The organism is Kordia sp. SMS9, from assembly GCF_003352465.1.
In the GTDB taxonomy this organism is placed as follows: Bacteria; Bacteroidota; Bacteroidia; order Flavobacteriales; family Flavobacteriaceae; genus Kordia.
In genome coordinates, this window is sequence record NZ_CP031153.1 from 2,210,829 (window position 1) to 2,268,499 (window position 57,671).

A 57,671-nucleotide genomic window follows, 5' to 3' on the forward strand; every position below is an offset into this window, starting at 1 on the left:
CTTCTCTTTGAAATCATGAAGACTATCAAAATCTTTCTTGTTCAGATCTTCCATATTTATAGCTGTATTTTTAAAATATGTATATATAAACGGCTTTCCTGTTGCTTGAAATTGCCCAAAAGCTGTTTCAAATTCTTCCAAGGTAAACATACCTACTTTTGTAGAAAATAAACTCACGAAAATGTCAGCATTTTTAATTACAATATTATATGCGTTTTGCAAACGTGTTCGATCCATTACGTCAATAAAATCCTCCCAAAGTTCAAGTTTTAGGAAGATTCCATCTTCAATCAATCTGTTATTTTCACGATTGATAAATAATGCAAACTGTTCTCTTTCCGTTTTCAACTCATAAGAAGACGCTAAAAATATTTTGATAATTTTTAAGTTTCCTTTGCGTTCTGCTGTAGATGTATATCCGTTTAAAATATCTGTAATAGGCAATCGTTCTTCTAATTGAGTATGATATTTAGTTTCGTTTACTTTTTCGAGTTTAGTTAATTCTTCATAATTATGCCAATACGTTTTGTAGTATACTTCTTCTGTAATCTGAATTTCAGAAAAGGTTTTGTGTAATTTTCGGAACCTGTCTCTGATGGTGTATAAATAACTGCGTCCTTCGCCTTTATATCCTGTAATCTCAATGCGAATGTAGTTTTTACTGTAGGCTTGATACACTTTTGCTTGACAAGTACCATTGGAAATATACACGCCACTGCGCCAACGTTTGTCCTCTTGAATGTCTTGATGCATTTCCACAATAAAGCGTGTCATAAATGCATCGGGAGAAAAATCGTCGTAATTATAGCGGAACTGTATGGAAACATCATCTTCGTTCCATGTTGCTTCAGGTTCAACATCGTCAAAAAGATCGGGGATAAAATACAGATCACGCTGTTCTTTGGCAGGATAACATAAATTAAACTTTTCCATCAATTCTAACAGATAGGCATGTCGTTCTGTTGGAAATTTATCCTTTGGAAGAATCCGTCCCAAATCATTAATATGTAATTGCCCTTTGGCTTCATCTTTGACTTGTGGATCGTTGATAATCGCATACACACCATCCATAATCCATTGCGGATTGATCACGTTGGTGTCAATCAAACGTGGATCGTCTACAAAACTGACCACCGCACCAATCATACTTAATAATTTCAAGTTTATTTTACGTTCGTCTTCGGGAAGTTTTTTAATAAAATCTAACTTTTCATATTCTGCATAGGTTATAAAGTCCTTGCCATTAGCTTCTAGTTTTTCCAACTCATTTTTTACGGCAAACCAATCTGGTGGACGTTGTTCAAAAACACTTGGCATAATATCAGGATCACTTACAATTGATATAATTCGCTGTTTTAAAGTCTTGAGAGTATCTTCCGCATTACTCTCTGGGCAGTCTTTAATACAAGTTCTTATAAAACCTTTGATATTCGGATAATCGCGCTCTAAACTCAGCCTGTCAATATCGTGAGGATTCAAATCTATTTTATTAATGACTACTAAAACGGGTGCTTTTTTTCCTAATTGATTTACGAGTTTTAGCCAATGATTCAATTCATTACGTTCTCTACGCGCCAATGTGACCAATACATACAAGGTGCGTTCTGAAAAGAAAAATTGGTGGGTACTGCGCATAAATTCTTGTCCGCCTAAATCCCAAATATTCAATTGAATATCTTTTTCAGGATAAGGAATAGCAAGCTTTCTACGCTCAATACCATGTGTGGTTTTTATCTCTCTTTTGATTTTTCCTTCTTTAAGAAACTCTATCAAATGTGTTTTTCCAAAATTACTTTCCCCAATAAAAATAACTTTAGCTTCATGAATGGGTTCTAAAGTGCCTGATTGTTGTGCGTGTTGCCATGTAAGAATTGCTTGGATTTGTTCTTGTGGAGGAAGTTGATATACTTCAGAGCCTACTTTGAATTGATTGCCCTTTAAGTCAACGTCTCTTAAGTTAGTTAGTTTTTTAAGAGATTCTGGGATTGAGATTAATTTATTATTTCTTAAATAAAGTATAGTTAACTTCGTCAGTTTTCCAATAGCTTCTGGTATTTCAGTGATTTGATTTCTACTTAGTCCAAGACCAGTTAACTTACTTAGTTTCCCAATAGTTACTGGTATTTCAGTGATTTGATTTACGCTTAGATCAAGGGTAGTTAAATTAGTTAGTTTTCCAATAGCTGTTGGTATTTCAGAGATTTGATTTCTGACTAGATTAAGGTCCTTTAAATTCGTGAGTTTTCCAATAGCTGTTGGTATTTCAGAGATTTGATTTCTGCCTAGATTAAGGTCCTTTAAATTAGTTAGATTTCCAATAGCTGCTGGTATTTCAGTGATTTGATTGTCATGTAGAAAAAGGCTATATAGATTCGTTAGTTTTCCAATAGCTTCTGGTATTTCAGTGATTTGATTGTATCTTAAATCAATTTCAGTTAAATGCGTTAATTCAAAAACTTCTTTAGGAATTTCTGTGAGTTTAAATCCGCTTAAATCTAATCCTTTTGAATTATTTTTTTTTACTTTCCGAATACGTCGTAATGCTCCCTTATAATTTTTTTCCATCGGTTTTACATGCTATTGAGTAATATCCTTAAATCTATAAGAAACCAATCCAAAATCAAAATAAATGAAAGAAATTTTATAATACTAAGTGTCCTAATTTTTACAAGAATATACGTTTTTAAATCAAAAAGGGGAAATTATAGGAGCGCAAGCGCGCATTTCTAGCGCAAAGGAGTAGAAAAAGCTGTGCACAGCAGCAGAAAAACTGTGCACAGCAGGAAAAACACAAAACCACAGGAGGTTTTTACCAAAAGCACCGTTGCTTTTTAGTATTTACAAAGATGAAAATTTGAGAAAACTGCATAAAAAAACCTCGAAAATAACTTCCGAGGTTTTCAATTTCTATGTGAAATGTATCTTTTATTGCGTATCTGCAATTGGTGGGTATTCTTTCATAATTTCTTCCACAAACTCTTGGATACGTGCTTCTTTCTTTTCAATATTTCCTGTGCGGCCTAGTAAATTTCCAGCACCTCTTCCTTGCCATACCAATTCTTTTTTGTCTGTGTCAATCAGGTCAATGTACAACACACCTTCAATGCGTGTTGATACGGACTGCATTCCGCCGCCGCCCCAGAGCCATGGGTTCCAGCCCCAGCCGCCCCAGCCCCAACCGCCGAGTCCCCAACCCCAACCGAAGTTGTTGTTCAAGTCTACACGTTTGTTAGCTTTGGTCATGATGTTTACTAAAATATCAGGATCGTCAGATTTTACAAAGCCTCTGGCAATCATCTCCTTTTCAATAGAACGTAGAATTCTTTTTTTATCTAAATCTGAAATCTCTACTTTGTCAATTCCAGTTTTATAAAACGCAAATGTTTTATAGGTGTCAAAATCAGCTTCTTGATCGTAGTCGGCAACAACTCTTACCGAAATACAAGAAGTAACGAAAAGTAGTATAACTACAGGAAAAAATAGTTTTAATGTTTTCATATCACTGCTCTTTTTTTGTGGGTTACTGTATTATTTTTAAAATAGTTAAGTCTCATCTAATAAAGCATCATCTACTATATTTGGAAGCGTTACTTTTAAATTTGGCTCGACTTCCATGGCACGTTTGATAGCAAAAATTGCTTCGTCATTTCGCGCCCAACTCCTTCTGGCAATACCATTATTTACATCCCAAAATAACATCGAATGTAAACGTCTTGATGCTTCCTTACTACCATCAAGAACCATGCCGAAGCCGCCATTAATTACTTCGCCCCAACCAACGCCACCACCGTTGTGAATGGAAACCCAAGTAGCACCTCTAAAGCTGTCTCCGATGACATTATGAATTGCCATATCAGCCGTAAATTTAGAGCCGTCGTAGATGTTTGAAGTTTCTCGGTATGGCGAATCTGTTCCTGAAACATCGTGATGATCGCGTCCTAGAATGACAGGTCCAATCTCGCCACGTTCAATGGCTTCGTTGAACGCTTGAGCAATTTTCATACGACCTTCCGAATCTGCATATAAAATACGTGCTTGTGAACCAACGACGAGTTTGTTTTCCTGCGCACCTTTTATCCAACGAATGTTGTCTGCCATTTGCTGTTGAATTTCTTCGGGCGAGACTTTCATAATGTCTTCCAACACTTTGCAAGCAATAGCATCTGTTTTGGCTAAATCTTCTGGTTTTCCCGAAGCACATACCCAACGGAACGGTCCAAAACCATAATCAAAACACATCGGTCCCATAATGTCTTGCACGTAACTGGGATATTTAAAGTCGATGCCGTTTTCCGCCATAATATCTGCACCAGCGCGAGAAGCTTCTAGCAAGAAAGCATTTCCGTAATCGAAAAAGTAGGTGCCTTTTGCAGTATGTTTATTGACGGCAGTTGCATGTCTGCGTAATGTTTCTTGTATTTTTTCTTTGAATAGTTCAGGATTGCTCGCCATCATTTCATTAGATTCCTCATAAGAAAGTCCCACAGGATAATACCCGCCAGCCCACGGATTGTGTAAGGAAGTTTGATCGCTTCCCAAATCTACAAAAACATCTTCTGCATCAAACTTTTCCCAAACGTCTACAATATTACCTTGATAGGCGATGGAAACAATTTCTTTGTTCGCTTTTGCGGAATTGACTCTGCTGACTAGTTCATCTAAGTCATGAATCACTTCATCTACCCAACCTTGTGAATGACGTGTTTGCGTTGCTTTCGGGTTTACTTCGGCACACACCGTAATACAACCTGCAATGTTTCCTGCTTTGGGTTGTGCACCACTCATGCCGCCCAATCCAGCCGTAAGGAATAATTTTCCAGCCAAACCTTCCCCGTTTTTGGAGATTTTTCGTCCGCCATTCAATACGGTGATTGTTGTTCCGTGTACAATTCCTTGCGGACCAATGTACATATAACTTCCTGCGGTCATTTGTCCGTATTGCGTTACGCCCAATGCATTGAATTTTTCCCAATCGTCAGGTTGCGAATAGTTCGGAATCATCATTCCGTTCGTAACTACAACTCTTGGCGCATCTTTGTGTGAAGGAAATAAGCCTAGCGGATGCCCTGAATACATCACCAAAGTTTGCTCTTCGTTCATTTCTGCCAAATAGTGCATCACTAATAAATATTGTGCCCAGTTTTGAAACACGCCGCCGTTTCCACCGTAGGTAATTAATTCGTGTGGATGTTGTGCTACGGCGTAATCCAGATTGTTCTGAATCATCAGCATAATGGCTTTCGCCTGATTCGTTTTTCCAGGATATTCATCTATTGGACGTGCGTACATTGCATAATCGGGACGAAAACGATACATGTAGATTCTGCCGTAGGTTTCCAGTTCGGTTTTAAACTCTGGCAACAATACCTCGTGGTGTTTCTTATCAAAATAGCGCAGGGCATTTCGGAGCGCTAGTTTCTTTTCTTCAGGAGATAAGATGTTTTTACGCTTAGGCGCGTGATTGATGTTTGGATCGTACGATTTTGGTGTTGGCAATTCGTTTGGAATTCCTTGTAATATATGGTCTTTAAAAGTCATTTTTATATCAATTGTAGTGTTGTGCATCATTTTAAAAAGTGTTGTGTTTGTTAAAATGTGCTATGGATAGCGGATGTCTACACGATGAAAATGTGCAGTAGCTCGTTTGTATTTCATACAGTTAGAATCCATGAACTTTTACTTTCTTTTTTTGTTAAATCCGTACGGGCAATGTCTACAACCACTTTCGCAGCAATAGCCTCTTTTTAGGTGAAATTGCTCTGTAAACACCTTGTATCCTTCGGGCGAAAGATAAAAATCGCCTTCTTCAATGGGAATTAATTTCTTCATTTCTACAAAGGTACTTAAATTGGCTTAAATTTTGAATGACTATAATCATGGTTTTCGTATCAAAATATCTAGTACCGAGAGGTTTTCGAGGAATAACGTTGTATCCTTTTATTTTTTTGCGTGATGCGAATGATAAAAGCGATGCTGTTTTGGTGCATCATGAACGGATTCATTTGCGACAACAATTAGAATTGCTAATTCTTCCTTTTTATATTTTGTATGTATTGGAATGGTTGATTCGATGGTGTTATTACCGAAACCATCATAAAGCGTATGTTAATTTGAGCTTTGAACGGGAAGCGTATGATAACGAAGGCGATTTTGCGTATTTGAAGAAACGGAAGTTGTTTCAATTTTTGCGGTATTTGTAGAAATTGAGTTCATTACTAAAAATAAAAAACTAAATTTTTACACTTAGTTTTTTATTTTCCTCAGTGTTATTTGCCGTTTATTGTTTAAACATTTCACTATCAATCCACTCTGCTGAAATGATAGACCAAAAATCACTTGCAAGTTTTTGTTTTACATATTCATACGGAATATAGCCATAGCCATCATCGCCCCATTTGCCCCAAGAATTCCGAATGATCAATCCTCCTTTTTTACTTTTTCCGTCAATTGGGTTTTTTATGACCAAATCATCATCATATCCAATTACCATTACTGCATGTCCACCTAAAACAGATTCATTTTCTCCAGGGAAGGGAATTTTACCAGTTTTTTCAGTATCAGGATGTTCGAGTGCGGTATAGCAAGTAAATCCCATCATTGAAGGAATTCCTATCGCCAAGAGGTTTTTAATTTCCGTGAGTGTTTGACTCGCACTTGCCCCTAAAGGATCTAATCTAAAATATGAAAGTGCTTGGAAATTTTGACCATATGAGTATATAAATGCTGGCGGCTCTTCATCATACTTATCGGTTTCATAAGGATAGCTACTTGTTGGTGGTACGCCAAAGAGTGCTAGTGAACCCATGGCAGTTCTTAAATATCCACCTGTATCTCCTTTCCAATTTAAAATATTACGAGTTGTTTTGTAAACGAATAGTTCTGAGCCATCTATGTATTTATTGTGCACCCTTTTTTGAAAATACTCATACATTCCAACTGCGGCAAAGGCAGTGCAAGAACCTATATTTCCTTGATTTTTGATAGGCGAACACCATTTCCTAAGATCTACTTTTTTTTCTAACTTGCCTTTTATGTTCATCTTCTTCCGTATCTCTTCCAGAATTTCTTTTATAGATTTATTAGGGTTCGGCTTTAAAGGATTTCTTAAAATAGTAGAAGTTTTTGGATTGTAGTCTCGAATATCTGGATAGTCTTTTATCCATCCTAGATTCTTTTTTGATTGTTTCATGATGTTAAAGATTAAAATGATATCACAATAATAATGGCAGATCTTCTTAGTTTCAATACCCAATACTAGGGATCTTTTGCATGAGAAATATCCATTAGCTCATTAAAACGACGTGATGACTCATTCCTCCTTTTGTATACTTATTTAAATGATGAGTTTTGTTATGAAAACTAAAACAAACTCGTTATGAAACCATTTTTCTATTTTTTTCTTTGTCTTTTTTGTGTGAATGTTTTTGCTCAGCATACACCTAAAGTTACCGTAGCAGGTGAAAACGATTTACAATTGACCGATGTAAAAGTAACTGTTGAAATTGTTGGAAACCTAGCGGTCACAACGTATGATATGAAATTTTATAACGGATTGGACAGAACGCTGGAAGGCGAGTTGGTGTTTCCGTTGGCAGAAGGACAAATGGTTTCAGGATTTTCCATGGATGTGAATGGTAAAATGCGTGACGCCGTCATTGTAGAAAAAGAATTGGGACGCGTTGCCTATGAAACTACGATACGACGAAAAATTGATCCAGGATTGTTAGAAAAGACTGAAGGAAACAATTACAGGGCACGTGTATATCCCTTATTTGCTAAAAGTCACAAACACATCATTGTAAAGTTTGAACAAGAGTTAAGCACTTTAAACGGCAAACAAAGTTATGAATTGCCTTTAGGAATTTCTCAAAATTTAGATGCTTTCTCTGTAGAAATGAATGTGTTCAATGCACAATCACCCACAGTTTCCAAAGCAAACTACAAAGATTTTTTCTTCCAAAAAAAAGGAGAAGCATTTACAGCGAAAACTACAAAAAACAATCATGCGCCCACACAACAGATTGTCATTCAAATTCCGAACAAAACAAATCAAGAAAAGCTAGCAACATATAACGGACATTTTAACTACTACAAAGCATTACAGCCAAACGTACGTTTAAAAAAGAAGCCTACAAAAATTACCATACTTTGGGACGCTTCCTATTCTATGAGTTACAAAGATTTGGACACGGAACTTAAAGTGTTGTTATCGTATTTGGAGTATGTGCGAAATGTAAAAGTGAACTTTATTGCATTCAACAATACCATTCAAACAGAAAAAGAATTGATTGTAAAAGATGGAAATACAACAGCTGTTTTAGACGCTATCAACAATGTACAGTATGATGGTGGAACTAAATTAAATGTCCTTGAAAGCGTTCGCATCAAAGCAGATGAAATACTATTGTTTTCTGACGGTTTGGCAAACTTGGGCGATTTTACCATGAAACAAAAAATACCTGTATACGCTATCAATTCGTTGGTTACTGCCAATCATCAGCAGTTAACGGCTATTACCACACAATCTGGCGGAAACTATCTGAATTTAATACGTGTAGATTATGCCAAAGCAACACAGCTTTTAAAAATGGAAACCTATCAGTTTTTAGGTGTCATTCACGATGAAAATGTTCGGGAAGTGTATCCAAAACAACGCGTGAATGTTTATCAAGACTTTTCTATCAGTGGACAATTTTCAAAAGACACGGAGCTGACATTACTATTTGGTTATGGCGGACGTGTTACGCAGAAAATTCCTGTAACGATAGAAGCTTCTAACGGAACCAACGCAGTCAAACGTTTGTGGGCAAAGCAAAAACTAGCGCGTTTGAATCGCAATAAAATCGAAAACAAAAAAGAAATTACTTCTTTAGCTTTAAAATACAGCCTGATTACGGATTATACATCCATGATTATTTTGGACAGAATTCAAGATTATGTACGCTATAAAATTGAACCTCCAAAAGAACTCAAAGAAGAATACAAAAAGTATTTAGAAGTTGTAAAAAATGAAGAAATGCTGCAAAAAGAACGCATATTGAATAGAAAAAAACAATTGTTTGACGGCTATAAAACTGTATTGGATTGGTATCAAGCAAAAATTGTAGTAGAAGAAGAAAAGCCTGTGTCAAATGCAGAAGCGCAAACAACTGCAACGTCACAACAAGAAGACCAGCAAGTTACAGTAGCCGAAACACAAACAATAGAAACGGAAACAGCAATACAAACAGAAACAGCAATACAAACAGAAACAAATACAAACACACAAACGGCAGTTCAAATAAACGAAGGCGTTGGAGAATTGATGACGATTACAGGAACTATTGTAGATGACGAAGGAATGCCATTGCCTGGCGCTAATGTGGTCGTGAAACATAGCAATAAAGGTGCAATAACAGATTTTGATGGGAAGTATACAATTCAAGCAAAAAAAGGACAACAACTCGAAATTACGTATGTGGGTTATGGTACAATGCAAAAAGAGATAACTTCACAAACAGTTAATGCAAAAATGGAATTAGGTGAAAGGCTAGAAGCAGTTACAGTAGTTGGCTATGGTGGAAGTGTAAACAGTGCAAAAATAGCGTATTCGGTTGCAACCGTAAGTTCTGAATATGTAAAACAATATGGGAATCCATCGGATGAAATACGCAAAATTAGAGAAACAATCGAAATGCTTATTAGTGCAAGTAGTTCGCTTAGCGAAAACAACAAACCATTATTTTTTATCAACGGAAAAATTTCAAATCAGCGTAATTTTAGAAAAATACAAGAAAAAGAAATTGCTCAGTTAGGGATACTGAAAAATGAGGAAGCAACAGCAATCTTTGGAAGCAAAGCGCGTGGTGGTGCTATCTACATAATGACTAAAAAAGGAATGGTAAAAAACCGTGAGGCTATTAACGCGTTTAATAAAAAAATGGTGTCGAACATAGAAATGAAATCATGGAATGCAAATATGCCCTACATCAAAGAATTGGAAAAAGAAACCACGATAGCAAACGCGTATACAAAGTACTTGGAAATACGCAAATCGTATGTAAAAGTTCCATCGTTTTACTTAGATGTGGCTGACTTTTTCCATTCGCGTCAAGCGACAGAAACAGCAATCACAATCATTACAAATTTGTTGGAAATTGAACTGCATAATTACGAATTGCTCAAAGCTGCCGCTTATAAATTCGAGTATTTCAAACGCTATAAAATGGCCGTATTAGCCTACGAAAAAGTATTGGAATTGCGTCCAGAAGAACCGCAATCGTACAGAGATTTAGCGTTGGCGTATGAGCAAGTTGGTGACATTCAAAAAAGTTACGATTTACTAAGTAAATTGTGTGATGGAGAATTATTGCAAAAAGATGAAGATGGACGGTTTACAGGAATAGAACATATTGCCTACGTAGAATTGACTCGTTTGGTAAACACCTATAAAAGAAAGCTAAAACTCAAAAGGAAAATACGCAAAACATTTGATAAAATGCCTGTAGATGTTCGGATTGTGATCGATTGGAATCATAATGATACCGATATTGATTTGTGGGTTTTTGATCCGAAAGGGGAGAAGGCTTCGTATCAAAATCAACGTACTAAAATAGGCGGAAGAATGTCTGACGATTTAACACAAGGATACGGACCTGAAGAATTTATGCTGAAAAATGCCATAAAAGGTGAATACAAAGTAGTTGTGGATCATTATTCAAGTTCTGAACAAAAAGTATCTGGCCCTACTATTTTAAAAGTAGCATTGTACACCAACTACGGAAAGGAAAACGAACAGAAAAAGACAGCAATTATTCGATTGTCTGAAGATGTTGACGAACTAGAAGTTGGGAATTTGGTGTTTGAATAAAAGCGATTAATTTCAAATTTTGCGGTATTTTTGTGGTCTGAATGGAGTTTGAAATAGAAAATATACCAATTCAAGAAGTTACGCTCAACTTTGCAACAGACGTGCGATTATTCGTCAAGCGAGAAGATTTGATACATCCGTTTGTTTCTGGGAATAAATTTAGGAAACTCAAGTACAATCTCGCGGAAGCCAAAAACAAAAAACATGACACGTTATTGACTTTCGGCGGCGCGTTTTCCAATCATATTGCGGCAGTGGCGGCAGCAGGAAAGTTACATGGATTTCAAACGATTGGCATCATTAGAGGAGAAGAATTGAACTCCGAAATTGACAGCAATCCTACGTTGAAATTTGCACAGAAAAACGGCATGCAGTTTCACTTTGTTTCGCGTCAAGCGTATCGCGAAAAGACTTCTGAAACCTTCATCACACAATTAAAACAAACATTTGGACGTTTTTATAGTATTCCTGAAGGAGGAACAAACAAATTGGCGGTACAAGGTTGTGCCGAAATCATCACAGAAAACGAGCGTGATTTTGACACCATTTGTTGTGCTGTCGGTACTGGCGGAACCATTGCAGGAATTTGTGAAGGAGCGTTTGCACATCAACAAATACTGGGTTTTCCTGCGTTGAAAGGTGATTTTTTACAGAAAGAAGTTTCACAACTAACAGACCAAAACAATTGGAAGTTGATCAGCAAATATCATTTTGGTGGTTACGGGAAAGTTTCTGATGAATTGATCGCGTTTATCAATCAATTCAAACAACAAACAAACATTCCGCTCGATCCAATTTACACAGGAAAAATGCTTTTTGGCATCATAGATTTGATCAAAAACGGGCATTTTGGCAAACAAAATCGTATTTTAGCGATTCATTCTGGTGGATTGCAAGGAATTGAAGGTATGAACCAGAAACTACAGAAAAAAGGACAAAAAACGATCGTATAAACGCATGAAGAAACAACTTATTTATACACTTTTAGGTTTATTGATATTATCAAGTTGTGGAACGCAAAATCGGGTTTCCAAAACAAAGAAGAAGACAAAAAAAACGACAACGGTTGTGAAAACAACGCCCAAAGAAAAGCCTGTTGATGTTGTAACTCCTAAAGAAGAAATCGTTATTAAAACACCGAAAGCAACTCCGACAAAGAGTTTGACAGAAGTGTATATAGAAACGTATCGCGATGTGGCAAAACGTCAAATGGAATCACACGGAATTCCAGCAAGTATTACCTTAGCACAAGGAATTTTAGAATCTGGATCTGGAAAAGGCGAATTGACCATGCGTTCTAACAATCATTTCGGAATTAAATGTCACAAAGGTTGGAATGGCGCGCGTGTATACCACGATGATGATGAAGATCAGGAATGTTTTCGAAAGTATGCAAATCCGGCATATTCCTTTACAGATCATTCGTTATTTTTAACGGGAAGATCGCGGTATGCTTCCTTATTCAAATTACCAAAAGACGATTACAAAGCTTGGGCAAGAGGTTTAAAAAAAGCAGGATACGCAACGGATCGTAAATATCCGAAAAAATTAATCTCGCTTATTGAACGCTACGAGTTGTACAAATACGACGCAGAAGTATTGGGGAAAAAGCCAGAAGATGCCAAAAAAGTAACTACACATAATGACCGTTATACGGTTTCTAAAGGCGATACTTTGTATAGTATTGCCAGAAAACACAAAATCACCGTTGCCAAATTGAAATCCTTAAATGGATTGGAGAATAATGATATTTTCGTTGGTCAGGTGTTGTTTGTAAAACCACTTCCGAAAGATTTTTAATTTAAAAAACAGCATAAAAAAGATGGAATATAAACGAAGCAGTGCATTGTTTGCCGAAGCTCAAAAAGTGATTCCTGGTGGTGTAAACTCACCAGTTCGCGCGTTTAAAGCCGTTGGTGGTACACCAGTTTTCGTAAAAGAAGCCAAAGGCGCATATATTATTGATGAAGATGACAAGAAATATATTGAATATATCAATTCTTGGGGACCTATGATTTTAGGGCATGCGCACAAACCTGTGATTGATGCCGTTATAGACAAAGCCAAAAAAGGAACTTCCTTTGGAATGCCTACCGAGATTGAAACCAAGATTGCCGAATTGGCCGTTTCCATGGTGCCAAATATTGATATGATTCGTTTTGTAAATAGCGGAACAGAAGCGTGTATGAGTGCCGTTCGTTTGGCAAGAGGATTTACAGGGAAAGATAAAATGATCAAGTTTGCAGGGTGTTATCACGGACATAGCGATGCTTTTTTGATTCAAGCAGGAAGTGGCGCTATAACTTTTGGAAGTCCCAACAGTCCTGGTGTTACCCAAGGAACTGCGAAAGATACCTTGTTGGCACGCTTTAACGATTTGGAACATGTGAAGCAAATTATTTCTGAAAACGAAGGCGAAATTGCCTGTATTATTGTAGAGCCTGTTGCGGGAAATATGGGATGTATTCCTCCTGTAGAAGGCTTTTTAGAAGGCTTACGCGAAGTATGTGATGCACATCATATTTTGTTAGTTTTTGATGAGGTCATGACAGGATTCCGATTGGCAAAAGGTGGCGTGCAAGAATTACTAGGCGTACATGCGGATATTGTGTGTTTTGGAAAAGTAATTGGTGGCGGATTGCCTGTGGGCGCTTTTGCATCTCGTAAAGAAATTATGAGTCATCTCGCACCATTGGGACCTGTGTATCAAGCAGGAACTTTGAGTGGAAATCCACTTGCAATGGCAGCAGGATTGGCAATGTTAGAAGAGTTGAATAAAGGAGATGTTTTTACAAGTTTGCAGCAAAAAACTGCGTACTTGCATGAAGGAATCGCGAACGTATTGACGGAAGCTGGCGTTACACATCAAATTAATAGAATTGGTTCTATGATTTCTGTACATTTTTGTGATGAAGCTGTGATTGATTTTGCTTCTTCGGCGAAAGGAAACAACGATTCGTTCAAGAAATTTTTCCACGGGTTGTTAGACAGAGGCATTTATATTGCGCCATCTGCGTTTGAAAGTTGGTTTTTATCAGACGCCTTATCGTATGAAGATTTGGACAAAACCATTCAGGCAATTAAAGAAGTTGCTCCAGAATTGTAATATTTAGAAAATATAAAGCATAAAAAAACTCGGTACATGACCGAGTTTTTTGTTTTTGTAAACTGTTGTTATTTATTGCTTTTCGCCTTTAGCTGTTTTGCTCGTGCTAATTTCTTTTGCTTATCAAATTCTGGCGTGAACATTTTATTGAATCGTAATTGCTGTTCTGGTCGTAAGACAGCATTTACTTCTGTTCCTAACTTTTCCAGATCTTTTACATCTCTTCCACTTTTTTCATAGGCTAGGTAAATAGCATATACGCTTTCCACTTGCGCATCGGTCAATTGTAAGCGTTTTGTCAATTCTTGTGTTTGTGCTTTAGCCTTTACTGCCGCAGTATTTTGCGCAGTGGTTGTTTGCATTCCTAAAAATAGTACACATACAAATGTGAATAGTGCAATATATTTTTTCATAATTTGTTGGTTGTTATTAGCTACATTAATACATCAATAATACTAAAATTGTGTAGAAATAACAAAAAAGAGAAGCCTTTTAACTTCTCTTTTCAGGATTCTTACTTTTTAGCCATTCGCTTTCCTCTCATTTTTTTCTTGCCTTTTGCGCGTTGTGCTTGCATTTTTTCCCAACGTTCGTATTGTTCGGATGTCAAAATTTCTTTGATGCTTTGCTTGTAAGCAATCTTGGCATCTAGGCGTTCGTTCATCATTTGAAAGCGTTCTTCATCGGTAGGTTTTTCTCCTTTTTCTTTCATTGCTTTGCGAGCTTCCATATCTGCTTTGCGCTCCGTTGCTGTTTTTGTTTGCAGCGCTAATATTTTTGTTTGTTGACGCTCAGTTAAATCTAGGGCTAAGGTCATTTTCTTTGTTTGCAATGTTGCCATTTGTGCTGGCGTTAAGCTTTGTAAAAACTCTTTTTGAGCTTTCATTTTTCCGTCTTTCCCTTTGTAATCAGGACGTTCTTGTGCTGCTACGTTTAACGTGAGTAGTATAGCGAGTGCATACAGGATATTTTTCATAATTGTTATTTTAAATGTTTGCTTCTAGGACTTTTGTAGATGGAAAAGGTTTAAACAAGTTATTATTTTTGCAATTGTTTAACAGTCTTTATGGTTAGCTTAACGCTTCTCTTTGGATGAAATGCTTTTCTTTGAAAAAGACCATCATTCTTATGAAATATATTATAAATGTCTTCTTTTACGCGAGAGAGCTGTTGCTTTTGACTTCCTTTTTGACGCTTTGTTATGTGTGTTGTCAACTTTTTGAATTGCCCTTAGAACCTTTAATTTTTATGGCAAAGATTGTTTTGCCTTTGGTATTTTTTGGGATTAGAAAAATGAGCGATCAAAGCAGTTTGTATTTTCTTTATAACTTAGGAATGCACGATCGTACGATTGTATGTTGGCTGCTATTTTTATCAGTAATAGATGTAATATTAGTCAAACTTTTATTTTTTTAAAATGCTTGAAGTAGACAACATAGAAAAATATTTTGGAAACGTTCAGCTATTGTATGGCGTGTATTTGAAAGCAGCACCAGGAAAAGTCACAGGAATTTTAGGTAGTAATGGTTGTGGCAAAAGCACCTTACTGAAAATTATTTTTGGCACAATGAAATCAAAATATAAGTTGATCAAGCTTGATGGTCGCATTATTCAGAAAAAGCTCTATACCACAGGATTGGTAAAGTATCTGCCACAGCACAATTTTATTCCTGATTTTATGTCCATTCGCAAGGCATTGCAATTATACAAGGTTTCAGAAGCAGCTTTTCAAGCATTTTTTATAGAGGATGATTTTGACTTGTCACAGAAATTTGGACATCTTTCTGGCGGACAGCGACGCATTGTGGAAGTTTTTCTCACCATCAAAACACCAAGTCGTGTCATTCTGCTCGACGAACCATTTTCACATATTTCTCCTATACAGATAGAAGCTATCAAAAAGCTAATTCACACAGAAAAACAACAAAAAATCATTGTCATCACCGATCATTTTTACAGAGATATTACCGACGTTTCAGATGAGATTTACCTAATTAAAAACGGAAGTTCTAAGCATATTCAGCAATTGAGCGAGTTGGAAGATTATAAATATATTTCTGTGGGGAGTTTTTTTTAAATATTTATCTCTTATCTCTAGCATGTCTTTGTGTGTTAGCATAATATGCATATTTATTTATGGCTATACCGATCTTCATCAAGATACCAAAAAGAATGTAATGATGTTACGTAATCCCCATTTTTATAATCTTCATATTGTTGATCAGAATCATAATGGGTTCCAAAATGTAAAACTCTTCGACGTTCTTTTTCTACTAAAAATGGTGTGGCATTTATTCTATATTTATGATCTAATGTTTCGTAAAAAAGTTTAATACAGAAATAATAAACATTTCCAAGAGGTTTTTCAACGGTTTTATGGATCATTAATTCATTAAATGTTTCTTGCCCCAGTTCTTGTGCTTTTTCTTCCTCCATTTTTTTTAAATACTTCTTTGCTATTTCAAGCATTTCTTTATCTGTTAGCATAATTTTAATTGGTTGATAGTAAATATGCAAACCTTCCTTGATACCCCCTTTGGATAAATTTTTATATTTTATCGTTTTTCACAGGAATCTACACTATCTGGTTTAATCTTCTAAAACTTTTTCTAGTATTGGATTTGCTTCTGATATTGATAAATTCCCTAAAGCTTTTATAATAATTAATATTGAGATAGGTGTTGTATACTTTTTAATTGTTTTTAGCTCTTTAATTAAATCCTTTTCTGAATTTATTTTTTCAAATAACTTCATAATATTTTCATATTCAAATTCCCCTTTTTCAAATCCATTGATTATTTCTTTTAAACTTCTTTCATTAAAAGTTTTATTATTATTTTCAATTTTTATTTTTATTATACTCATCTTTATTATTTATAAAAAGTTACATTAATTTTAGTGTACGGATTAACATCTGGTATCAATACATCTATTTTTACTTTTTTAAACCCTTGTTCTATTGCTCTTTCTCCTGTCCAAGTTTCAAATGCTGCTTTTTCATTAGTTAATCCTTCTGATATGGCTTTGTTAAATCTAAATGTATTATCACTTGCGGCATTCCAAAGTCCTCTGATTCCTTTAAAATCAATATTTTTGTAGACGTATTCTAGTCTGTAAAATACACTCCCCTTCCCAAAAGGCGAGTTCATTGCTATTTCGTTAGAAATGCTGCGAGCTGTTTTGGTCGTCAAATCTTGCAATGTTTCTAAGTTATCAAAACCTATGTTTTGTTGCTCTTCTTCGTTTTCTTGGTTAAGAAAATTAAATATATTACTCATAATTTTCTGTTTTTAAAATTTATGCATAAGCACTGCAACGCCAAATGACGTTCCAATACTTTTGATAATTTGTGATATTTATTTTTCAGTGGTTTCTTGAGTAGTATTTGTACTATCACCAACCTGCAAATTGTCAAAAACAGTAGCATCATTGACAATATTACTACTACATTCCGTTTGGTCAGATTCAATGAAATCTTCCATATCATCACACTCACAAGGCAAGGCTTTTTCGACTTGTAAACCCAAACTATCCGCTTGTAAAATGGTTAAAGAAGTCGGAACACGTGTTTTTCATGCTTTTACGTCTTTTGTGTGAGTTGCTTTTTCGACTTTGTAAGCAGCGTCATATTCTTCTTGGTATTGTATGTGTAATGCTGAAATTTCTTCCGTTACTTTTTGTAAGTTTTGTAGCTCTTGTGTAGCAATACTCGCCATCAATTCTCGTGATAATGGAACTGTTTTGAAAGAAGTAGTATTTTTGTCTGCTTTGTCGTCAGCAACGGTATCATCAGCTAAGTCGAACAATTCGCTTGGCAAGATGACTTTTGCATATACCAATTTTTGTACGAGCTCTTTTTTAACATCTTTATCCAATGCTTCCCCAAAAGAAAAATTTTCAAAAGAGAAGATTCCAAAAAATACCATCACTTTTCAACTCGTGAAAAATGATGGTTCAACTATTAATAATGATGTGGTATAAAAACTATTTTGCTACCGCATCTTTGATAGAAACCCCATTCGCAATAACATCGGTCAATACATGTGTGCCGTTTTCGATATGCACAACCGCATACATTTCTTGTTGCAATCCAAGTCTTTGGTATTCTCGGTATAACAATTCCGCATCTAAAGCTTTTGATTCTTCCATGTAATACGTGTCAAAAGGCAGTTCAAAATGAACTTTTCCGTTGTAATAGCTTCCAATTTGCACTTCAATATAGTCACTAGAATTATTGACTAATTTAGTTTTAGAGATAGTTTCCGGATACGCAAAACCATGTTCGTCTTTTGAAAGATAGAGGTAAGCAGTATCATTGTATGTCCAATCGTCATCATTCGTTTTAAAGGAATCCATCTCAAAATTTAATACGATGTATTTTCCACGAAATGGATCACTTGGATCTATAGGAGCCGTTTTGAATTTGTAAACGTTTCCAGCTGAAATAGTGATTTCGTATTTGTATACAATTTGTGCAGAAGCGGCAATTTGTGCAATCACCATCAAGCCAAAAAGAAGGTATATATGTGTTTTTTTCATGATGCGATTATTTTTTTATTTGTTGTTTTTTGTACATGATGTAATTTGTAATGAAAAATCCAATACCAATGCTCACAAAGATGATTCCGCGAATGGCAAAGTTGATATCAGTGTCGTAGAATCGGCATACAATTAATGCCGCAATGATAAGCATTCCCAAGTTTAAAAAACCAAAATGGAGCTTGTCTGTTCCCAATTTAATCTGCATAATTCCAATCACGAAAAGTAAAATATTCACTAAAACAGTAGCCGTAATCGTATCAGATGCTCCAATCAAAAAGATAATTCCAAACACAAAGAAAATAAGCTGTAATACATTTGGCATCTTGGTGTTTTGTTGTTGTCTACTCATTAAGAAAGTAATACCAGCAGCTATAAAGAATACACCGACACTAATCACTTCAATCATACCTATAAAATTATTTTGAAATGCAAAATCCCAAACACCATGAAAGCTTAATATAAGGAGTAAAATTAGCGTTCCAATAGTACCAGTAACTTTATATCCATTCTGCAATAATGAGGTGTTTTTAAAATATGACAACTGTCCTATATTGAACAACAATCCAAATACAGTCATGTATAATATGTAGGTGATTTGCGGACTTTGTTCTACACAAACGGGTAACGAAATCAGTAAACTTATCGGAAACAACCAATGCAATATAAAAGTTGCTGCTGAAGGTGTTTTCTGTTTCATAAGTTCCAAATATCTTGGAATACAGGTAGATAACAAAGCAAAATAGAATAATGGGGAAGTTTTTACATTAAATCCGTATCCTGTTACAATGGCGTAATAGGTGCAGAAAATAAGATGCAAAAAGATGGCGGCTTTCGATTTGGTTAGGTAGAGTAGTGGCGCGCACAAAATAATCCAAGCCAATAGAAAAGATTCCAAATTGCCAGAAATATGATATATCTGACTGACCAACGCAATACACGCGCCAACGGAGAAAAATAAAAATACCGTAGCGGTTTCTTTCCAAACCATGCCTTTATTTTTTACAATGCTATATGCCAGTCCAGCTTGTCCAATGAGCATTGGGAGAAAGGCGAGGATTAATTTGACGAATTTTGGCAAATCGTCCCAGTTGTGTGCCATGATGAGGATAATACCCAATCCGACTAATGTAGCACCTAAAATTCCAAAAATGATAAATAATTTATTAGAATTTTCGGAGGCTGGTTTTTCGTAATATGCGGTTATTTTTTGAGCGGTTTCGGCTGTAATGATGCCATTTTCTACCAATTCTGGCAACGCTCTTGTGATTTTTGAACTCATAATGATATGATTATTTATAAGGATATGATATAAAAGTTAAAAAGACTATGATAAATATCATGCCTAGGAAGTAGCTTCTAGGGTATTGCTCATTTTCAAACTTTCTAATAAATACGTAGTACATGATTCCTAAAAAGAATCCCAATCCTATTAAACTAGGCAGCGATATCAATAAAATCATACTGGCTCCACCACCTGCGACAGGAATAAAACTACTAAGTACTAATTGTATAAATCCACTTCCAATAAGAAGTGCCGTTCTAATGCTGTGTTTCATGAAATAATTTTTAAAAACCTCGCAGCAACCATAAATACTGTCGCCACGAGGTTTTGGAAATCAACCCACATTTATTTTTGTTGATTTTTTATTGATTGAAGATCTCTCGTATTTTTCTGAACCGCTACGGACGCAAATAAACTCAGGGTAAACGACATTCCGTAAAAGCCTTTTTCGCTCAACGCCAATTCGGCATTCCACAATCCTACAACCAAAAGTAAAATAGCCGCCAATGTGGTAAACCAGCTAATTCCGTAATAAATATCAGTTACAGGAATTCCTTCCATTCGGTCTCGTACCGCTTTTTGAACCGAAACCACCGAGAATAATCCGAACAATAAAATGGTAAAGTAATACCCTTTTTCGTTCAATTCCATCGTAGCATTCCACAATCCGATACAATAGGAAATCATTCCCACGCCCAACGCTGCCCAAGCTGCAGAAATAAAAGCAGGTGTTGGTTTAAAAGGATTTTCATCTTCCTTCTGTGTATTAATACTCGGTTTTTTTGTTTTTTCTTCTTTGTTTAAAAATGTTTGTTGTTCCATAATCGTGTGATTTTAAATGTAAATTGATTAATTTTTTCGTTTTGATTACAGGACAAATATGCGATTGGAATTTTAGCTACAAAACTAAAATTTTCAATAAAAAGGACTATATTTATAGAATTATACATAATATAAAATACTGATTATTAGTATTATAAATTAAATAAAAAGGCTGATATAATGATTGCAATTGATGTTATTGTTTCTCAATTTTCTACAGAAGAGCAACAGGAATTCATAAAATACCTGAAGTATAAAAACAAACGACACGACACAAAGAATGTGCAGTTGTTCGAGTTGCTCCGTGCGAAACATTCTGCAAAGGAAATTCCGCAAAAATTATATGGAAAAGATAATAAAACAGCCTATCACGGATTGCGGAAGCGTTTGTGGAGTTCGATTGTTGATTTTATGGCAACCCAAAGTTTGACGCATGAAGTTTCCGACGAATTGGAAATTACCAAGCAAATTTTAGTCGCACGAAACTTATTAGTCCAAAAACAATATAAAACCGCGTTTAAATTGTTGCACAAAGCTGAAAAGAAAGCACGCGATATTTTGCATTTTTCGTTGCTGAATGAAATTTACCACACGCAAATTCAATATGCACACAAAATGACAGATGCGCCACCGTTGGCTACGTTGATCGAAAAATGTACGGCAAATCAGCAAGATTTTTTGCAAGAAGAAAAATTAAATATGGCGTATGCGGTCATTCAAGAACAGTTGCAAAAAGTCATGCATAAAGGCGAAATTGTCTCGCTTCAACAACTCATTCAAGAAACCTACGAGCGTTTTCAAATTTCGTATGAAATCGGTTTGTCGTATAAATCGTTGTATCAATTGGCGCAAATGATCAATTCCGTCGCGGCAGTTACCAAAACATATTTCGCGGTGGAACCATTTCTCATTGAAAATTACAAAGACATTTCCAACCGATTGAAACAACTTGAAAAGCATGTATTTTATCACATCAAAGTCCTATATCTCATTGCCAATATTTTCTTTCGAAAGAAGGAATTCGGACAAAGTTTGGGCTATTTAGAAGCAATGCGAAAGGAAATGGAACGACAAAAACAGCGGTATTATAAAGATTCGTTGCTGGCGTATCAATGTCTGTTAGCGTTGAATTATAACTATTCTGGAGATTCAGAAAAAGCGATTGTTTTGTTAGAAGAAGTCGTCAATTTAAAAAAGTACGATGTAGAAACCATGTTGGATGTGCATTTGAGTTTAATCGTTTGTTATTTTCAACAAGGAGCATTTAAAAAAGCGCAAAAAATATACTCAAAATTTTACCACACTGACAAATGGTATGAGGAAAAAGCGGGCATTGATTGGGTGATGAAGAAAAACTTAATCGAATTGCTCTTACATATCGAATTGGGCAATATTTCCTATGTCGATTCGCGTTTTGTGAGTTTTCAGCGAAAGTATTATCCGTTTTTAAAAAAGTCGGGAGAAGCACGCGTGATCACTTTTTTAAAATTTGTAAAACAATATTACAACGCGCCAGAAACAGTGACTTCGGAAGCATTTCGTGAGGTTGTAGTGCAATCTTTTCCATGGAAAGCACGTGTGGAAGAAGATATTTTTGTGATGAGTTTTTACGCGTGGTTGAAAGCCAAAATGAACAAAACGGATTTGTATCAAACCACGCTTGATTTAGTGAAGATGGTCTGATTTTTTAATTTGATGATGTATTAATGTGTCAATTTGAAAATTACATTCTTAAGAAAATTTAAATCTTTAAGCACTGTTAGAAATATTTTACTTAGCCGTCAATTCGAGTGATTCTCGGAATGAAATGAAGGAAATTGTATCGAGAATAGTTTTGAAATCAAAGTACTTATCGATACATTTTTATTTCGCGCTGCTTCATAAAAACACTCGAAGAGACGATTTGTGGATGTGATTTTTTAAGTCTAATAGTTTACTTGGTATTATATCAAACTGACGTTACTGAATCTTCAAATAATAATTCAAATATTTTTTTAAAAATGGAGCATTGAAGTATGTGCCTTCTTTTTCTTTGGAAATAAAATGAAAGAAATACCGATGTGTTTTATCTTCCACTAAAGTTGCTAAGCCATGTAATTCCAATCCACTGGCTGTAATTTTAAATTCTTTTTCCGCTATTTGTAGCTCTTTAAAATGATAGTTTTTAGTTTCTTCGTGAGAAAAATTTGTTCCTTCAATTCTCCCTGCAAGTTTGCCTCGAATTTCTGTCCATTGATTGGTCATAGATTGATACGATGATTTTTTTACACGATCATAAAAGAAATAATATTTAGAGAATTTAGCGAAAAGCTGTGAAGTAAGAAGTAGCGATGCATCATATAAATGAAAACCTTTGTACAAGTGTATATTCACATAAGGTATCACTGGAAACAAAGAATCTTTTTTCAATTGAAAAACTTCTTTCATAGGTCTAGGACCTACAAGGAGAAATGTAGTATTTTTACCAATTATATTTTGCAAAGATGCTTTACTTTTCCGTTCAACTTCTAGCATTATAGGATCATCTTTCCAAGTTTTTGGTTCGTCTGTAATGCGAACAACTCCCGAAATGAGTTTTACAATAAAAATGACAATTACTACACCTAAGGGGAGCTGATAGTTAAAACAACCCGATTTCTTTTTCGGTTTAACTTTCCGATTCCGATACTTTTTCTCTTGATTCTCGTCAATTTCAAAACTTTTCAAGCGATCAATAGTAGGTGTACTTTTTTTAGGAGCTGTTTTGGAAAATTGAAACTTCTGCTCCGAATTTTTTTTCGAAGAATTTCTTTTTTTACCATATTCAGAGCGTCGAGAGCGTTTCATGTATCTATGTTGTCGTATTACAAGATAAAATTATCTTACTATCCATCCTAAAAATAATAGCATTTTTAGCAAAAATTGATACACGATGCGTATGTATATTTTTTTGTCTTTCATGATCTTGTGAAAAGGGTTGCAATTATTAACAAATGCAGCTCGTGATGTCATTCATACAAGAGCGGAAGTTCTAGATGATTCCAAAACTGTATACTTACATAAAGGCAGACTTTACCAGAAGAAGTATGATGTAAAAAATACGCTAAATACAGCTATGATCAACATGGAAATTGGATTGAAAGAAGAACGTTTTTTGGGAAAAATGTAAGCGCAATTCAGATTCATAATATCATCAATACTACTAAATAAATCATACCAAATCTAAAAGTAACTATTCATACAGAATTACCAACCAAAAATACATGTATACCTTTATGAAGTTGCTTTTTTGCTACATTTAATACTTTGAGTATACAACTCGTTATAAATTAACAAAAATCCACGACTTCATGAAAACAACTATGCTATATGTATTCTTTTGTTTCGTAATCACTAACTATGCTTTTGCACAAAACGGGAATCAACAAATTAAAGTGTTAAAAGTGAAACCAAATTGGACTGTTTCTGAACTTGGAAATCTGTCAGAAGGACAAAAAATAGCGGATCTATCATGGGCTTCCAACAGCAGTGTGGCGTGTTTTCCAGCAACAAAAAATCAAAAATTCTCTGGAAATCATGTATTGTATACAACCACGATTCCGAAACGTTCTGAAATGTTTATCAAAGTCATTCCGAAAAATAAAAATCAAAACTTTAGTCTGTATGCGTATCAAGTTGGACTGAATAATGCGCAATTGCCACCAAATTTGAGTAGCTGTATTACGTGCGAAGAAAGTTCTAAATGGGATCGTAAGTGGAAAGGAAAAACGCAAGATCATACAAGACAAGTTCGCGTAAACGCTATCAACCGGCCGTATAAAGTAGTGATTGGTGTTGTAGGCGCTGAAGGTTTGACCGAAGGAGATTTTACGCTAGAAATAAAACTAAATGGAGGTGTAGAAGAAACGCCTAAAATAACGCCAACACTCAAGGTTACTAAAATAGAGACAACAGGCGCAATTACGAGAACAAGCGGCAACCTTTCAACAGGTGAAATTATTCACGATTTATCATTTGCATCTAACAGTAGTGTAGCGTGTTTTCCGGCGACTAAAAATCAAAAATTTACAGGGAAGCACGTTTTTTATGAGACGATAATTCCGAAGCGTTCTGAAATGTTTATCAAAGTCATTCCAAAAAATAAAAAACAAAACTTTAGTCTGTACGCGTATCAAGTTGGACTGAATAATGCGCAATTGCCACCAAATTTGAGCAGCTGTATTACGTGCGAAGAAGATTCCAAATGGGATCGTAAATGGCGTGGAAAAACACAAGATCATACGCGGAACGTTCGCGTGAATGCTATCAATCGACCTTATAAAATTGTAATTGCCGTTGTGGGCGCAGAAGGTTTGACGGAAGGCGATTTTGAATTGGAAATTGAAATAAAAAAGTAAATAAAGTGTAGCTTTCCTTTTTGTAGTTTTCCTTTCGGGAAAATTACATTGCTGTATCAACAAAACCAAAAACTCACAAATTCTCCCTATTTTTGCAGCATGAAACAAGTAGGGAAGAAGGACATACGCGCATTGAGCAAAGAACAACTTCGAGAATTCTTTGTATCGCAAGGAGACAAGGCGTTTCGTGGAAATCAAGTCTATGAATGGTTGTGGCAAAAAGGAGCACATAATTTTGAAGACATGACCAATGTTTCGAAAGAAACGCGCAAAATGCTGGAAGAAAACTTTGTTATCAATCATATTCGTGTGGACAAAATGCAACGTAGCAATGATGGAACCATCAAAAATGCAGTGCGCTTGCATGACGGATTGGTGGTGGAATCTGTATTAATTCCGACATCTTCACGAACTACTGCATGTGTATCGAGTCAAGTTGGTTGTAGTTTGGATTGTAAATTTTGTGCGACTTCACGATTAAAACGCATGCGAAATCTGAATCCTGATGAAATTTACGATCAAGTTGTAGCGATTGACCGCGAGAGCAGATTGTATCATGGCAGACCGTTATCAAACATTGTATTCATGGGAATGGGCGAACCGTTGATGAATTATAACAATGTATTAAAAGCAATTGATAAAATTACTTCGGATGAAGGTCTAGGAATGTCACCAAAGCGAATTACCGTGTCTACTTCGGGCGTGCCAAAAATGATCAAAAAAATGGCAGATGATGAAGTGAAATTCAAACTAGCAGTTTCATTACATTCTGCAATAGACGAAGTTCGAACTGAAATCATGCCGTTCAACGAACACTTTCCATTGAAAGATTTAAAAGAAGCCTTGGCGTATTGGTATGACAAAACTAAAAATAAAATCACTTACGAATACGTAGTTTGGGATGGTATCAACGATCAACAAAAAGACATCAATGCGTTGGTAAAATTCTGCAAAGATGTACCAAGTAAAGTCAATCTTATAGAATACAATCCTATTGATGACGGACAATTTCAACAAGCAAGCAACAAAGCAATTGATCGCTATGTAGATTCATTAGAACAAAATGGTATTACCGTTACGGTACGACGTTCTAGAGGAAAAGATATTGATGCTGCGTGTGGACAATTGGCAAATAAGGAATAGTTTTTAATGTATCAATGTATCAATGTATCAATGTATCAATTTGATAATTTCAAAATGTGCCAATGTAGTTTGCGTTTCAATGCTCGGTTCAGCTTTAATTTGTAGCGTTTTTTTAGAGGAACTATTTTTCAATCATTCAATTTCAATAGATAAAGGTGTCAATGTTCTTCCTTCAAATGCAGGATGATTTTTTTCATACTTATCTACTTTAAAAATAGAAGCATTGGTTTCGATCGGGTTTTGAAATTGCCAAATAATGGTGCCTGAGGTATTTATTTCTAAAAGTGTTCCTGTTCTTCCAGCGGTAATGAGTGTATTTCCATTGGGCAATCTTTTTGCGCCAGAAAGTCTGGAAGAGTAAATAGCTTCACTATCATACGACCAAATAGGAGCCTCTGGAAGTTGTGTGGTGTTGGGAACCAAATCATACGTTCCATCTGAAAGCTGAGGAATCAAAATTTCTTCAACAGACGATTTTTCAGCGAAAGAATTATTGTTAAAAACCATGAAGTTTCCGCCATTATTTACTGTATTTCCAATCCAAGTAACGTCATGTTGACCAAACAAACGTTGATCTTCAGCAGTGCCTGAATTATAGGTTTGCGGATTTCCCCAACGATACAATAAATCACCTCCTTTATTGCTATTTCCTCCTGAATGTGATGCAGCTTCTGCGGTAGAAGTGCTGTGATCAATGATCCAAAACTCATTAAAAACTCTAGAACTCACTACAATTTGATCCAATTCTTCAATATAATCAATGGAATTTAAGTGATTAAAATTTGCATCGCCGCCTGAAAAATTAATATTAATTAATTCGGGATGATCAGAAACGACACCGAAATTTTCTTTGGTGGCATCATGGTCTTGAATCAAATGATCCCAAACAGACCATTCCCAAACTATATTAGCTTGATTATTAGGTAGCGGTTGAATTTCTATAATCTTACATGGCCAAACTTTGTTTTGAAACAATAAATTCGGATTTCGTCCTTCTGCAAGTGCTTCATTTTCAGATTTATATTCCCAAACCAATGCTAATATATTGCCGTTTGGCAACAAAGTTAAATCATGATGCAATACATAAGTAGCGGTATTATATTCCCAAAACCAAATTTGATCTCCGTCAAAGTTTAAAATTTCGATAGCACCTGTTGCGCCGCCACCAGAAAATTCAGAAGTGTCTTGTCGCAATGCCCTAATTAAATTCCCTTCATCTGTTAAATACGCCATCAATGCACTTGTGTTAGCTTCCCATTGATGCACTACAAAGCCTTCATTATTAATAAGAAAACTATCTGTTGAACCCATAGGCGAAACTAGCGTGTAGGCATCATAAATTCCATCTTCATACTGAACAATATTTTCACTGAGTTCTACAGGTAGTACTGGCGTCACCATATCATCATCCTTACAGCTGAATATACATACGAAGCAACATGCTACAAATAAAGATGTTATAATTCTTTTCATAATAAAGGAATTATTTTAAAAAAGTGCAATTCCGAAACACATTATAAAAGTTAATGTGAACATCAGAATTACACTTTTGTTTCTAAAAGATATTTTTACTTTACAAGTATTTTAAATGTCTTTGTTTTATTGTTAATGCTAACCTTAGCAAAATATACGCCAGCATCTACAGTATTTAAAGATACTTCATGCGTTCTTGAATTCAATTCAGAATTTAAGATCTGTTGTCCAATTGTATTGTATAATACAAAATTAGACATAGGTTCGGTAGCTTGCATTGTCATAACTTCCGTTTCATAATTAATGAAGTGTTTAAAGTTATCTGCATCAAACTCTTCTACTCCCAATGTTTCTGTAACGCCTAAACCTAAAAGCATTAATAGATTAGGAGAATTTGTTGTGGTTGCACGAACAGCTACATAATAGGTACCATCTGAAGGTGGACTAAAAGTTTCTGTAACACTATATGCTTGTGTAATTAAATCATTACCCATAGTATCTCCAAAAGCTCCAGATTGTGTAATGTTTGTATACGTTCCTAACAAGGATTGGTAGGTGGCAGTAGACGACTGACTATCTGTAATGTATAATTCAAAACTTTCATCAGCAGCTGAATTAAGATCAAATGCATTATAAATCACTTGTATACCGTACGTATTGATGGTAGTCATGTCCATTCTTTGAGAAAATAACCAATCATCTTTTGCTACTTCGGTAGCTGCTTGTGGAAAAACAACCATAAAGCTGTCATTTGCTCCATCACCATCTAAGTCGTTAATATCGGTGTTGTAGGACCATACTGGACTGATCATGTCAGCATCTTCAAGTGCCCAACAATCTAGGACAGTTCCGTCTGCAAAATTTTCCGAAAATGGATATGTTGCTGAACCTGTACAATCTCTTAGCGATCTGAATCCAATAGGACCAACCCAAGCGCTGTCTCCGTTAGAGCCTCCACAATTGGCACGAATAAAAAAGTCATAATTCGTATTCGGCGTTAAGCCCATAAATACATAGTTTGGTGTCATAATATTAGAAACCAATGTTCCTGTTCCTTGAGTAAAGCCATCTGCTCCCCATTCTATTTCCCAAGTTGGTGTCCCCGTATTTGTATCGGTCCAACCTAAATCAAAAGTAGTTGAAGTAGCAGCATTGCCCACAAATCCAGAAGGATCTAGACATACTGCAGCAGCTTCGGTAAGTGTAAATTCAAAACCAAAAGAACTCCATCTGTTATCCCAAACAATATAATACGTTGTGTTTGCAACAGTATTAAATGTAGCTTCTGATAAATAGTTTCCGCCTGGGTAATCTACATCGTCACTTCCAGAAAGACAAACCAATGCTCCACAAGTTCCTTCATAAATTTGTAATCGGGTGTCTCCGTTCAAATTAGCCGGTAAAATATTAGAAGATACTGTTGCAGATCCTGAGGCTGTTGGAGTGTATGTATACCATTCGGCGGCGGCGGCGGTAGTGGTTCCTCCTGAACAAATGGTTGTAGTGCCTTCAGTTCCGTTTACAGCAAGAACGTTATACGTACCAGCTGTAATTGCTTGTGCTGTTGCACAGGTGTCTTGAGCAATTCCTGTATAGGTAAAGATCAAGAAACTAAAAAATAAAAAAGTAATTTTTCTCATAAGCGAGGCTTTATATGTTAATAATGTTCAAGTTATAAAAAAATATCACATAGAAGCATGTAACACGATTTTTTCTCATAAACGTTAACATTTTTAAAGATTTGATAAAAAAGAAAGGCTAAAATTTGATACTCTCTAAAATGAATTTGTCATTGTTAAAACTAGCAGTATCAAAGGAAATCCATGGAACTTACTATATTAGCTATTTCCGACAACGAAAATAAAACGACGAATTGCACTCAGAAGTGTTTGAATCTTGTTAAAAAGGACATAAATCATAGAATTAGTTAATATCTTTGCAAATACATGAAAGTAGTCGCGCAGATAAAACAACCGATTGTCAAGGAAATGGAGCTTTTTGAAAAGAAGTTTTACTCCTCAATGTCTTCAAAAGTCGCACTACTCAACCGAATTACACACTATATTGTCAATAGAAAAGGAAAGCAAATGCGTCCAATGTTTGTTTTTTTAGTCTCTAAAATGACTTCTGACGGAATTGTCAATGAACGCACTTATCGCGGTGCTTCTGTTATTGAATTGATTCACACGGCAACCTTAGTACACGATGATGTAGTCGATGATTCCAACCGTAGAAGAGGTTTTTTCTCTATCAATGCTTTATGGAAAAATAAAATTGCGGTCTTAGTAGGCGATTTTTTACTGTCGAAAGGATTATTATTATCGATTGATAATGGTGATTTTGATTTATTGAGAATCATCTCTGTGGCAGTTCGCGAAATGAGTGAAGGAGAATTGCTTCAAATTGAAAAAGCACGCCGATTAGATATCACAGAAGAAATCTACTACGAGATCATTCGCCAAAAAACAGCCACCTTAATTGCAGCGTGTTGTGCCATGGGTGCACAATCTGTAAATGCTCCGGAAGAAGAAGTAGAACGCATGCGATTGTTTGGTGAATATATCGGAATGGCGTTTCAGATTAAAGACGATTTATTCGATTACGGACAAACGCAAATTGGGAAACCCACAGGAATTGATATCAAAGAGCAAAAAATGACACTTCCACTCATTTATGCACTAAATCATTGCACGAAAGAAGAGAAAAAGTGGGCAATCAATTCGATAAAAAATCACAATAAGGACAAAAAAAGAGTCAAAGAAGTCATTGCTTTTGTAAAAAAAACTGGCGGATTGGAATATGCGGTCAAACAAATGAAAAGCTATCAAGAAAAAGCGCTCGTGCTGCTTGAAACCTACCCAAAATCCATTTATAAAGACTCTTTAGAATTGATGGTCAACTACGTAATTGATAGAAAAAAATAATTTTTTTTCATTCTCAGACAACCATTTGCATAAAAATTGCGTCTATGTCAATAGAAAGCAGCTTGTAAAGTCAACGATCTTGGCGCAAGCTCACGAGACATTAAGAAGAATCAATTAAAACATTTCGGCGTAAGCGTCGGAACATTTAAATCTCGATTATCGAGTGAAAGTTATACAATTACATCTACAAGAAGGACAACTCATTAAGCGAGCAAAGCGCAACGACCGAAAAGCGCAGCAAGTACTGTATGCACAACACGCGCCAAAAATGTTGAGTGTTTGTAGATATTACATTGCTAACCTTCACGATGCAGAAGAAGTAATGCTTTCCGGGTTTTTCAAAGTATTTACACAACTAAAAACCTATAAAAACAAAGGAAGTTTTGAAGGTTGGATTCGGAGAATCATGATTCGAGAATCCATTTCGTTTCTCCGGAAAAGAAAATTACTAGTTGCGGTTGACGAAATTGAAAACTATACCGAAATCACCGAATGTGAAGTCAATGTAAATGCAGGTGTGGAGGAAATTCAAAAAGCGATAGACGCGTTGCCAAAAGGATATAAAATTGTATTCAATTTATATGAAATAGAAGGCTACAAACATCAAGAAATTGCCGAAATGCTCAATATTTCAGTAAGCACGTCCAAAACGCAACTATTCAAAGCAAAAAAGACGCTTCAAACACAATTACGATCAAAAAAAAACAGAGCTAATGAAATCGCATGAAATCAAAAACATATTAGAAGAGCGTACGATTGAAGTATCTGAACATTCATGGGAAAAGCTCGCAGGACAATTAGATGCGAATGATCGCAAGAAACGTAGTAAAAAAATCTACATTCCGTACGCTGCATGTTTGGCATTGCTAGTCAGTTGGTTGGTTTTTATGATGGTACAATCTGAAGAAACTACCAATACTGATGAGATTGCAAATCAAGAGAATACTACGAAACCCATCATCACGAAAACCAAAGAGAATTCTCAAGACATTGTCATTCCAACAAAAGAAAAAATACAAGAAGTCATTGTTAAAGATACAGAAGTTGTAGTGGAAACAAATACTTCTAAAGATGCCGACGAAAAAGAAATAGTTCCAAAAGCTACAGCAGAATTCACTACTGAACTACAAAAGGAAATTAAAAATGCGGTGGTGATTCAAGAAAAAATAATACCACAAAAAATAGAAACCGTTATTGAAGAAAAAGAAGTCATTATCACCACAAACGACGATTTAAAAGCTTCTATTGTAGCCTTATTAAAAGAAGAAAAAAGAACGGTAACCAATGCAGAAATTGATTTGTTGCTGAAAGAAGCGCGAGAATCACTCAAATATTTAGAAGTTACTAAAGAAAAAGTGAATAATACAAATTTTGCTACCGCAGACGAATTGTTGAACGAAGTAGAATATGAACTCGACAAATCATTCAAGCAACGTGTATTTGAGCTTGTGAAACGAAATGTAAAACGAACACGAACCGCCGATATCGACCGATAAAGTTCCTAGCGAACACAGAAAAAAATCATCAATTAATAGTAAAAAAACGAACATGAAAACAAGTACACTCTATGTATGCCTGGCATTCTTATGCCTACATTTTACGGTAAATGCACAACAAAAAGATAGCATTCCAAGCACAACTAAAGATTCTATCGCACTCAAAAAAGAAGCAGAAAAAAAGTATCTCGAAAGACAATTGCGTGTGATTACTTTGGACGAAAAAGAATCTCTAAAACTAGAAGTGCAAAAAATTAATAGAGATCTTGAATTAGGCAACATTACCACTAAAGAAGCGGAAGAACGTAAAAAGAAAGCAGCCATGTTATCCGCAGCCAATATTGAATATCGTATGGCAAAAGTAAAGCGAGAATTGTTGACAGATTATTACGTTCAGGAAGACGGAACGTTTATTCGTTTAGGCGAAATTTTTGATTCACGTATTATTAAAAAACGTTCTATTCGTTACGATCGCCGTACAAAATCAGATATTATATTTGCTTTTGGTTTCAATAATGCAATTCAAGAAGGTGTATCGCTCAGTGACTCAGAGTATAGAATGGCAGGTTCACGCTTCTTTGAATTTGGAATTTTGTGGAGTACGCGTGTTGCCAAAAATCACAACTTTGTGCGTTTTTGCTACGGATTAACGCTGCAATACAACAGCTTAAAACCTACAGGAAATCGCTACTTTGTAGACAATAATAACGGATTAACAACTTTAGAACAATTTCCAAACGATTTGAATCGCTCCAAAATTCGAGTGACCAATTTAACTGTGCCGTTGTATTTTGAATTTGGACCTTCACGGAAAGTAGAAAACAAGCGTTTTGTACGTTACTATACCAACTCAAAATTCAAATTTGGAATTGGCGGTTATGTTGGAGTCAACTTAGCGGTAAAACAAAAATTGCGATATTCTGAAAATGGCGACAGAGTAGACCAAGAGATTCGAAGAAATTTCAATACCAATAATTTTGTTTACGGATTAGGTGCATATATTGGTTGGGATAGTATGAGCTTGTATTGTAAATACGATTTGTCACCAATCTTCAAAAGTCCAAACGCGGAACAACGCAACATTTCGCTTGGTGTGCGCTTGGATGTGTTTTAAATTGGAAACTAGATGTTAGACATTAGCTGTTAGTATTGAGAAGTGAGATATATGCTCTCAATACTAACATCTCACTACTCACTACTAAAAAAAACCAACACGTCACTTCGAGTAAAATCTTGAAAAGATTTTGTATCGAGAAGTACTTTGCTATTAAAAGGTTATCGGGAATTAGATCATATTCTCTAAAACGAAAATAGTCTTTAAACTCGTCTCAATACTAACAGCTCACTACTCACTACTAAAAAAGACAACACGTCACTTCGAGTAAAATCTTGAAAAGATTTTGTATCGAGAAGTACTTTGCTATTAAAAGGTTATCGGGAATTAGATCATATTCTCTAAAACGAAAATAGTCTTTAAACTCGTCTCAATACTAACAGCTCACAACTCACTACTAAAAAACACACACATGAAAATAGCAACCATACTCATTGCAATTTGTTTCTCGCTTTGCGCGAATGGACAAAGTTTGTCACAAGAAATCAACAAGACTAAAACACTGCTACATTTCGATACTCCAGAAACGTTAGACGCTTCACTTGATGCACTTGTAGCGCAAATAGGAGACAAGCGCATTGTGGCTTTGGGTGAAGATACACACGGAACCAAAGAATTTTATGAACTCCGTGCGGCAATCACCAAAAAACTTATTCAAGAAAAAGGATTCAACTTGGTTATCTTGGAAAATCCGTATGAAGATTTGGAAGCTTTATCGCAAAACTTGCAAACACAACCGATAGATTCACTCATAAAAACACATCTTTTTTCCATCTATCAAACGGAAAGTATGAAAAACTTTTTACAATGGTTACAAACGTACAATCAAACACATACGCCCATTGTATTTAAAGGTTGTGACGATTCGTATCGTGAACTATTGCCCGAAATGATTTCTATTGAATTGAAATCGAACATAACACCCGAAATGACCAATATTTTAAAAGAATTTCATGAACGTGTAACAGTAGAGGCAAGTGACTTTTATGTAAAATATCCTGATAAAAAACCTGTAAAAATTGACAATTACGGATATTATAGAGAAGTCTACCGTTTAATTCTTCAACTTGAAAAGGAAATCAAAAAAGAAAACAGTTCCTCCAAGTATTTGGACGAATTACTACTCAATGCAAAGAATTCCTATATCAATTATGAAATGATTTACACGGGAAAAATAATAACGCGCGACATTGTTATGGCAGAACGTGTAGCATTTTTTGCAAAAGATCCGAAGGCTAAAATTATCGTTTGGGCGCACAATGCGCATATTTCCAAAGAAGTAATCATTGACAACGAAATTGGCTTGATGGGCAGAAATCTAAAACAAGAATTTCCTAATGAATACGTAGCAATTGCCATGAGTAGTTTTAGCGGAAGCTATTCACATATAAAAAAGCGACTCATCAATGACGATCACGATTATGGCGATCAGCTTTATGAGGCTAACTATCCAACGCCGCCCGCAAATACCTTTGAAGAAAAATTAGGGCAAAACACTTCGGAAGCGTATTATTTTCACATCAATCAAAACATACAAAAAAGCTGTGCACAATTGCCAAAGCAAAAACTAAAACTCTTTGGCTACGGTATGAATGATGAAAAAGATTATTACGAAGTCAATCCTGCTCTGATGTATGATTATGTAGTTTTTGTCAAAAAAACGAATGCCACAAAACCGTTATTTAATTATGAACAGAAAAAATAAGTTTAGTACAGGGGATTAGCGAAAAAAGAGATACTGACCAAAGTATCTCTTTTTTTAGTCAATATTAGCGGAAACTTAGTACTTTTGAAGTTCATTCCTAAAAATCCCGAAACCATTGATTTCAAAATCAACCATAGATGCTGTATTTGATACTTCTCGCGTAGAAGAAGTAATTGGCGATTTTGTACAACTCAAAAAATCGGGAAGTAACTTCAAAGGATTAAGTCCATTCTCAGACGAACGAACACCGTCGTTTATGGTGTCGCCCGTAAAACAAATTTGGAAAGATTTTAGTTCGGGAAAAGGCGGAAATGTGGTAGCATTTCTTATGGAACACGAGCATTTTACCTATCCAGAAGCGATTCGGTATTTGGCGAATAAATACGGAATTGAAATAGAAGAAACGGAACGTACGGACGAAGAAAAAGCCTTAGCCAACGAAAAAGAAAGTATGTATTTGGTGTCAGAATACGCCAAAAAATATCATCAAGAAATATTGTGGGATTCACCGCAAGGAAAAGCCATCGGACTTACCTATTTTAAAGAACGTGGTTTTTCCATGGAAACCATCAAAAAATTTGGTTTGGGATATGCGTTGGACGAATGGAGCGCGTTTACAGATGCAGCATTAAAAGAAGGCTACAATCTTACGTATTTAGAAAAAACAGGTGTCACAATTGTTAAAGGTGAAAAACGTTTTGATCGTTTCAAAGGACGTGTCATGTTTCCCATTCACAGCATGAGCGGACGCGTATTGGGTTTTGGTGGACGAATTTTAACAAACGATAAAAAAGCAGCCAAATATCTCAATTCACCCGAAAGTGATATCTATCATAAAAGTAAAGTTCTCTACGGTTTATACTATGCAAAACAGGCAATTGCCAAAGAAGATAACTGTTATTTGGTAGAAGGCTACACGGATGTCATTCAAATGCATCAAGCGGGAATTCACAATGTGGTTTCCTCTTCGGGAACTGCCTTAACGGCGGAACAAATCCGTTTGATCAACCGTTTAACGAAAAATATTACCATTCTCTATGACGGAGATGCGGCAGGAATTCGGGCATCGCTTCGTGGAGTTGATTTAATTTTGGAACAAGGAATGAACGTGCGCGTGTGTACCTTTCCAGAAGGAGAAGATCCAGATAGTTTTACCAAAAACAATGCGTTGGAAGATGTGTTGGCGTACTTTGAAAACAATGTAAAAGATTTTATCAGTTACAAAGCTTCTTTATTGATGGAAGTTGCCAAAAATGATCCCATCAAAAAGGCAGAAGTCATCAATGACATGATGTCGAGTATTTCCAGAGTATCCGATCGCATCAAACAGGAATTATACTTGCGTGAAACGTCTCGTATCATGGACATTTCGGAAGAAGTGTTGTTTGCCACTTTGGCGCAATTGCAAAACAAAAACGTCAAGGAAGCCAACAAAAAAATCAAGCAAGAAAAAAAGGCGTTTGATGTCATCAAAACCGAAAAAAAGGCAGAAAGTGTCGATCAACAATATGTTTTAGAGCGAAAAATCATTGAAATATTACTACTCTACGGAAACATGGATGCTACATTTGAAGACTTGATTTTAAAAGAAGACGAAGACGGCGAACTCAAAATGGAGCGCGAATTGTTTGATGCCAAAGTGTTTCAAAAGCTCTACTTAGATTTACAGCAAGACGAAATTGATCTGGCAAATGAAAAATTTCAAAAAATATATTATAGAGCTATTGAAAAACTCAATGAAACAGGCACTTTAGAATTGGATACGTTTGTCAATGAAATAGAACCGGAAGTAGCGAGTGAAGTCACAGATATTCTCATGCGCGAAGAACGCTACGAATTGCACAATTGGGAAGCGCAAAACATTTTCGTAAAACCCAAAGAAGAAACCATTGCACAATTAACAAGCGAAACCATCTTGACCTTGCGTTGTTTCTTGATCAATCTTAAAATAGAAGAACTTAAGTTGAGTCTTTCTCCAGATACTAAAATAGAAGAAGCGCAAAACGTATTGGAAGATATCATAAATTACAATATGTTAAAAAAATCATTGTCTGAACAATTAAAAAGAGTGTTGTAAAAAACTACTTCTCTTAACGAATATGATTTTTATATCAAACTCGTTAACTTCCAAACGTCCCATCGAGTGATTTTTTGAAATAAAATGAAGAAAAATTGTATCGAGATGTGCTTGTGAAAAATAGCATACATTAATAGTATCGACTCTAGTGAATGCACATTTGAAAACTCTTACTAATTATTCTTGAGGTAAAAAACGTCACTAGAGAAGTTTACGAAGTGGCAGTCTGTTTATTGTATCACATGATTGTTCTTTGGAGTCACAGATTACCACTCTCCAATCAAGTTGGAGATCGCAAAGACGTTTCAAATAATACCATTTTATGTGTAAATTGGTATAAGTACAAAAAAACTCAATACTAATATCTCAATACTCAATACTAAATACTATCAAAAAGAATAAAAAGGCTATCGAGCGTAGTCGAGATAAAAAAAATGATGATATGCACATCATAAAATATACATATCATCATCAAAATTTTTACTGTAGTAAAGGGAAATCTTTACATAAAATGCAATTACAGTAATTCCAATGCTTTCGCTTGTTGTAGTAAATCAACTAAGTTGTCTACATTCAGCTTACGCATTAGGCGAGCTTTGTACGTGCTCACAGTTTTTTCGTTCAGATTTAGCTCTTCAGCAACATGTTTGTTACGTTTACCAGAAGCTAAAAGTTTTAACACTTCTACTTCTCTTGTAGACAAACGTCTGAAGAATCTGCGGGGTTTGTTTGTGCTTTCATCAAATGCTAATCGTTGCGCTAACTCATTACTAATGTAAATGCCTCCATTTACAACTTTCATAATAGCTTCTTTAATCACATTTGTAGCTACGGATTTTGATAAGTAACCAGAAGCTCCAGCTCTCAATGTGCTTACAGCGTAAACATCTTCTGAGTGTGAGCTAAACATAATTACTTTCACGTCGGCGAAGTCTTTTTTAAGTCTTCTTAAAGCAGTAATTCCATTGACCTCAGGGATGTCCATCTCAAGTAAAACAACATCTACTGTTTCTTGACTAATAAAGTCAAACAATTCAGAAGTTGTAGCAGCTTTTCCTAATACATCAATCTCAGTAGAGTTCTTGAACAAAGATTTAATTCCTTTTCGAACAATGGGATGATTGTCTGCAATTAATACTTTAACCATAATTTAGTTTTTAAAGTTATTATTAAATCAGACCATCAGATAAAGAAAGTTTCGTTCATGGATATGTCATGCAAACATAAAAACGGATCAATTTTTATTTCAGGTTTAGGGGGTCTGTAGTGACAAATTTAAACAAATTTTTATAAAAACTATTAAAAAAGGTGATTTTTTATGTAAGATTTTGCGGTATTGAGCAGACTGGAATTGGAATCATTTTATGTTGGTTCGCAGTATTATATCTTTTGTAAATTTTGAACACTTCTTGTTGTCTTCCAGTAAAGTCTTCGATTGTTTTTCCTGCATCGTCCATACGCATTGCCCACTCTAACTCGTCGTAGTTCGCGCCAATCTGGTCTTCATCGCTTCGGGCATCGCCAAACAAACCATCAGATGGCGCTGCTTTCATAATAGATTCTGGCACTTTTAAAGCGTCTCCTAATTGATATACTTCGCTTTTCATTAAGTCAGCAATTGGACTTAAATCTACACCGCCATCACCATATTTAGTATAAAAACCTACGCCAAAATCTTCTACTTTATTTCCAGTTCCTGCCACCAATCTTCCTAGTAAACCAGCGTGATAATACAATGTAGTCATACGTAAACGCGCTCTGGTGTTTGCTAGTGCCATGTCAACGGTTGCTTGAGCGCCTTCCAAAGAAACTTCTGTTTTAAACTCTTCAAAAACGGGCGTCAAATCTACACGCGTATCCGTGACATTGTCAAAACGTTCTTTCAATTGTTTGATATGTTCCTGCGCACGCGTCACGTGACTTTTTGCTTGATGAATTGGCATTTCAATACATAATGTTGGCAATCCTGTTTTCGCACATAAAGAAGACGTTACTGCCGAGTCAATTCCACCCGAAACTCCTACAACAAATCCATTCACTCTTGCGTTGGTAGCGTACTCTTTTAACCATGCTACAATATGGTCTATAACCTTGTCAGTTTGCATATTTTTCAATTTTTTTACAAGATAAAAAAAGTAACTTTGCAGTCAAAGACAGTTGCGTAATAAAATTTATAGGTAGAAGTTGCGTTACTTTATCGAGTGATATAAAAATTATGATAAAAAAGCTAGTGTATCTGTGTGTATTATTGGTCATTGGATGTGCCAAAGAAAATTCGCTTGAAAAAGAAATTGCGGCAATTCCGTTAGATGTAAATGTCGTTCGTTTTGATCAAGTTTTTTTAGATGCAACACCATCCGACTTGCCAAAACTAAAAAAAGCATATCCGTTATTTTTTCCAAGCAATGTTCCTGATTCTACATGGATTTACACCATGAATGATCCTTTACAAAAAGAATTGAAAACAGAGATTGATGCTGTTTTTTCAGACTTTGCATCTGTACATCGCAATATGAAGTCCGTCTTGCAACATATAGCGTTTTACTTTCCCGAATACAAGACGCCAAAAGTATTTACGGTAACTTCTGAAGATTATCGCAAAAAAGTCATTCTGCTTAAAGATAAAATTCTAATTGCACTCAATATATATTTAGGAGCAGATCATCCATTTTATGAAGGTATTCAGCAATACATTTCGCATAATTTTGAAAAAGAAATGATTCCTGTGGATATTGCTACAGAGTTTGCCTTTACTCAAGTGCCGCCTTTACGGGAACGTTCTTTTTTAGGGAAAATGATTTACTATGGAAAAATACAATATATTACGTCATTATTAGTGCCAAAAGTAAGTACAGCAATGCAATTTGGATATACAAAACAGCAAGCAAATTGGGCATCAGTAAATGAAACGCAAATTTGGACGCACTTTATTGAAAAAGATTTGTTGTATAGCACGGATCAAAAATTAGAGGCGCGTTTTTTGAATGTAGCGCCATTCTCCAAATTTTATTTAGCCTTAGACAACGAATCTCCAGGTGGAATTGGTCGCTTTATAGGATATCGTATTGTGAAAGCATATATGGAAAATAATGATGTATCTTTGCAAAATCTTTTGGGGAAATCTTCCAAAGAAATATTTAACAATTCAAAGTACAAACCAAAGAAATAATGGCGAAAAAAATGACGTCCGAAATAAAAATTGCAGTGACCGTTGATGAAAATAATGTTCCAGAAGCTATCAATTGGACCGCAAAAGATGGTGGTATCGAAAATGAAGATTCCAAAGCAGTAATGTTATCTGTTTGGGATCATAAAGCGCAAGAAAGTTTACGAATCGACTTGTGGACGAAAGACATGCCTGTGGACGAAATGAAAGTGTTTTATCACCAAACCTTAGTGTCGATGGCACGCACATTTCAACGTGCAACCAACGACGAAAAAATGAGCGCAACCATGCTGGATTTCTGTGATTACTTTGCGGAGAAATTAGAGATTGTAAAGAAATAGAATACTGTATTTGAAGAACGTTGAATTGAGAAAAGTCAATTGAGCAAAGTCAAATTGAGAAAAAACAATTGAGCGAAGTCGAATCAAGAAAAGTCAATTGAGCGCAGTCGAAACAAGGATAGTCAATTGAGCGGAGTCGAATCAAGAAAAGTCAATTGAGCGGAGTCGAAATTCAATCTTTCTCCAAAATCTCAATTCTCGATCTAATATTCCCTGTTTCTTCGATTCTAATAATCTTAAACAAGAAGCGAATCAAAAACCCAGGATTGATAACAATATTAGCTTTTTTAACCACTTTTGCATCGCGTTCTTGAATCAGTTGTGACCAATCGGTTTCTGGCGAACTCGCGAGTAATTTTGCGTATTTCCAAGCGCCATCTCTGGCAAGTTTCATGCTGAAATCAATCAGAATCATATCAAACTTTTCTGTGACTTTAATGATTTTAGCTAAAAACGTCCATATCAATGACAATTCTTTTTGCACATCGTTGACCAATTCACTCAAAATGACATTAATCTTATTAAAATCATCTTCCAAATCGTTAATGTCTTTTCCTTTCATCACTTCCGCAGCAGCGATTCCTAAATCCAAATTGATATGTGCGTTCATTCCTAATAATAAATGTTGCAACACTAGCAACCAATAACTATCTGCTTTTTCAAAGGCAATTTGCCATGATTCCGTTGGTTTTGCGCCGCTTTTAAATTCTGAATACGCTTGTAAATAACGATTCGCAAAAATAACATCCAACCTTTCCATACGCGGATTGTCATCAAAAAAATCATTCGCAATACCTTCTTTCACTTTGCAAGTTACTTTATGATACAAAGCCGCGAAATAGCCCATTGTACTAGGTTTTTCTTTAGTTTCTTGAATAATTTGGTCTAAAAACGAAATCACTTCGTCAATCGTAGTTGCTTGCATGGTTGTAATTTTGGTCTCCTAAAAGTATAAAATTCTGAGAAGGCTGAAAAGGAAGTGCTGTTTTTTACGACTTATTATGAAGTATTGAGAAGTTAGTAATAAGCATTCAGAAGTTTCAAATGGACGAATCAACAAATAACAAATAACTAATGAACATCTTATGTATCTACAACGCAAAGTCAGGGAAACTCAATGGTATACTTGATATAGCGCACAAAATCATCAGTCCGAAAAGCTATCCATGTAACTTATGTGCGATGACGCATGATACTTTTTCGGAAAATGATTTATGGAAGGAATTTAAAAAGAATACTTCGCTTTCGCTAGAATTTTTACACAGCGACGAATTTGAACAGCAATTTTCTCAAGAAAAGTTTCGCTATCCAATCATTCTATTGAAAAATGATCAAAAAGTAACAGAATGGATTTCGAAAGAAACCATAGAAAAAAATAGAAACAACAACGGAGTTGATTGAATTGATAGAATCCAAAGCAAAGACTACGAATTTTTCAAATCCTGATTGATTTGTCCGATGAAATCCAAGACTTCCTCACGACCAATCGCTTTCGAAGAGGATGTCACAAAATACTGTGGTACTTCTTCCCAAACATCTTCCAATAACTTAGCTTTGTACTTCTCAACGTGTGTGTCAATCTGCGACGGGCGCAACTTATCAGCTTTGGTGAAAATAATGCAAAACGGAATCTGATTTTCGCCCAACCATTGCATAAATTCCAAATCTATATTTTGCGGATCGTGACGAATATCCACCAACACAAATCCACAAACCAATTGGGTGCGTTTTCTAAAATATTCGGTAATAAACTTTTGAAAAACTTTCTTCGAGCTTTTAGAAACACGTGCGTATCCATAACCAGGTAAATCGACCAAAAACCACTCGTCATTAATCTTAAAATGATTGATCAATTGTGTTTTTCCAGGTCTTCCCGAAGTCTTTGCCAAACTTTTACGCTGCGTCAACATATTGATCAATGAAGATTTTCCAACATTCGAGCGACCAATAAACGCATACTCTGGAATTGGGTTTTTTGGACATTTGGCAACGTCCGAATTGCTCATTACGAATTCGGCAGATTTAATCTTCATAAAAAATCAGTTTAAAAATTACGCTTGGTCAGCCAATCTTGCAGACATGTATTAAATTCCTCTGGATGTTCCATCATAGGCGCGTGCCCACATTTATCAATCCAATACAAGTCAGAATCTGGTAACAATTCGTGAAACTCTTCTGCTACTTTTGGAGGTGTTACGGTATCATTCTTTCCCCAAATAATTCCCGTAGGAACATTCATTTTTGGCAAATCTTTTCCCATATTATGACGAATCGCACTTTTTGCAATCGCCAAGGTTTTTACCAACTTACTACGGTCATTTACTGTAGCAAACACTTCATCTACAATCTCTTTGGTTGCAACCGCTGGATCGTAAAAAACATCTTCGCTTTTCTTTTTAATAAACTCATAATCGCCACGTTTTGGGTATCCATCACCCATGGCACTTTCATACAAGCCAGAACTTCCTGTAATCACCAAACCTTTGACCAATTCAGGATACAATTTTGTAGTTAACAAGCCAATATGTCCGCCAAGTGAATTGCCGAGTAAAATTACTTTATCGAGTTCTTTATGTAAAATAAACTCTTTGACATACTTCGCAAAATTCTTTACGGTTGTCTTCAAAAGTGGCTTTGTGTAAATAGGTAATTCTGGAATTAAAACCTTGTAACCTTTTGCTGAAAAATTCTCGGTAACGGCTTCAAAATTACTCAAACCACCCATCAATCCATGCAAAATAACGATCGGTGTACCTTCTCCTAATTCGAGATAATTAAATTTCCCTTCCTTTTTAAAGCTTTCTTTCATTAATGGTTGTCAGTTTTTTAACAAGAGACAAATATAGGCATTTCGGAATTATAAAAACGCTTTTTTTTTAATGTCTCAAAAAATAGCAAAACATCATCAAAATACCTAATAAAAGTAGTTCTGTGTTTTCAAAAACCCACTTTCAACACGTTGATTTTTACCGTAATTACGGGTTTTTTGACCAAAAAACAGAAAAACTTATCAACAAAGTGGTAAAATGTGGTAAAATGTGGTAATTTTTTCAATATATTTGAATCTTATAATAGGTAAACCAAATTCTCACGTGATAAATCTAATCGGAACATACGAATGTAAAGTTGACGCCAAAGGGCGAATGCTGGTTCCTGCGGGTTTAAAAAAGCAGTTGTCTCCAATTTTAGAACAAGGTTTTGTCATCAAAGAAGGGTTGTTCGGTTCCTGTTTAGAATTGCATCCGATGAGCGAATGGGATTCCGTGACACAAAAACTAAACAAATTGAACCGTTTTAAAAAGAAAAATGTCGATTTCATTCGAAGATTTAACAAAGGTGTTCGCATGGTAGATATTGACGCCGCAGGAAGATTGCTGATTCCGAAAGACTTAGTGGTTTTTGCAGGCATCAAAAAAGAAATCGTATTGTCGTCCGCAATCAACATTATAGAAATTTGGGATAAAGATCAATACAATGCAGCAACAGACGATACCGATATTGACATAGGAGATTTGGCTGAAGATGTAATGGGAAATGACGACGGCGATGGAATATCATAATCCTGTATTGCTGAAAGAAACGGTTGACGGACTCAACATCAAAGAAGATGGTGTCTATGTGGATGTCACTTTTGGTGGAGGCGGACATTCGAAAGAAATTTTGAATCGCTTAGGAGAACATGGAAAACTATATGCATTCGATCAAGATCAAGATGCGCTTGACAATGCAATTGACGATCCGCGATTTACGCTGATCAATCAAAATTTTAGACATCTTAAAAAGTTCTTACGCTTTTATGGAGTGCGAAAAGTAGATGGAATTCTGGGTGATTTTGGCGTGTCATCACATCAGTTTGACGTGGCAGAACGCGGTTTTTCATTGCGCTTTACAGCAGATTTAGACATGCGCATGGATCAAGAAAGTGAACTTTCAGCGGATCACGTTGTAAATGAATATGATGAAAATGACCTGCGATCAATCCTGTTTTTATATGGTGAAGTGCGAAATGCCAAAGCAATTGCTGCGCAGATCGTTTCCGCAAGAGCGGAAGCACCAATTCGTACAACAGAAGCCTTGCGAGAAGCCTTGCAGCGATTTTTGCCAAAACACCGAGAACACAAAGTGCTGGCGCAAATCTATCAGGCAATTCGCATTGAAGTGAATCAAGAAATAGAAGTCTTAAAGGAGTTTCTAGTGCAAACGCAAGAAATTTTAGAAAAAGGCGGACGATTAAGCTTGATCAGTTACCATTCACTCGAAGATCGTTTGGTAAAACGATTTATCCGAAATGGACTCTTTGAAGGCGAACCAGAAAAAGATTTTTATGGTAGAGTAGAAGTGCCTTTTAAAAAAGTGGGGAAATTAATTGTTCCATCACAAGAAGAAATAAAAACAAACAACAGAGCGCGCAGCGCAAAACTAAGAATAGCAGAACGTCTGTAAACATGAAGAAACAAAGTATATATGACATACTCAAAGGGAAGTTTCTCATTAAAGATGATGCGATCAAAAATTGGCGCTTCATTCTTTTTGCTTCCTTTTTAGCGTTGATTATGATTGCAAGTTCGCATTGGGCAGATGAAAAAGTACACAAAATTGCAAGGCTGAACGATCAAGTAAAAGAACTGAAAAGTGAATTTGTAGAAACGCGGACGACCTTGCAACAACTAAAACTAGAATCGTATATCACAGAAAAAGTTGCCAAAAGCGGATTGGCACCATCAGAAAATCCGCCAAAAAAAATTAGAGTAACGTCACAACAATAAACAACAAATGCCAGTAACCGAAAAAAACATATTAAACCGTTTATATTTTATCGCAGGAGGTATGTTTCTCTTCGCGATTGCGGTGGTGGTAAAGTTGGTCAATGTGCAATTTGTAGAAGGTGACAAGTACAAAACTCTTGCGGAAGAACACACGCTGCGCAAAGCGATCATTGAACCAAGTCGCGGCAATGTTTATGCAGATGACGGAAGCTTACTCGCAACGTCTGTATCTAAATACGATATTTATTTTGACACAAAAACCGTCAACAAAACGGTATTTACCGACAATGTAAAAGCATTGGCAGATTCATTGGCAAAATTAGTAGGCAACTCATCTGCACATCACGAAAGCAGATTAACCAAAGCGCGTGCCAACAAAGCACAATTCTACTCCATCGCTAAAAATTTAAGCTATGCAGAATACATTCGCATCCGACAATTTCCAATCTTCAAACGTGGCGCAAATAGAGGGGGATTTATTGATAAAGTAAAAACTGTACGCGAATATCCCATCGGAAAAATTGCACGTCGTACAGTTGGTCACGAACGCAAAGACAAAAATGGAAACTATACAAAAGTAGGTTTAGAAGGTGCTTTTGGGAAATACTTGCGTGGAAAAGAAGGAAGTCGCTTGGAACAAAAAATTGCCAAAGGACAATGGAAACCACTTTCTAACGGGAACGAACTAGAGCCGCAAGATGGTTTTGATATCATCTCTACCGTAAACGTAAACATTCAAGACATTGCGCATCATGCCCTGTTGGAACAATTGGAAAAATACAAAGCCGATCACGGTTGTGTGGTGGTGATGGAAGTGGCAACAGGAGAAATAAAAGCCATTTCAAACTTAGGAAGAAACAGCAAAGGAAACTATACGGAACGACTTAATTATGCGGTTGGAGAAGCACACGAACCAGGTTCTACATTCAAATTGATGGCAATCGTAGCAGCGTTGGAAGACAAAGTCATTGATAGTGATTATTTGGTGGATACCGAAAATGGACGCATCATATTTTACGGCGAAACTGTAGAAGATTCCAACCGACGCGGATATGGAACTATCACAGCTTCCAAAGCATTTGAAGTGTCTTCGAATGTCGGAGTTGTAAAAATCATTGATAATTTTTACGGAAAAAACCCAAAGAAATTTGTGGACAGATTGTACAATATGAATCTTCACGAACCATTGGGACTGCCAATTACAGGAGAAGGCAAGCCGAAAATTCCGCATCCGAACGATAAAGATTGGAGTGGAATTTCTTTACAGTGGATGGCGTACGGATATGGAGTATTACTTACACCATTACAAACGCTCACATTCTACAACGCCATTGCAAATGATGGAGAAATGGTGCGACCGCGATTTGTAAAAGCAGTTCGTGAAAACTGGTATACGAGTGAAAAAATGTTTGATAAAGAAGTTATCAATCCATCTATATGTTCTAAAGAAACTGTTGAAAAAGTTACAAAGATGATGCAAAACGTGGTAGAAAAAGAACACGGAACAGGAAACGGATTGTATTCACCAAACTTTTCTATGGCAGGAAAAACAGGAACCTGTCAAAAAAACTATGCGGTTAAAGAAGAGCGAGAATACATTTCAACCTTCTCAGGATTCTTCCCTGTGGAAAATCCAAAATATTCATGCATAGTAGTCATTCATGAGCCAGATCAAAAAATTGGCTACTACGGCGCAGATGTGTCTGGACCTGTATTCAAAAAAATAGCACATAAAATATATAGAGATACGCCGATATTTGATGAAGTAGAAAACATTGCACAAGTAGATAAAATCGTTGAAGAACATTACAAAGCGTATCAAGAAAAAGCAATAAAATACAAAACCATCGTGCCAAACGTAGTAGGAATGCCAGCAATGGACGCCATTCCGCTATTGGAAAACTTAGGACTGCGTGTAGAAATTAATGGAAACGGAAAAGTGACCAAACAATCGCTAGAAGCAGGTAAAAAAATAGGAACAGAAAAACGAATTGTACTAGAACTATCGTGAAAATACTAAAAGACATATTATATAAAGTACATATCGAAGCAGTGACTGGCGATACAAATATTGCTGTGCGCGAACTGGTTTTTGATTCACGAAAAGTACAATTGAACGATGTGTTTATCGCCATCAAAGGATATGAATTTGATGGACATAGTTATATAGATTCCGCAATTAAATCTGGAGCAATCGCGATTATTTGCGACATGATTCCAGAAAAAATTGTTAATGGAGTTACCTATATCCAAGTAGACAACGGAAGCAGCGCGTTGGCAATTATGGCAGCTAACTTTTACGGAAATCCTTCTGGGAATTTAAAATTGATCGGTGTTACAGGAACCAACGGAAAAACGACAGTTGCCACCTTATTATATCAACTCTTTAAAAAAGCAGGCTATAAAGTCGGATTGTTATCCACAGTACGAATTATGGTAAACGATACCGAATACAAAGCGACACATACAACCCCAGATTCGTTAACGATCAACAGGTATTTGGAAAAGATGAATCATGAAGGTGTGGAATACTGTTTTATGGAAGTTTCTTCACACGGAATTCACCAAAAAAGAACGGCTGGATTGGAATTTCAAGGTGGAATCTTTACGAATCTATCACATGATCATTTAGACTATCACGATACGTTTGCAGCATACAGAGATGTCAAAAAGAAATTCTTTGACGAATTGCCGAAAGATGCATTCTGTTTGGTGAATATTGATGATAAAAATGGCTTAGTAATGATGCAAAACACACAAGCCAAAAAATACACCTACGCACTCAAAACCTATGCTGATTATCGTTCGCAAGTATTGGAAAACAGCTTGGCAGGATTACTGCTAAAAATAAACGACAACGAAGTTTGGACGAAGCTTATAGGAAGTTTCAACGCGTATAACTTATTGTCTATTTACGCTACGGCGGAATTATTAGGCTTGGAAGAAATGGAAATCTTACGATTGATCAGTGAACTGGAAAACGTAAGTGGACGCTTTGAATATTTCATCACCAAAAATAAAATTACAGTCATAGTAGATTATGCGCATACGCCAGATGCATTAAAAAATGTATTGGAAACGGTGAACGACATCCGTACAGGAAACGAGCAACTGATTACGGTTGTGGGTTGTGGCGGCGATCGTGATGTGACGAAGCGACCGAAAATGGGACACATCGCGTCAAGCCTAAGCACCAAAGCAATCTTTACGTCCGACAATCCGCGAAGTGAAGATCCGATCAGCATCATTGAAGCCATTGAAAAAGGTGTAGAACCGCAAAACTATAAAAAAACACTTTCGATTACCAATCGGAAGCAAGCCATAAAAACAGCGTGTCAAATGGCAAGTGAAAACGATATCATTCTCATTGCAGGGAAAGGACATGAAACCTATCAAGAAGTCAAGGGAAAACGAACCGATTTCGACGATTACAAAATAGCCAAAGAAATACTAGACGATTTAAGTCAATAAACAATCAGTTTTAAAAAAAAAGCAACAACACCTAAAAAAGCACATGTTATACTACTTATTTGAATATCTCGAAAAGCAATACCAGTTTCCTGGAGCTTCTCTGTTTGGCTATCTGAGTTTCAGAGCGGCAATGGCAGTGATTTTTTCGTTGTTAATTTCTATGATTTTTGGAAAAAGAATTATCAATTATTTGCGCTCGAAACAAATTGGTGAAACGGTGCGCGATTTAGGATTGGCAGGGCAAAAAGAAAAAGCAGGAACGCCAACCATGGGAGGAGTCATCATCATTTTGGCAACCTTGGTTCCGGTATTACTTTTTGCAAAACTAGAAAACATTTACATCATCTTGCTTATAGTAACGACCATTTGGATGGGAATTATTGGTTTTATAGATGATTACATTAAGAAATTTAAAAACGATAAAAAAGGACTCAAAGGAAAGTTCAAAGTATTAGGACAAGTAGGATTGGGAATTATAGTAGGTGCAACGTTGTTCTTTCATCAAGATGTAACCATTAGAGAAGAATTGCCTGTGGTGAAGCAGCAACAAATATTGCAAAGTAATACAGCGCCTGCGGAAAAATTTGGAGAAGAAAAACGTTCAACGAAAACCACGATTCCTTTTGTAAAAGACAATGAGTTCGATTATGCAGATTTAATTACATGGATTAATCCTAATCTAGAAAAATATGCCTGGGTGATTTTTATTCTTATTACGATAGTTATTGTAACAGGCGTTTCAAATGGAGCAAACCTAACCGACGGAATTGATGGACTCGCTGCAGGAACTTCGGTCATCATTGTACTTACTCTGGGAATATTTGCATGGATTTCGGGGAACCTAATCTTCTCGGAATACTTGAATGTCATGTACATTCCAAGAGCGGGAGAAATCACGATATACATTGCTGCATTTGTCGGAGCATTAATTGGATTTCTTTGGTATAACACCTATCCAGCGCAAGTATTTATGGGCGATACAGGAAGCCTAACCATTGGAGGAATCATTGCGGTTATTGCAATTGCAATTCGTAAAGAATGGTTAATTCCAATCCTTTGTGGGGTTTTTGTAGCGGAAAACTTATCGGTGATCATGCAAGTAAGTTACTTTAAATACACACGAAAGAAATTTGGAGAAGGAAGACGGATATTCAAAATGTCACCATTACATCATCACTATCAAAAGCTAGGATATCACGAAAGTAAAATTGTCACCAGATTTTGGATTATCGGAATCTTACTTGCAATTCTTACAATAGTAACATTAAAGCTGAGATAAAGTTAGTAGTGAGATGTTAGTAGTGAGTATTGAGATAGTTCAAAGACAACTCAACAAAAAATCAAAAGCCAAAGGCAAACAGCCAACAGCTAAAAATAAGTTAAAAGTTATGAGTGAGAAAACCAGCAACCAACAACTAGTAACTAGCAACTAAAAAAGTAAAGTAGTGCAACAAAAACAACGATTGGTCATATTGGGCGCAGGAGAAAGCGGCGTAGGAACTGCCATCTTGGGAAAACAGCAAGGATATGAAGTATTTGTTTCGGACAAATCAGCCATCAAAGCGCATTACAAAAACGTTCTGAATCAGTTTGAAATAGATTGGGAAGAAAAGCAACATACAGAAGCAAAAATTTTCAATGCCAATATCGTGATGAAAAGTCCAGGCATTCCAGATGCGATTCCGTTGGTGAAATCGCTTCGTGAACGAGGAATTTCAGTGATTTCGGAAATCGAATTTGCAGTACAGTTCACAAATGCAACCATGATAGGAATCACAGGAAGCAACGGAAAAACCACCACAACGATGTTAACGCATCATGTGTTAAAAGAAGGCGGATTGAATGTAGGAGTGGCAGGAAATATGGGCGCAAGTTTTGCCAAGCAAGTGGCGGAAGAAAACTATGATCAATATGTGTTGGAATTAAGCAGCTTTCAACTCGATGGAATTGTAGATTTTAAACCACACATTGCCATCATCACAAGCATTACGCCCGATCATTTAGATCGATATGACTATAAGTTTGAAAACTACATCGCTTCCAAATTTAGAATAGCGATGAACCAAACAAAAGAAGATTATCTCATCTATGACGCCGACAATGAAGTCATCGTCAATGGATTGAAAACGCACAAAGTAAAATCGACTTTAATACCATTTTCACTCAAAAACAAACAAGAAAATGGTGCATATATACAAGACAAAAACATAATACTAACAATACAAAATAAGACAATTACTATGCCGACGGACTCGCTAGCACTAGAAGGACAACACAACGTAAAAAACGCAATGGCAGCATCTGCAGTAGCACAACTATTAAACATTCGGAAGCAAACCATACGTGAAAGTATGTCAGGATTTCAAGGTGTCGAACATCGTTTGGAAAAAGTATTGAAAATCCAAAATGTACAATACATCAACGATTCCAAAGCTACGAATATCAACGCTACGTATTACGCTTTAGAAAGTATGACAACGCAAACCGTTTGGATTGTGGGAGGTGTTGACAAAGGAAACGATTACTCAGATTTACTGCCGTTGGTGCACGAAAAAGTAAAAGCGATCATTTGCTTAGGAGTAGACAACTCTAAAATCATAGAATCGTTTGGTGGCGTTACCGATTTAATGGTAGAAACGACTTCCATGAGTGAAGCGGTGAAAATAGCACACAAAATTGCTGAAAAAGGAAACAATGTATTGTTATCGCCAGCCTGTGCAAGTTTTGATTTATTTGAAAACTATGAAGAACGTGGAAAACAATTCAAAGCTGCGGTAAGAAATCTGTAACTACGATAGTAAATGACGAATAACGAATAACGAAGTTAGAATAGTTAATAGTAAATTTTGAATTTTAAATTGAAAAAATACGTTTAACAAACAACAAACAACAAACAACAAACAACAAACAACAAACAACAAACAACAAACAACAAACAACAATTAATGAACACCATCTTTAAAAACATAAAAGGAGATAGAGCGCTTTGGGCAGTAGTTGCCTTACTAGCGCTATTCTCGTTTTTACCTGTATACAGCGCCAGCAGTAATTTGGCGTACTTATACGGAGATGGAAATACCCTAAAATTCTTAGTAAAACACGCTTCGCATTTATTCTTAGGATTTGCTATCATATACGGTGTGCATCGAATGCCGTATCACTATTTCAAAGGTTTGTCGCTCATTATGTTGCCCATTGTATTGTTCTTTCTAATCTATACGTTAGCCCAAGGAAACACCATTGGTGGCGCCAATGCGAGTCGTTGGATGCGCATTCCGTTTGTGGGACTCAAATTTCAAACGTCCACCTTGGCAAGTGTAATATTGATGATGTATGTGGCACGATATCTGTCGAAAATTGAAAACAAAGTCGTTACGTTCAAAGAAACCATTTTACCTCTTTGGGTGCCTGTGTTTCTAGTCGTCGGATTGATATTACCAGCAAACTTTTCCACGACTGCGATCATCTTTTCCATGGTATTAATGTTGTGTTTTTTGGGCGGTTATCCGTGGAAATATCTCTTACTCGTAGTAGGATCTGGAATTGTGGGATTGGCTTTGTTTATTACGATTGGAAGAGCGATTCCAGGACCGATTCAAGTAAAAATACAAACCTGGGAAAATCGTGTGTCCAACTATTGGAATCCAGATGAAGAAGAAAAAAAGAAAAACAAAGGAAACTATCAAATCGAAAGAGCAAAAATCGCGATTGCTAGTGGCGGAATTGTAGGTGTAGGCGCAGGGAAAAGTGTAATGAAGAACCTATTGCCGCAAAGTTCATCGGACTTTATTTACGCGATCATCGTAGAAGAATACGGTTTAGTGGGCGGTTTGTCGTTGCTATTTCTGTATTTACTATTGCTATTTCGGATTGTCATTGTGGCGCACAAGGCAGATACGATCTTTGGAAAATTACTCGCCATCGGTGTCGGATTGCCCATCGTGTTTCAAGCATTAATCAACATGGCAGTTGCGGTCGAATTATTTCCAGTCACAGGACAAACCTTACCATTAATCAGTAGTGGAGGAACGTCTATATGGATGACCTGTTTAGCGATAGGAATTGTATTAAGTGTCAGTAAAAAACGAGAAGAAATTTTAGAACAAAAAGAAAAAGACGAAAATCCGTTGGCGGTGTTGAGTGAAGCACTTTGATTTTAGATTGTTGATTTACGATTTTTGATTTGAAATATGAAAGAGATTTTGAAAAATAGAACTAAAAGGTTTGCTTCAGATTGTTGGAAACTGTGTTCTAAATTTCCAATCTCAAGAGAGTATAATGCGTATTGTAATCAATTGATACGATGTTCATCATCAGTTGGAGCTAATTGTAGAGCTAAATCAAAAGCTGACTTTATATATAAATTAAAAATCGTAGAAGAAGAAGCAGACGAGAGCATGTATTTTTTGGAATTATTTTCTGAGATAACAGATAAAGAAAAAATGAAATAAATCGTTTGCACAAAGAAGCTAATGAAATTTTATCAATCATAATTTCGTCAATAAAGACAATAAAAAGTCGCAAATAATAAATAATCATAAAGAATAGTTTTTATAAATAGCGCAAGAGTAAGTAGAAATAAAAAGACAAAATATAATTAGCGAAAAGACAGCAAAAAGTCACAAATCGTAAATCAAAAATCGTAAATCGAAAATGAACAAGCAATCCTACAAAATAATCCTATCAGGTGGCGGAACAGGAGGACATATCTATCCTGCGATTGCGATTGCGAACGAATTAAAAAAACGCTATCCCGAATCCGAATTCCTATTTGTAGGAGCGAAAGACCGAATGGAAATGGAAAAAGTACCACAAGCGGGTTACAAGATTGAAGGTTTGTGGATTTCAGGATTGCAACGAAAATTGACATTAAAAAACATGATGTTTCCGTTCAAACTCATCAGTAGTTTGTGGAAATCGCGAAAAATTGTCAAAAAATTCAAGCCAGATGTAGTTATTGGTACAGGCGGATTTGCAAGTGGACCATTATTAAAAGTAGCTTCTGGGAAAAAAGTGCCTGCGTTAATTCAAGAACAGAATTCCTATGCAGGAAAAACAAACAAATGGTTAGCGAAGCAAGTACAGAAAATTTGTGTGGCGTATGATGACATGGAACGTTTCTTCCCAAACGGAAAAATTATAAAAACAGGAAATCCTGTACGACAAGATTTATTAGAAATCACTAGTAAAAGAGCAGAAGCAATAACGTTTTTTCAATTAAAAGAAAACACAAAAACTGTTTTGATTATTGGCGGAAGTTTGGGCGCACGGAGAATCAATCAACTCATAGAAGCTGAGCTAGACTTCTTCAAAGCACAAAACGTACAACTAATTTGGCAATGCGGAAAGTTCTATTACGATCAGTATAAAAAATACGACGCATTGGAACATGTGCAAGTGCATCAATTTGTCAATAAAATGGATTTGGCGTACGCTGCGGCAGATGTTGTCATTTCTAGAGCTGGCGCAAGTTCAGTATCAGAATTATGCATCGTAGGAAAACCTGTGATTTTCATTCCGTCGCCAAATGTAGCTGAAGATCATCAAACTAAAAATGCATTGGCAATCACAGAAAAAGAAGCGGGAATTTTAATTCGTGAACGTGAACTAGACGAAAAGTTTGAAAAAGAATTTACAGCGTTGATTCAGTCAGAACAAAAACAAACTGAATTAGGTCAAAAAATAAAGGAATTAGCATTACCAGACGCAACACAAAGAATTGTTGATGAAGTAGAAAAATTATTGAAAAATTAAAGCGTGAACTTAAAAAACATACATAACGTTTATTTTGTAGGCATCGGCGGCATCGGCATGTCTGCGTTGGCACGCTATTTCAAATTCAACAACAAAAACGTAGCGGGATACGATCGTGTAAAAACCGACATCACGGACGGTTTGGAAGCCTTGGATATTCAAGTATCTACCAAAGATGATGTTTCTGAAATTCCAAGAGTATATCTCAACAAAGAAAACACGATTATCATTTACACACCAGCAGTTCCAAATTCACATACAGAATTGACCTATTTCCGTGAGTACGATTTTGCTATATACAAAAGAGCGGAAGTTTTGGGACTGATCACGAAAGATACCTTTTGTTTGGGCGTGGCAGGAACGCATGGAAAAACCACCACATCTAGCATTTTGGGACATTTATTAGCAGAATCAGGAGCAGATGTTACGGCTTTTTTAGGTGGAATTGCAGAAAATTACAACTCCAACCTAATTCTAAAAGGAAACGAAATTACGGTGGTAGAAGCAGATGAATTCGATCGATCGTTTTTACAACTTTCGCCAGATATCGCTTGCATCACATCCACGGATGCGGATCATTTGGACATTTATGGTGAAAAAGAAGCGTTATTGGATTCGTTTGTGGAATTCACCAAATGCATCAAGCCAAGCGGAAAATTATTTGTGCAGGAAGATATTACGTTAGATGGAATCACGTATGGATTCAAAGAAACATCGAACTATCACATTAAAAACATACACATACAATATGGAGCGTATGTGTTTGATATTGTAACGCCCAAAAAAATCATTGAAGACGTGCAATTTCATTTACCCGGACGACACAATCTGTTAAACGGTCTAGTAGCTTTCGCGATGGCGGATATCATAGGAACCCCAACCGACCGCCTCGCCAAAGCTTTGGGTACATTTTTAGGAGTAAAACGTAGATTTTCGTATCAAATAAAAACAGAAGATTTTGTTTTTATTGACGATTATGCGCATCATCCGACGGAACTCAACGCCTTACATCAAGCGGTTCGTGAGATGTATCCAGGAAAAAAAGTAACGGCGATATTTCAACCGCATCTTTTTAGCAGAACGCGTGATTTTGCCGATGAATTTGCGGAAAGTTTAGCGCAGTTTGATGCAGTTATTCTCTTAGAGATTTATCCCGCAAGGGAAATACCAATAGCAGGAATTACCTCTAATTGGTTATTGGGAAAAATAAAAAACGATCAAAAACAATTGATTGCCAAAGAACATTTAATCGATCATGTTGCCAATATTGACACAGATGTGTTGTTAACTGTTGGCGCAGGCGATATAGGAGCAGAAGTAGAAAAAATTAAAAATATATTGACCGTTGAAAGTTAATTGGAATCTTATCAAAGGAATCATCATGATTGCAATAGTGATCTTTCTATATGCCTTTTCGGCGCATAGAAATGCCGCGCGTGTCATTGAAAATCCGGACGTAAAATTTCTGGAAAGAGAGCAAGATTTCATCACCAGAGCGATGGTTAATAAATTGTTAATACAAAATAAGGATAGTGTTACGAACATACGAAAAGAACAACTAGATTTGGATGTTCTAGAGGAACGTTTACGCGCGAATGAAATGATTCAAGATGCAGAAGTGTATCTGTCTGTAAATGGGACTCTTGGTGCTAAAATTAAACAGCGAACACCGATAGCTCGTATCGCAACAAAAAACTCTTATTATATCGATTCTGAAGGGAAAGCTATGCCTTTGTCTACAGTTTCTGCTGCTCGTGTTCCATTTGTGGAAGGGAAAGTGAATAAAAAAGAGTTAAAAAACATATACGTGCTTGCCAACTATATTGCGGAAGATGACTTCTTAAAAAAGAATGTGATCTCCATCATACAAAACGATAACAAAACATTCAATCTGAAGTTAAGAACGAATGATTTTGTCGTGCAGTTTGGCAACATAAAAAATATAGAGAAGAAGGTGAATAATTTGAAAGCGTTTTACAAAAAGGCAACCAAAGATAAAACGTTGAATGATTATGCAAAAGTTGATTTAAAATTTACCAATCAAGTAGTGTGCACCAAAAAATAAGTCATGGAAAACAATAACATCGCAGTAGGATTAGACATAGGAACCACAAAAATTGTGGCAATGATTGGGCGAGAAAATGAATACGGGAAGCTCGAAATTCTTGGAGTAGGAAAATCCAAGAGTCTCGGTGTGCATCGTGGTGTCGTAAATAATATTACACAAACCATTCAATCCATACAGCAAGCTGTGCAAGGCGCGGAAAGTGATTCTGGTGATTATAAAATAACGGAAGTTGTAGTGGGAATCGCAGGGCAACACATTCGCAGTTTGCAACACAGCGATTACATAACGCGAAACAATGCCGATGAAGTGATTAATGAAGCAGATATTGACTTATTGATCAACCAAGTATACAAATTAGTGATGTTGCCTGGGGAAGAAATTATTCATGTGCTTCCGCAAGAATACAAAGTAGATGGGCAAGCTGAAATTAAAGAACCCATCGGAATGTACGGCGGACGCTTAGAAGCAAATTTTCACGTAGTTGTGGGACAAGTTTCTTCTATTCGTAACATTGGTCGTTGTGTAAAAAGCTCTGGTTTAGATTTGGCAAATATCACACTAGAACCGTTAGCTTCTGCCAACGCCGTGTTGAGTCAGGAAGAAAAAGAAGCTGGCGTTGCATTGATTGATATTGGAGGTGGAACCACAGATTTGGCGATTTTTAAAGACGGAATCATTCGCCATACGGCAGTCATTCCATTTGGAGGAAATGTCATCACAGAAGATATAAAAGAAGGTTGCTCCATTATAGAAAAACAAGCAGAATTGCTCAAAATAAAATTTGGATCGGCTTGGCCAGGAGAAAATAAGGACAACGAAATTGTGTCCATTCCTGGATTACGCGGAAGAGAACCCAAAGAGATTACGTTAAAAAATCTCTCTAAAATAATTCATGCACGTGTTGTTGAAATCGTAGAACAAGCGTACTTAGAAATTAAGAATTACGGACATGAAGAACAAAAGAAAAAGCTAATTGCAGGCATTGTGTTAACAGGTGGCGGAAGTCAGTTGAATCACTTAAAGCAATTGGTCGAATACATTACGGGAATGGATACGCGAATCGGGTATCCAAACGAACATCTGGCAGGCGATTCAGACCCAGATATGGCGAGTCCGCTATATGCAACCGCTGTCGGATTAGTAATGAATGCTATTGAAAACCAATCAAAATTTGTTGTTGAGGAAGAAGTTGTGGA

56 protein-coding genes (2 of these 56 cut by a window edge) are annotated in these 57,671 nt (G+C 36.1%); 32 read left to right on the plus strand and 24 right to left on the minus strand.

The features are described 5' to 3' along the window. The 4 genes from KORDIASMS9_RS09605 to KORDIASMS9_RS23180 form a co-directional block, all read right to left on the minus strand. A protein-coding gene (locus KORDIASMS9_RS09605; protein ID WP_114902638.1) for a COR domain-containing protein crosses the window boundary here: on the minus strand, positions 1-2,565 show its 5' portion. Its footprint begins 108 nt before the window's first position; the window shows 2,565 of its 2,673 coding nt (coding positions 1-2,565); it begins with the start codon at positions 2,563-2,565; the stop codon falls past the left edge of the window. Positions 2,566-2,925: 360 nt separating this feature from the next. Continuing rightward, entirely contained in the window at positions 2,926-3,498 is a 573-nt protein-coding gene (locus KORDIASMS9_RS09610) for a DUF4136 domain-containing protein (RefSeq protein WP_114902639.1), read from the minus strand. Positions 3,499-3,543: 45 nt separating this feature from the next. After that, positions 3,544-5,538, minus strand: coding sequence for a urocanate hydratase (locus tag KORDIASMS9_RS09615; protein ID WP_114905199.1), 1,995 nt, complete (start codon positions 5,536-5,538; stop codon positions 3,544-3,546). A gap of 138 nt (positions 5,539-5,676) precedes the next feature. Next, positions 5,677-5,829: a DUF5522 domain-containing protein gene (locus KORDIASMS9_RS23180; protein WP_162200418.1), complete on the minus strand. Its 153-nt coding sequence runs from the start codon at positions 5,827-5,829 to the stop codon at positions 5,677-5,679. Positions 5,830-5,876: 47 nt separating this feature from the next. Here KORDIASMS9_RS23180 and KORDIASMS9_RS09620 point away from each other — a divergent pair, with 47 nt between their 5' ends. Beyond that, positions 5,877-6,200: a hypothetical protein gene (locus KORDIASMS9_RS09620; RefSeq protein ID WP_205318050.1), complete on the plus strand. Its 324-nt coding sequence runs from the start codon at positions 5,877-5,879 to the stop codon at positions 6,198-6,200. Positions 6,201-6,277: 77 nt separating this feature from the next. Here KORDIASMS9_RS09620 and KORDIASMS9_RS09625 read toward each other — a convergent pair whose 3' ends face one another. Further along, positions 6,278-7,189 (minus strand): C1 family peptidase, encoded by a 912-nt coding sequence (locus KORDIASMS9_RS09625; RefSeq protein WP_114902641.1) that lies wholly within the window; start codon positions 7,187-7,189, stop codon positions 6,278-6,280. 186 nt (positions 7,190-7,375) lie between these two features. Here KORDIASMS9_RS09625 and KORDIASMS9_RS09630 point away from each other — a divergent pair, with 186 nt between their 5' ends. Genes KORDIASMS9_RS09630 through hemL form a run of 4 tightly spaced genes read left to right on the plus strand, consistent with a single transcriptional unit; the run spans position 7,376 to position 13,955 of the window. Continuing rightward, positions 7,376-10,849 carry a VIT domain-containing protein gene (locus KORDIASMS9_RS09630; protein WP_114902642.1) on the plus strand — a complete coding sequence of 1,158 codons (3,474 nt, stop codon included), beginning with the start codon at positions 7,376-7,378 and terminating at the stop codon, positions 10,847-10,849. 41 nt (positions 10,850-10,890) lie between these two features. Continuing rightward, entirely contained in the window at positions 10,891-11,802 is a 912-nt protein-coding gene (locus KORDIASMS9_RS09635; protein WP_114902643.1) for a 1-aminocyclopropane-1-carboxylate deaminase/D-cysteine desulfhydrase, read from the plus strand. Between the two features lie 4 nt (positions 11,803-11,806). After that, a complete protein-coding gene (locus KORDIASMS9_RS09640) occupies positions 11,807-12,649 on the plus strand; it encodes a glucosaminidase domain-containing protein (RefSeq protein ID WP_114902644.1) in 843 nt (280 codons plus the stop codon). Between the two features lie 22 nt (positions 12,650-12,671). Continuing rightward, positions 12,672-13,955, plus strand: coding sequence for a glutamate-1-semialdehyde 2,1-aminomutase (hemL, locus tag KORDIASMS9_RS09645; RefSeq protein ID WP_114902645.1), 1,284 nt, complete (start codon positions 12,672-12,674; stop codon positions 13,953-13,955). 68 nt (positions 13,956-14,023) lie between these two features. Here hemL and KORDIASMS9_RS09650 read toward each other — a convergent pair whose 3' ends face one another. Together KORDIASMS9_RS09650 and KORDIASMS9_RS09655 are read right to left on the minus strand one after the other, a co-directional pair. Next, the gene (locus tag KORDIASMS9_RS09650; protein WP_114902646.1) at positions 14,024-14,368 is read right to left on the minus strand and encodes a hypothetical protein; all 345 of its coding nucleotides are present in this window, start codon (positions 14,366-14,368) and stop codon (positions 14,024-14,026) included. A gap of 101 nt (positions 14,369-14,469) precedes the next feature. Further along, complete coding sequence (locus KORDIASMS9_RS09655; protein WP_114902647.1) at positions 14,470-14,931, minus strand: hypothetical protein; 462 nt, start codon at positions 14,929-14,931, stop codon at positions 14,470-14,472. Between the two features lie 441 nt (positions 14,932-15,372). Between KORDIASMS9_RS09655 and KORDIASMS9_RS09660 the strand changes: the two genes are divergently transcribed. Beyond that, positions 15,373-16,032, plus strand: a complete 660-nt coding sequence (locus KORDIASMS9_RS09660; RefSeq protein ID WP_114902648.1) for an ATP-binding cassette domain-containing protein — start codon at positions 15,373-15,375, stop codon at positions 16,030-16,032. A gap of 53 nt (positions 16,033-16,085) precedes the next feature. Here KORDIASMS9_RS09660 and KORDIASMS9_RS09665 read toward each other — a convergent pair whose 3' ends face one another. From KORDIASMS9_RS09665 to yiaA, 9 genes are all read right to left on the minus strand, one after another. After that, positions 16,086-16,442 (minus strand): hypothetical protein, encoded by a 357-nt coding sequence (locus KORDIASMS9_RS09665; protein ID WP_114902649.1) that lies wholly within the window; start codon positions 16,440-16,442, stop codon positions 16,086-16,088. 102 nt (positions 16,443-16,544) lie between these two features. Next, entirely contained in the window at positions 16,545-16,820 is a 276-nt protein-coding gene (locus tag KORDIASMS9_RS09670; protein ID WP_114902650.1) for a hypothetical protein, read from the minus strand. A 5-nt stretch (positions 16,821-16,825) separates the two neighbouring features. Then, positions 16,826-17,233: a hypothetical protein gene (locus tag KORDIASMS9_RS09675; protein ID WP_114902651.1), complete on the minus strand. Its 408-nt coding sequence runs from the start codon at positions 17,231-17,233 to the stop codon at positions 16,826-16,828. A gap of 78 nt (positions 17,234-17,311) precedes the next feature. Further along, positions 17,312-17,482, minus strand: a complete 171-nt coding sequence (locus KORDIASMS9_RS23185) for a hypothetical protein (RefSeq protein ID WP_162819681.1) — start codon at positions 17,480-17,482, stop codon at positions 17,312-17,314. Positions 17,483-17,527: 45 nt separating this feature from the next. Further along, positions 17,528-17,881: a hypothetical protein gene (locus KORDIASMS9_RS23190; protein ID WP_162819682.1), complete on the minus strand. Its 354-nt coding sequence runs from the start codon at positions 17,879-17,881 to the stop codon at positions 17,528-17,530. A 58-nt stretch (positions 17,882-17,939) separates the two neighbouring features. Continuing rightward, positions 17,940-18,494, minus strand: coding sequence for a GDYXXLXY domain-containing protein (locus KORDIASMS9_RS09680; protein WP_114902652.1), 555 nt, complete (start codon positions 18,492-18,494; stop codon positions 17,940-17,942). A gap of 7 nt (positions 18,495-18,501) precedes the next feature. Beyond that, positions 18,502-19,776 carry a DUF2157 domain-containing protein gene (locus KORDIASMS9_RS09685; RefSeq protein ID WP_114902653.1) on the minus strand — a complete coding sequence of 425 codons (1,275 nt, stop codon included), beginning with the start codon at positions 19,774-19,776 and terminating at the stop codon, positions 18,502-18,504. 10 nt (positions 19,777-19,786) lie between these two features. Next, on the minus strand, positions 19,787-20,053 hold the full coding sequence (locus KORDIASMS9_RS09690) for a hypothetical protein (RefSeq protein WP_114902654.1): 267 nt from the start codon (positions 20,051-20,053) through the stop codon (positions 19,787-19,789). A gap of 71 nt (positions 20,054-20,124) precedes the next feature. Beyond that, the gene (yiaA, locus tag KORDIASMS9_RS09695; protein WP_114902655.1) at positions 20,125-20,601 is read right to left on the minus strand and encodes an inner membrane protein YiaA; all 477 of its coding nucleotides are present in this window, start codon (positions 20,599-20,601) and stop codon (positions 20,125-20,127) included. A gap of 180 nt (positions 20,602-20,781) precedes the next feature. Between yiaA and KORDIASMS9_RS09700 the strand changes: the two genes are divergently transcribed. After that, positions 20,782-22,284: a lipopolysaccharide assembly protein LapB gene (locus KORDIASMS9_RS09700; RefSeq protein WP_114902656.1), complete on the plus strand. Its 1,503-nt coding sequence runs from the start codon at positions 20,782-20,784 to the stop codon at positions 22,282-22,284. A gap of 276 nt (positions 22,285-22,560) precedes the next feature. On the opposite strand, the gene KORDIASMS9_RS09705 is transcribed toward KORDIASMS9_RS09700, so the two are convergent. Then, a complete protein-coding gene (locus tag KORDIASMS9_RS09705; RefSeq protein WP_114902657.1) occupies positions 22,561-23,427 on the minus strand; it encodes a hypothetical protein in 867 nt (288 codons plus the stop codon). Positions 23,428-23,557: 130 nt separating this feature from the next. Between KORDIASMS9_RS09705 and KORDIASMS9_RS09710 the strand changes: the two genes are divergently transcribed. From KORDIASMS9_RS09710 to rlmN, 3 genes are all read left to right on the plus strand, one after another. Next, complete coding sequence (locus KORDIASMS9_RS09710) at positions 23,558-23,749, plus strand: hypothetical protein (RefSeq protein ID WP_114902658.1); 192 nt, start codon at positions 23,558-23,560, stop codon at positions 23,747-23,749. 181 nt (positions 23,750-23,930) lie between these two features. Further along, on the plus strand, positions 23,931-24,977 hold the full coding sequence (locus KORDIASMS9_RS23645; RefSeq protein WP_205318051.1) for a hypothetical protein: 1,047 nt from the start codon (positions 23,931-23,933) through the stop codon (positions 24,975-24,977). Positions 24,978-25,076: 99 nt separating this feature from the next. Further along, positions 25,077-26,120 carry a 23S rRNA (adenine(2503)-C(2))-methyltransferase RlmN gene (rlmN, locus tag KORDIASMS9_RS09720; protein ID WP_114902659.1) on the plus strand — a complete coding sequence of 348 codons (1,044 nt, stop codon included), beginning with the start codon at positions 25,077-25,079 and terminating at the stop codon, positions 26,118-26,120. Positions 26,121-26,252: 132 nt separating this feature from the next. Here the strand turns inward: rlmN and KORDIASMS9_RS09725 are convergent, their stop codons facing one another. After that, positions 26,253-27,593 (minus strand): aryl-sulfate sulfotransferase, encoded by a 1,341-nt coding sequence (locus KORDIASMS9_RS09725; RefSeq protein ID WP_114902660.1) that lies wholly within the window; start codon positions 27,591-27,593, stop codon positions 26,253-26,255. 95 nt (positions 27,594-27,688) lie between these two features. Further along, positions 27,689-29,233 carry a T9SS type A sorting domain-containing protein gene (locus KORDIASMS9_RS09730; protein WP_114902661.1) on the minus strand — a complete coding sequence of 515 codons (1,545 nt, stop codon included), beginning with the start codon at positions 29,231-29,233 and terminating at the stop codon, positions 27,689-27,691. 306 nt (positions 29,234-29,539) lie between these two features. Here KORDIASMS9_RS09730 and KORDIASMS9_RS09735 point away from each other — a divergent pair, with 306 nt between their 5' ends. From KORDIASMS9_RS09735 to dnaG, 6 genes are all read left to right on the plus strand, one after another. After that, the gene (locus KORDIASMS9_RS09735) at positions 29,540-30,517 is read left to right on the plus strand and encodes a polyprenyl synthetase family protein (protein ID WP_114902662.1); all 978 of its coding nucleotides are present in this window, start codon (positions 29,540-29,542) and stop codon (positions 30,515-30,517) included. 163 nt (positions 30,518-30,680) lie between these two features. Continuing rightward, a complete protein-coding gene (locus KORDIASMS9_RS09740) occupies positions 30,681-31,244 on the plus strand; it encodes an RNA polymerase sigma factor (RefSeq protein WP_114902663.1) in 564 nt (187 codons plus the stop codon). Continuing rightward, complete coding sequence (locus tag KORDIASMS9_RS09745) at positions 31,231-32,013, plus strand: hypothetical protein (protein WP_114902664.1); 783 nt, start codon at positions 31,231-31,233, stop codon at positions 32,011-32,013. The genes KORDIASMS9_RS09740 and KORDIASMS9_RS09745 overlap by 14 nt, the downstream gene beginning before the upstream one ends. A 52-nt stretch (positions 32,014-32,065) precedes the next feature. After that, positions 32,066-33,127, plus strand: coding sequence for a hypothetical protein (locus tag KORDIASMS9_RS09750; protein WP_114902665.1), 1,062 nt, complete (start codon positions 32,066-32,068; stop codon positions 33,125-33,127). A gap of 412 nt (positions 33,128-33,539) precedes the next feature. Beyond that, positions 33,540-34,832, plus strand: a complete 1,293-nt coding sequence (locus KORDIASMS9_RS09755; protein WP_114902666.1) for an erythromycin esterase family protein — start codon at positions 33,540-33,542, stop codon at positions 34,830-34,832. A 115-nt stretch (positions 34,833-34,947) separates the two neighbouring features. Continuing rightward, positions 34,948-36,909 carry a DNA primase gene (gene dnaG / locus KORDIASMS9_RS09760; protein WP_114902667.1) on the plus strand — a complete coding sequence of 654 codons (1,962 nt, stop codon included), beginning with the start codon at positions 34,948-34,950 and terminating at the stop codon, positions 36,907-36,909. Positions 36,910-37,426: 517 nt separating this feature from the next. On the opposite strand, the gene KORDIASMS9_RS09765 is transcribed toward dnaG, so the two are convergent. Both KORDIASMS9_RS09765 and nadE read right to left on the minus strand, forming a co-directional pair. After that, positions 37,427-38,056, minus strand: coding sequence for a response regulator transcription factor (locus KORDIASMS9_RS09765; protein WP_114902668.1), 630 nt, complete (start codon positions 38,054-38,056; stop codon positions 37,427-37,429). 169 nt (positions 38,057-38,225) lie between these two features. Beyond that, positions 38,226-39,014, minus strand: a complete 789-nt coding sequence (gene nadE, locus KORDIASMS9_RS09770; protein ID WP_114902669.1) for an NAD(+) synthase — start codon at positions 39,012-39,014, stop codon at positions 38,226-38,228. A 110-nt stretch (positions 39,015-39,124) separates the two neighbouring features. Here nadE and gldB point away from each other — a divergent pair, with 110 nt between their 5' ends. Together gldB and gldC are read left to right on the plus strand one after the other, a co-directional pair. Continuing rightward, complete coding sequence (gldB, locus tag KORDIASMS9_RS09775; protein ID WP_240321164.1) at positions 39,125-40,078, plus strand: gliding motility lipoprotein GldB; 954 nt, start codon at positions 39,125-39,127, stop codon at positions 40,076-40,078. Continuing rightward, a complete protein-coding gene (gldC, locus tag KORDIASMS9_RS09780; protein ID WP_114902670.1) occupies positions 40,078-40,416 on the plus strand; it encodes a gliding motility protein GldC in 339 nt (112 codons plus the stop codon). Before gldB ends, gldC begins: the two co-directional genes overlap by 1 nt. A 172-nt stretch (positions 40,417-40,588) precedes the next feature. Here gldC and KORDIASMS9_RS09785 read toward each other — a convergent pair whose 3' ends face one another. After that, entirely contained in the window at positions 40,589-41,341 is a 753-nt protein-coding gene (locus KORDIASMS9_RS09785) for a DUF5995 family protein (RefSeq protein ID WP_114902671.1), read from the minus strand. A gap of 149 nt (positions 41,342-41,490) precedes the next feature. Between KORDIASMS9_RS09785 and KORDIASMS9_RS09790 the strand changes: the two genes are divergently transcribed. Further along, a complete protein-coding gene (locus KORDIASMS9_RS09790) occupies positions 41,491-41,817 on the plus strand; it encodes a GTPase (protein WP_114902672.1) in 327 nt (108 codons plus the stop codon). A 23-nt stretch (positions 41,818-41,840) separates the two neighbouring features. On the opposite strand, the gene yihA is transcribed toward KORDIASMS9_RS09790, so the two are convergent. Further along, positions 41,841-42,449, minus strand: a complete 609-nt coding sequence (gene yihA / locus KORDIASMS9_RS09795) for a ribosome biogenesis GTP-binding protein YihA/YsxC (protein WP_114902673.1) — start codon at positions 42,447-42,449, stop codon at positions 41,841-41,843. Between the two features lie 11 nt (positions 42,450-42,460). Next, a complete protein-coding gene (locus KORDIASMS9_RS09800; RefSeq protein ID WP_114902674.1) occupies positions 42,461-43,225 on the minus strand; it encodes an alpha/beta fold hydrolase in 765 nt (254 codons plus the stop codon). Between the two features lie 283 nt (positions 43,226-43,508). Here KORDIASMS9_RS09800 and mraZ point away from each other — a divergent pair, with 283 nt between their 5' ends. The 13 genes from mraZ to ftsA form a co-directional block, all read left to right on the plus strand. Beyond that, positions 43,509-43,976 (plus strand): division/cell wall cluster transcriptional repressor MraZ, encoded by a 468-nt coding sequence (gene mraZ / locus KORDIASMS9_RS09805; protein WP_114902675.1) that lies wholly within the window; start codon positions 43,509-43,511, stop codon positions 43,974-43,976. Continuing rightward, entirely contained in the window at positions 43,963-44,859 is an 897-nt protein-coding gene (gene rsmH, locus KORDIASMS9_RS09810; RefSeq protein WP_114902676.1) for a 16S rRNA (cytosine(1402)-N(4))-methyltransferase RsmH, read from the plus strand. Before mraZ ends, rsmH begins: the two co-directional genes overlap by 14 nt. Positions 44,860-44,861: 2 nt before the next feature. Further along, a complete protein-coding gene (locus KORDIASMS9_RS09815) occupies positions 44,862-45,182 on the plus strand; it encodes an FtsL-like putative cell division protein (protein WP_114902677.1) in 321 nt (106 codons plus the stop codon). A 7-nt stretch (positions 45,183-45,189) separates the two neighbouring features. Continuing rightward, positions 45,190-47,193: a penicillin-binding protein gene (locus KORDIASMS9_RS09820; RefSeq protein ID WP_114902678.1), complete on the plus strand. Its 2,004-nt coding sequence runs from the start codon at positions 45,190-45,192 to the stop codon at positions 47,191-47,193. Further along, complete coding sequence (locus KORDIASMS9_RS09825; RefSeq protein WP_114902679.1) at positions 47,190-48,653, plus strand: UDP-N-acetylmuramoyl-L-alanyl-D-glutamate--2,6-diaminopimelate ligase; 1,464 nt, start codon at positions 47,190-47,192, stop codon at positions 48,651-48,653. Before KORDIASMS9_RS09820 ends, KORDIASMS9_RS09825 begins: the two co-directional genes overlap by 4 nt. A 43-nt stretch (positions 48,654-48,696) precedes the next feature. Then, on the plus strand, positions 48,697-49,932 hold the full coding sequence (gene mraY, locus KORDIASMS9_RS09830; protein WP_114902680.1) for a phospho-N-acetylmuramoyl-pentapeptide-transferase: 1,236 nt from the start codon (positions 48,697-48,699) through the stop codon (positions 49,930-49,932). Positions 49,933-50,098: 166 nt separating this feature from the next. Next, entirely contained in the window at positions 50,099-51,442 is a 1,344-nt protein-coding gene (gene murD, locus KORDIASMS9_RS09835) for a UDP-N-acetylmuramoyl-L-alanine--D-glutamate ligase (RefSeq protein WP_114902681.1), read from the plus strand. A gap of 156 nt (positions 51,443-51,598) precedes the next feature. Further along, positions 51,599-52,807: an FtsW/RodA/SpoVE family cell cycle protein gene (locus tag KORDIASMS9_RS09840; RefSeq protein ID WP_114902682.1), complete on the plus strand. Its 1,209-nt coding sequence runs from the start codon at positions 51,599-51,601 to the stop codon at positions 52,805-52,807. Positions 52,808-52,843: 36 nt separating this feature from the next. Beyond that, entirely contained in the window at positions 52,844-53,104 is a 261-nt protein-coding gene (locus KORDIASMS9_RS09845) for a four helix bundle protein (protein ID WP_240321165.1), read from the plus strand. Between the two features lie 202 nt (positions 53,105-53,306). Beyond that, entirely contained in the window at positions 53,307-54,407 is a 1,101-nt protein-coding gene (gene murG, locus KORDIASMS9_RS09850; RefSeq protein ID WP_114902683.1) for an undecaprenyldiphospho-muramoylpentapeptide beta-N-acetylglucosaminyltransferase, read from the plus strand. A 3-nt stretch (positions 54,408-54,410) separates the two neighbouring features. Further along, a complete protein-coding gene (gene murC / locus KORDIASMS9_RS09855; protein WP_114902684.1) occupies positions 54,411-55,763 on the plus strand; it encodes a UDP-N-acetylmuramate--L-alanine ligase in 1,353 nt (450 codons plus the stop codon). Between the two features lie 25 nt (positions 55,764-55,788). Then, on the plus strand, positions 55,789-56,472 hold the full coding sequence (locus tag KORDIASMS9_RS09860) for a cell division protein FtsQ/DivIB (RefSeq protein WP_371412762.1): 684 nt from the start codon (positions 55,789-55,791) through the stop codon (positions 56,470-56,472). A gap of 3 nt (positions 56,473-56,475) precedes the next feature. Further along, positions 56,476-57,671, plus strand: partial view of a cell division protein FtsA gene (ftsA, locus tag KORDIASMS9_RS09865; protein ID WP_114902686.1) — the 5' portion only. 163 nt of this gene lie beyond the right edge of the window; only the first 1,196 of its 1,359 coding nucleotides appear in the window; the start codon lies at positions 56,476-56,478; its stop codon lies off the right edge, out of view.

Bases quoted from the DNA above. Each gene is read 5' to 3' on its own strand.
- KORDIASMS9_RS09610 (WP_114902639.1), bottom strand. From the start codon at position 3,498: ATGAAAACATTAAAACTATTTTTTCCTGTAGTTATACTACTTTTCGTT.
- KORDIASMS9_RS09615 (WP_114905199.1), bottom strand. From the start codon at position 5,538: ATGACTTTTAAAGACCATATATTACAAGGAATTCCAAACGAATTGCCA.
- KORDIASMS9_RS23180 (WP_162200418.1), bottom strand. From the start codon at position 5,829: ATGAAGAAATTAATTCCCATTGAAGAAGGCGATTTTTATCTTTCGCCC.
- KORDIASMS9_RS09620 (WP_205318050.1), top strand. From the start codon at position 5,877: ATGGTTTTCGTATCAAAATATCTAGTACCGAGAGGTTTTCGAGGAATA.
- KORDIASMS9_RS09625 (WP_114902641.1), bottom strand. From the start codon at position 7,189: ATGAAACAATCAAAAAAGAATCTAGGATGGATAAAAGACTATCCAGAT.
- KORDIASMS9_RS09630 (WP_114902642.1), top strand. From the start codon at position 7,376: ATGAAACCATTTTTCTATTTTTTTCTTTGTCTTTTTTGTGTGAATGTT.
- KORDIASMS9_RS09635 (WP_114902643.1), top strand. From the start codon at position 10,891: ATGGAGTTTGAAATAGAAAATATACCAATTCAAGAAGTTACGCTCAAC.
- KORDIASMS9_RS09640 (WP_114902644.1), top strand. From the start codon at position 11,807: ATGAAGAAACAACTTATTTATACACTTTTAGGTTTATTGATATTATCA.
- hemL (WP_114902645.1), top strand. From the start codon at position 12,672: ATGGAATATAAACGAAGCAGTGCATTGTTTGCCGAAGCTCAAAAAGTG.
- KORDIASMS9_RS09650 (WP_114902646.1), bottom strand. From the start codon at position 14,368: ATGAAAAAATATATTGCACTATTCACATTTGTATGTGTACTATTTTTA.
- KORDIASMS9_RS09655 (WP_114902647.1), bottom strand. From the start codon at position 14,931: ATGAAAAATATCCTGTATGCACTCGCTATACTACTCACGTTAAACGTA.
- KORDIASMS9_RS09660 (WP_114902648.1), top strand. From the start codon at position 15,373: ATGCTTGAAGTAGACAACATAGAAAAATATTTTGGAAACGTTCAGCTA.
- KORDIASMS9_RS09665 (WP_114902649.1), bottom strand. From the start codon at position 16,442: ATGCTAACAGATAAAGAAATGCTTGAAATAGCAAAGAAGTATTTAAAA.
- KORDIASMS9_RS09670 (WP_114902650.1), bottom strand. From the start codon at position 16,820: ATGAGTATAATAAAAATAAAAATTGAAAATAATAATAAAACTTTTAAT.
- KORDIASMS9_RS09675 (WP_114902651.1), bottom strand. From the start codon at position 17,233: ATGAGTAATATATTTAATTTTCTTAACCAAGAAAACGAAGAAGAGCAA.
- KORDIASMS9_RS23190 (WP_162819682.1), bottom strand. From the start codon at position 17,881: ATGGTATTTTTTGGAATCTTCTCTTTTGAAAATTTTTCTTTTGGGGAA.
- KORDIASMS9_RS09680 (WP_114902652.1), bottom strand. From the start codon at position 18,494: ATGAAAAAAACACATATATACCTTCTTTTTGGCTTGATGGTGATTGCA.
- KORDIASMS9_RS09685 (WP_114902653.1), bottom strand. From the start codon at position 19,776: ATGAGTTCAAAAATCACAAGAGCGTTGCCAGAATTGGTAGAAAATGGC.
- KORDIASMS9_RS09690 (WP_114902654.1), bottom strand. From the start codon at position 20,053: ATGAAACACAGCATTAGAACGGCACTTCTTATTGGAAGTGGATTTATA.
- yiaA (WP_114902655.1), bottom strand. From the start codon at position 20,601: ATGGAACAACAAACATTTTTAAACAAAGAAGAAAAAACAAAAAAACCG.
- KORDIASMS9_RS09700 (WP_114902656.1), top strand. From the start codon at position 20,782: ATGATTGCAATTGATGTTATTGTTTCTCAATTTTCTACAGAAGAGCAA.
- KORDIASMS9_RS09705 (WP_114902657.1), bottom strand. From the start codon at position 23,427: ATGAAACGCTCTCGACGCTCTGAATATGGTAAAAAAAGAAATTCTTCG.
- KORDIASMS9_RS23645 (WP_205318051.1), top strand. From the start codon at position 23,931: ATGAAAACAACTATGCTATATGTATTCTTTTGTTTCGTAATCACTAAC.
- rlmN (WP_114902659.1), top strand. From the start codon at position 25,077: ATGAAACAAGTAGGGAAGAAGGACATACGCGCATTGAGCAAAGAACAA.
- KORDIASMS9_RS09725 (WP_114902660.1), bottom strand. From the start codon at position 27,593: ATGAAAAGAATTATAACATCTTTATTTGTAGCATGTTGCTTCGTATGT.
- KORDIASMS9_RS09730 (WP_114902661.1), bottom strand. From the start codon at position 29,233: ATGAGAAAAATTACTTTTTTATTTTTTAGTTTCTTGATCTTTACCTAT.
- KORDIASMS9_RS09735 (WP_114902662.1), top strand. From the start codon at position 29,540: ATGAAAGTAGTCGCGCAGATAAAACAACCGATTGTCAAGGAAATGGAG.
- KORDIASMS9_RS09745 (WP_114902664.1), top strand. From the start codon at position 31,231: ATGAAATCGCATGAAATCAAAAACATATTAGAAGAGCGTACGATTGAA.
- KORDIASMS9_RS09750 (WP_114902665.1), top strand. From the start codon at position 32,066: ATGAAAACAAGTACACTCTATGTATGCCTGGCATTCTTATGCCTACAT.
- KORDIASMS9_RS09755 (WP_114902666.1), top strand. From the start codon at position 33,540: ATGAAAATAGCAACCATACTCATTGCAATTTGTTTCTCGCTTTGCGCG.
- KORDIASMS9_RS09765 (WP_114902668.1), bottom strand. From the start codon at position 38,056: ATGGTTAAAGTATTAATTGCAGACAATCATCCCATTGTTCGAAAAGGA.
- nadE (WP_114902669.1), bottom strand. From the start codon at position 39,014: ATGCAAACTGACAAGGTTATAGACCATATTGTAGCATGGTTAAAAGAG.
- gldB (WP_240321164.1), top strand. From the start codon at position 39,125: ATGATAAAAAAGCTAGTGTATCTGTGTGTATTATTGGTCATTGGATGT.
- gldC (WP_114902670.1), top strand. From the start codon at position 40,078: ATGGCGAAAAAAATGACGTCCGAAATAAAAATTGCAGTGACCGTTGAT.
- KORDIASMS9_RS09785 (WP_114902671.1), bottom strand. From the start codon at position 41,341: ATGCAAGCAACTACGATTGACGAAGTGATTTCGTTTTTAGACCAAATT.
- KORDIASMS9_RS09790 (WP_114902672.1), top strand. From the start codon at position 41,491: ATGAACATCTTATGTATCTACAACGCAAAGTCAGGGAAACTCAATGGT.
- yihA (WP_114902673.1), bottom strand. From the start codon at position 42,449: ATGAAGATTAAATCTGCCGAATTCGTAATGAGCAATTCGGACGTTGCC.
- KORDIASMS9_RS09800 (WP_114902674.1), bottom strand. From the start codon at position 43,225: ATGAAAGAAAGCTTTAAAAAGGAAGGGAAATTTAATTATCTCGAATTA.
- rsmH (WP_114902676.1), top strand. From the start codon at position 43,963: ATGGAATATCATAATCCTGTATTGCTGAAAGAAACGGTTGACGGACTC.
- KORDIASMS9_RS09815 (WP_114902677.1), top strand. From the start codon at position 44,862: ATGAAGAAACAAAGTATATATGACATACTCAAAGGGAAGTTTCTCATT.
- KORDIASMS9_RS09820 (WP_114902678.1), top strand. From the start codon at position 45,190: ATGCCAGTAACCGAAAAAAACATATTAAACCGTTTATATTTTATCGCA.
- mraY (WP_114902680.1), top strand. From the start codon at position 48,697: ATGTTATACTACTTATTTGAATATCTCGAAAAGCAATACCAGTTTCCT.
- KORDIASMS9_RS09840 (WP_114902682.1), top strand. From the start codon at position 51,599: ATGAACACCATCTTTAAAAACATAAAAGGAGATAGAGCGCTTTGGGCA.
- KORDIASMS9_RS09845 (WP_240321165.1), top strand. From the start codon at position 52,844: ATGAAAGAGATTTTGAAAAATAGAACTAAAAGGTTTGCTTCAGATTGT.
- murG (WP_114902683.1), top strand. From the start codon at position 53,307: ATGAACAAGCAATCCTACAAAATAATCCTATCAGGTGGCGGAACAGGA.
- KORDIASMS9_RS09860 (WP_371412762.1), top strand. From the start codon at position 55,789: ATGATTGCAATAGTGATCTTTCTATATGCCTTTTCGGCGCATAGAAAT.